Origin of the sequence: Nocardia sp. NPDC020380 (genome assembly GCF_044386975.1) — a bacterium.
Taxonomy (GTDB): Bacteria; Actinomycetota; Actinomycetes; order Mycobacteriales; family Mycobacteriaceae; genus Nocardia.
In genome coordinates this window covers 283,677-339,238 of record NZ_JBIRVQ010000011.1, presented here as the reverse complement: position 1 = coordinate 339,238, position 55,562 = coordinate 283,677, and the positions used below count along the sequence as shown (strand labels likewise).

At 67.7% G+C, this 55,562-nt stretch carries 57 protein-coding genes (2 of these 57 cut by a window edge); 38 read left to right on the top strand and 19 right to left on the bottom strand.

Annotated features, from left to right (window positions below; all coding sequences use genetic code 11):
- Positions 1-1,340, bottom strand: partial view of an AMP-binding protein gene (locus tag ACH438_RS30670; RefSeq protein WP_397011467.1) — the 5' portion only. 715 nt of this gene lie to the left of the window's left edge; the window shows 1,340 of its 2,055 coding nt (coding positions 1-1,340); the start codon lies at positions 1,338-1,340; its stop codon lies off the left edge, out of view.
- A gap of 270 nt (positions 1,341-1,610) precedes the next feature.
- On the opposite strand from ACH438_RS30670, the gene ACH438_RS30665 reads away from it, so the two are divergent.
- Both ACH438_RS30665 and ACH438_RS30660 read left to right on the top strand, forming a co-directional pair.
- Positions 1,611-2,978 (top strand): NCS2 family permease, encoded by a 1,368-nt coding sequence (locus tag ACH438_RS30665; RefSeq protein ID WP_397011465.1) that lies wholly within the window; start codon positions 1,611-1,613, stop codon positions 2,976-2,978.
- A gap of 124 nt (positions 2,979-3,102) precedes the next feature.
- Positions 3,103-3,627 carry a DoxX family protein gene (locus ACH438_RS30660; RefSeq protein WP_397011463.1) on the top strand — a complete coding sequence of 175 codons (525 nt, stop codon included), beginning with the start codon at positions 3,103-3,105 and terminating at the stop codon, positions 3,625-3,627.
- A gap of 153 nt (positions 3,628-3,780) precedes the next feature.
- On the opposite strand, the gene ACH438_RS30655 is transcribed toward ACH438_RS30660, so the two are convergent.
- Positions 3,781-5,844, bottom strand: a complete 2,064-nt coding sequence (locus tag ACH438_RS30655; protein ID WP_397011461.1) for an ATP-dependent DNA helicase — start codon at positions 5,842-5,844, stop codon at positions 3,781-3,783.
- A gap of 184 nt (positions 5,845-6,028) precedes the next feature.
- On the opposite strand from ACH438_RS30655, the gene ACH438_RS30650 reads away from it, so the two are divergent.
- Complete coding sequence (locus ACH438_RS30650) at positions 6,029-6,478, top strand: hypothetical protein (protein WP_397011459.1); 450 nt, start codon at positions 6,029-6,031, stop codon at positions 6,476-6,478.
- Here ACH438_RS30650 and ACH438_RS30645 read toward each other — a convergent pair whose 3' ends face one another.
- Both ACH438_RS30645 and ACH438_RS30640 read right to left on the bottom strand, forming a co-directional pair.
- Positions 6,479-7,048: a nicotinamidase gene (locus tag ACH438_RS30645; protein WP_397011457.1), complete on the bottom strand. Its 570-nt coding sequence runs from the start codon at positions 7,046-7,048 to the stop codon at positions 6,479-6,481.
- A 72-nt stretch (positions 7,049-7,120) separates the two neighbouring features.
- Complete coding sequence (locus tag ACH438_RS30640; RefSeq protein WP_397011454.1) at positions 7,121-8,440, bottom strand: nicotinate phosphoribosyltransferase; 1,320 nt, start codon at positions 8,438-8,440, stop codon at positions 7,121-7,123.
- Positions 8,441-8,690: 250 nt separating this feature from the next.
- Here ACH438_RS30640 and clpS point away from each other — a divergent pair, with 250 nt between their 5' ends.
- From clpS to ACH438_RS30590, 10 genes are all read left to right on the top strand, one after another.
- On the top strand, positions 8,691-9,047 hold the full coding sequence (clpS, locus tag ACH438_RS30635) for an ATP-dependent Clp protease adapter ClpS (protein WP_397011452.1): 357 nt from the start codon (positions 8,691-8,693) through the stop codon (positions 9,045-9,047).
- Between the two features lie 21 nt (positions 9,048-9,068).
- Entirely contained in the window at positions 9,069-9,638 is a 570-nt protein-coding gene (locus ACH438_RS30630) for a DUF2017 domain-containing protein (RefSeq protein ID WP_397011450.1), read from the top strand.
- Positions 9,639-9,649: 11 nt separating this feature from the next.
- Positions 9,650-10,711, top strand: a complete 1,062-nt coding sequence (locus ACH438_RS30625; RefSeq protein WP_397011448.1) for a P1 family peptidase — start codon at positions 9,650-9,652, stop codon at positions 10,709-10,711.
- Positions 10,712-10,835: 124 nt separating this feature from the next.
- Positions 10,836-11,258 carry a Mov34/MPN/PAD-1 family protein gene (locus tag ACH438_RS30620; protein ID WP_397011446.1) on the top strand — a complete coding sequence of 141 codons (423 nt, stop codon included), beginning with the start codon at positions 10,836-10,838 and terminating at the stop codon, positions 11,256-11,258.
- A 32-nt stretch (positions 11,259-11,290) separates the two neighbouring features.
- Entirely contained in the window at positions 11,291-11,584 is a 294-nt protein-coding gene (locus ACH438_RS30615) for a MoaD/ThiS family protein (protein ID WP_397011443.1), read from the top strand.
- Positions 11,585-11,586: 2 nt separating this feature from the next.
- A complete protein-coding gene (locus tag ACH438_RS30610) occupies positions 11,587-12,549 on the top strand; it encodes a PLP-dependent cysteine synthase family protein (protein WP_397011441.1) in 963 nt (320 codons plus the stop codon).
- 70 nt (positions 12,550-12,619) lie between these two features.
- A complete protein-coding gene (locus ACH438_RS30605; protein WP_397011439.1) occupies positions 12,620-13,321 on the top strand; it encodes a rhomboid family intramembrane serine protease in 702 nt (233 codons plus the stop codon).
- A 68-nt stretch (positions 13,322-13,389) separates the two neighbouring features.
- Positions 13,390-14,154 carry a cyclic nucleotide-degrading phosphodiesterase gene (locus ACH438_RS30600; protein WP_397011437.1) on the top strand — a complete coding sequence of 255 codons (765 nt, stop codon included), beginning with the start codon at positions 13,390-13,392 and terminating at the stop codon, positions 14,152-14,154.
- A gap of 89 nt (positions 14,155-14,243) precedes the next feature.
- The gene (rph, locus tag ACH438_RS30595; RefSeq protein ID WP_397011435.1) at positions 14,244-15,014 is read left to right on the top strand and encodes a ribonuclease PH; all 771 of its coding nucleotides are present in this window, start codon (positions 14,244-14,246) and stop codon (positions 15,012-15,014) included.
- On the top strand, positions 15,014-15,619 hold the full coding sequence (locus tag ACH438_RS30590; protein ID WP_397011433.1) for a non-canonical purine NTP pyrophosphatase: 606 nt from the start codon (positions 15,014-15,016) through the stop codon (positions 15,617-15,619). Before rph ends, ACH438_RS30590 begins: the two co-directional genes overlap by 1 nt.
- Before the next feature lie 130 nt (positions 15,620-15,749).
- Here ACH438_RS30590 and ACH438_RS30585 read toward each other — a convergent pair whose 3' ends face one another.
- The 3 genes from ACH438_RS30585 to ACH438_RS30575 are packed head-to-tail and all read right to left on the bottom strand — an operon-like array spanning position 15,750 to position 17,527.
- The gene (locus ACH438_RS30585) at positions 15,750-16,160 is read right to left on the bottom strand and encodes a DUF3817 domain-containing protein (RefSeq protein WP_397011431.1); all 411 of its coding nucleotides are present in this window, start codon (positions 16,158-16,160) and stop codon (positions 15,750-15,752) included.
- Positions 16,157-16,600, bottom strand: coding sequence for a transcriptional regulator (locus tag ACH438_RS30580; RefSeq protein ID WP_397011429.1), 444 nt, complete (start codon positions 16,598-16,600; stop codon positions 16,157-16,159). The genes ACH438_RS30585 and ACH438_RS30580 overlap by 4 nt, the downstream gene beginning before the upstream one ends.
- Positions 16,601-16,651: 51 nt before the next feature.
- On the bottom strand, positions 16,652-17,527 hold the full coding sequence (locus tag ACH438_RS30575) for an oxidoreductase (protein ID WP_397011427.1): 876 nt from the start codon (positions 17,525-17,527) through the stop codon (positions 16,652-16,654).
- A gap of 110 nt (positions 17,528-17,637) precedes the next feature.
- On the opposite strand from ACH438_RS30575, the gene ACH438_RS30570 reads away from it, so the two are divergent.
- Positions 17,638-18,288, top strand: coding sequence for a TetR/AcrR family transcriptional regulator (locus ACH438_RS30570; protein ID WP_397011425.1), 651 nt, complete (start codon positions 17,638-17,640; stop codon positions 18,286-18,288).
- 88 nt (positions 18,289-18,376) lie between these two features.
- On the top strand, positions 18,377-20,410 hold the full coding sequence (locus tag ACH438_RS30565) for a DHA2 family efflux MFS transporter permease subunit (RefSeq protein WP_397011423.1): 2,034 nt from the start codon (positions 18,377-18,379) through the stop codon (positions 20,408-20,410).
- Between the two features lie 93 nt (positions 20,411-20,503).
- Here the strand turns inward: ACH438_RS30565 and ACH438_RS30560 are convergent, their stop codons facing one another.
- The 3 genes from ACH438_RS30560 to ACH438_RS30550 form a co-directional block, all read right to left on the bottom strand.
- Positions 20,504-21,709: an FAD-dependent monooxygenase gene (locus ACH438_RS30560; protein ID WP_397011421.1), complete on the bottom strand. Its 1,206-nt coding sequence runs from the start codon at positions 21,707-21,709 to the stop codon at positions 20,504-20,506.
- Positions 21,710-21,911: 202 nt separating this feature from the next.
- Positions 21,912-22,559, bottom strand: coding sequence for a PadR family transcriptional regulator (locus ACH438_RS30555; protein WP_397011419.1), 648 nt, complete (start codon positions 22,557-22,559; stop codon positions 21,912-21,914).
- A 78-nt stretch (positions 22,560-22,637) separates the two neighbouring features.
- Positions 22,638-23,438: a helix-turn-helix domain-containing protein gene (locus ACH438_RS30550; RefSeq protein ID WP_397011417.1), complete on the bottom strand. Its 801-nt coding sequence runs from the start codon at positions 23,436-23,438 to the stop codon at positions 22,638-22,640.
- 85 nt (positions 23,439-23,523) lie between these two features.
- Here ACH438_RS30550 and ACH438_RS30545 point away from each other — a divergent pair, with 85 nt between their 5' ends.
- From ACH438_RS30545 to ACH438_RS30535, 3 genes are all read left to right on the top strand, one after another.
- A complete protein-coding gene (locus ACH438_RS30545) occupies positions 23,524-24,582 on the top strand; it encodes an NAD(P)-dependent alcohol dehydrogenase (protein WP_397011415.1) in 1,059 nt (352 codons plus the stop codon).
- Between the two features lie 145 nt (positions 24,583-24,727).
- The gene (locus ACH438_RS30540; protein WP_397011413.1) at positions 24,728-25,219 is read left to right on the top strand and encodes a hypothetical protein; all 492 of its coding nucleotides are present in this window, start codon (positions 24,728-24,730) and stop codon (positions 25,217-25,219) included.
- Between the two features lie 35 nt (positions 25,220-25,254).
- Positions 25,255-25,710 carry a hypothetical protein gene (locus ACH438_RS30535; RefSeq protein WP_397011411.1) on the top strand — a complete coding sequence of 152 codons (456 nt, stop codon included), beginning with the start codon at positions 25,255-25,257 and terminating at the stop codon, positions 25,708-25,710.
- A 26-nt stretch (positions 25,711-25,736) separates the two neighbouring features.
- On the opposite strand, the gene ACH438_RS30530 is transcribed toward ACH438_RS30535, so the two are convergent.
- Positions 25,737-26,477, bottom strand: a complete 741-nt coding sequence (locus ACH438_RS30530; protein ID WP_397011409.1) for a VIT family protein — start codon at positions 26,475-26,477, stop codon at positions 25,737-25,739.
- Positions 26,478-26,600: 123 nt separating this feature from the next.
- Between ACH438_RS30530 and ACH438_RS30525 the strand changes: the two genes are divergently transcribed.
- Entirely contained in the window at positions 26,601-27,737 is a 1,137-nt protein-coding gene (locus ACH438_RS30525) for a calcium:proton antiporter (RefSeq protein WP_397011407.1), read from the top strand.
- Position 27,738: 1 nt separating this feature from the next.
- Here the strand turns inward: ACH438_RS30525 and ACH438_RS30520 are convergent, their stop codons facing one another.
- Positions 27,739-27,954, bottom strand: a complete 216-nt coding sequence (locus tag ACH438_RS30520; RefSeq protein WP_397011405.1) for a nuclear transport factor 2 family protein — start codon at positions 27,952-27,954, stop codon at positions 27,739-27,741.
- Between the two features lie 399 nt (positions 27,955-28,353).
- On the opposite strand from ACH438_RS30520, the gene ACH438_RS30515 reads away from it, so the two are divergent.
- The 9 genes from ACH438_RS30515 to ACH438_RS30475 are packed head-to-tail and all read left to right on the top strand — an operon-like array spanning position 28,354 to position 36,809.
- Positions 28,354-29,190 (top strand): MlaE family ABC transporter permease, encoded by an 837-nt coding sequence (locus ACH438_RS30515; RefSeq protein ID WP_397011403.1) that lies wholly within the window; start codon positions 28,354-28,356, stop codon positions 29,188-29,190.
- On the top strand, positions 29,190-30,053 hold the full coding sequence (locus tag ACH438_RS30510) for an ABC transporter permease (RefSeq protein ID WP_397011401.1): 864 nt from the start codon (positions 29,190-29,192) through the stop codon (positions 30,051-30,053). Before ACH438_RS30515 ends, ACH438_RS30510 begins: the two co-directional genes overlap by 1 nt.
- A 3-nt stretch (positions 30,054-30,056) precedes the next feature.
- Positions 30,057-31,085: an MlaD family protein gene (locus tag ACH438_RS30505; protein ID WP_397011399.1), complete on the top strand. Its 1,029-nt coding sequence runs from the start codon at positions 30,057-30,059 to the stop codon at positions 31,083-31,085.
- Positions 31,082-32,080, top strand: coding sequence for an MlaD family protein (locus ACH438_RS30500; RefSeq protein ID WP_397011397.1), 999 nt, complete (start codon positions 31,082-31,084; stop codon positions 32,078-32,080). The genes ACH438_RS30505 and ACH438_RS30500 overlap by 4 nt, the downstream gene beginning before the upstream one ends.
- Positions 32,081-32,094: 14 nt before the next feature.
- Entirely contained in the window at positions 32,095-33,087 is a 993-nt protein-coding gene (locus ACH438_RS30495; RefSeq protein ID WP_397011395.1) for an MlaD family protein, read from the top strand.
- The gene (locus ACH438_RS30490; RefSeq protein ID WP_397011393.1) at positions 33,087-34,169 is read left to right on the top strand and encodes an MlaD family protein; all 1,083 of its coding nucleotides are present in this window, start codon (positions 33,087-33,089) and stop codon (positions 34,167-34,169) included. Before ACH438_RS30495 ends, ACH438_RS30490 begins: the two co-directional genes overlap by 1 nt.
- Positions 34,166-35,215: an MlaD family protein gene (locus ACH438_RS30485; RefSeq protein WP_397011391.1), complete on the top strand. Its 1,050-nt coding sequence runs from the start codon at positions 34,166-34,168 to the stop codon at positions 35,213-35,215. The genes ACH438_RS30490 and ACH438_RS30485 overlap by 4 nt, the downstream gene beginning before the upstream one ends.
- Complete coding sequence (locus ACH438_RS30480; RefSeq protein ID WP_397011389.1) at positions 35,212-36,168, top strand: MlaD family protein; 957 nt, start codon at positions 35,212-35,214, stop codon at positions 36,166-36,168. Before ACH438_RS30485 ends, ACH438_RS30480 begins: the two co-directional genes overlap by 4 nt.
- A 23-nt stretch (positions 36,169-36,191) precedes the next feature.
- Positions 36,192-36,809 carry a hypothetical protein gene (locus ACH438_RS30475; protein ID WP_397011387.1) on the top strand — a complete coding sequence of 206 codons (618 nt, stop codon included), beginning with the start codon at positions 36,192-36,194 and terminating at the stop codon, positions 36,807-36,809.
- Positions 36,810-36,830: 21 nt separating this feature from the next.
- Here ACH438_RS30475 and ACH438_RS30470 read toward each other — a convergent pair whose 3' ends face one another.
- Positions 36,831-37,376, bottom strand: coding sequence for a YdcF family protein (locus tag ACH438_RS30470; protein ID WP_397011385.1), 546 nt, complete (start codon positions 37,374-37,376; stop codon positions 36,831-36,833).
- 96 nt (positions 37,377-37,472) lie between these two features.
- Between ACH438_RS30470 and ACH438_RS30465 the strand changes: the two genes are divergently transcribed.
- The gene (locus tag ACH438_RS30465) at positions 37,473-38,342 is read left to right on the top strand and encodes an LLM class F420-dependent oxidoreductase (RefSeq protein ID WP_397011383.1); all 870 of its coding nucleotides are present in this window, start codon (positions 37,473-37,475) and stop codon (positions 38,340-38,342) included.
- A gap of 64 nt (positions 38,343-38,406) precedes the next feature.
- The gene (locus ACH438_RS30460; RefSeq protein WP_397011381.1) at positions 38,407-39,213 is read left to right on the top strand and encodes a nuclear transport factor 2 family protein; all 807 of its coding nucleotides are present in this window, start codon (positions 38,407-38,409) and stop codon (positions 39,211-39,213) included.
- Here the strand turns inward: ACH438_RS30460 and ACH438_RS30455 are convergent.
- Both ACH438_RS30455 and ACH438_RS30450 read right to left on the bottom strand, forming a co-directional pair.
- Positions 39,210-39,437 carry a hypothetical protein gene (locus tag ACH438_RS30455; protein ID WP_397011521.1) on the bottom strand — a complete coding sequence of 76 codons (228 nt, stop codon included), beginning with the start codon at positions 39,435-39,437 and terminating at the stop codon, positions 39,210-39,212. The two genes, ACH438_RS30460 and ACH438_RS30455, sit on opposite strands and share 4 nt — an antisense overlap.
- 40 nt (positions 39,438-39,477) lie before the next feature.
- Positions 39,478-40,494, bottom strand: a complete 1,017-nt coding sequence (locus ACH438_RS30450) for an AraC family transcriptional regulator (protein WP_397011379.1) — start codon at positions 40,492-40,494, stop codon at positions 39,478-39,480.
- A gap of 150 nt (positions 40,495-40,644) precedes the next feature.
- On the opposite strand from ACH438_RS30450, the gene ACH438_RS30445 reads away from it, so the two are divergent.
- From ACH438_RS30445 to ACH438_RS30430, 4 genes are all read left to right on the top strand, one after another.
- Positions 40,645-42,138, top strand: coding sequence for a flavin-containing monooxygenase (locus tag ACH438_RS30445; RefSeq protein ID WP_397011377.1), 1,494 nt, complete (start codon positions 40,645-40,647; stop codon positions 42,136-42,138).
- Between the two features lie 152 nt (positions 42,139-42,290).
- Positions 42,291-42,971: a hypothetical protein gene (locus ACH438_RS30440; protein ID WP_397011375.1), complete on the top strand. Its 681-nt coding sequence runs from the start codon at positions 42,291-42,293 to the stop codon at positions 42,969-42,971.
- Positions 42,972-43,031: 60 nt separating this feature from the next.
- Positions 43,032-43,577, top strand: coding sequence for an Rv3235 family protein (locus ACH438_RS30435; protein ID WP_397011373.1), 546 nt, complete (start codon positions 43,032-43,034; stop codon positions 43,575-43,577).
- A gap of 135 nt (positions 43,578-43,712) precedes the next feature.
- Positions 43,713-44,057: an Lsr2 family protein gene (locus ACH438_RS30430; RefSeq protein WP_397011371.1), complete on the top strand. Its 345-nt coding sequence runs from the start codon at positions 43,713-43,715 to the stop codon at positions 44,055-44,057.
- 115 nt (positions 44,058-44,172) lie between these two features.
- On the opposite strand, the gene ACH438_RS30425 is transcribed toward ACH438_RS30430, so the two are convergent.
- Positions 44,173-47,997 carry a BTAD domain-containing putative transcriptional regulator gene (locus ACH438_RS30425; RefSeq protein ID WP_397011369.1) on the bottom strand — a complete coding sequence of 1,275 codons (3,825 nt, stop codon included), beginning with the start codon at positions 47,995-47,997 and terminating at the stop codon, positions 44,173-44,175.
- Positions 47,998-48,262: 265 nt separating this feature from the next.
- Between ACH438_RS30425 and ACH438_RS30420 the strand changes: the two genes are divergently transcribed.
- The 3 genes from ACH438_RS30420 (at position 48,263) to ACH438_RS30410 (ending at position 51,955) form a co-directional block, all read left to right on the top strand.
- A complete protein-coding gene (locus ACH438_RS30420) occupies positions 48,263-48,493 on the top strand; it encodes a hypothetical protein (protein ID WP_397011367.1) in 231 nt (76 codons plus the stop codon).
- Between the two features lie 141 nt (positions 48,494-48,634).
- Entirely contained in the window at positions 48,635-51,220 is a 2,586-nt protein-coding gene (locus tag ACH438_RS30415) for an ATP-dependent Clp protease ATP-binding subunit (RefSeq protein ID WP_397011365.1), read from the top strand.
- A gap of 231 nt (positions 51,221-51,451) precedes the next feature.
- A complete protein-coding gene (locus tag ACH438_RS30410) occupies positions 51,452-51,955 on the top strand; it encodes a PaaI family thioesterase (protein WP_397011363.1) in 504 nt (167 codons plus the stop codon).
- A gap of 1 nt (position 51,956) precedes the next feature.
- Here the strand turns inward: ACH438_RS30410 and ACH438_RS30405 are convergent, their stop codons facing one another.
- Together ACH438_RS30405 and ACH438_RS30400 are read right to left on the bottom strand one after the other, a co-directional pair.
- Entirely contained in the window at positions 51,957-53,381 is a 1,425-nt protein-coding gene (locus ACH438_RS30405; RefSeq protein ID WP_397011361.1) for a WGR domain-containing protein, read from the bottom strand.
- Positions 53,382-53,471: 90 nt separating this feature from the next.
- Positions 53,472-54,077, bottom strand: coding sequence for a class I SAM-dependent methyltransferase (locus tag ACH438_RS30400; protein ID WP_397011359.1), 606 nt, complete (start codon positions 54,075-54,077; stop codon positions 53,472-53,474).
- 95 nt (positions 54,078-54,172) lie between these two features.
- Between ACH438_RS30400 and ACH438_RS30395 the strand changes: the two genes are divergently transcribed.
- Positions 54,173-55,045, top strand: coding sequence for a hypothetical protein (locus ACH438_RS30395; RefSeq protein WP_397011357.1), 873 nt, complete (start codon positions 54,173-54,175; stop codon positions 55,043-55,045).
- Positions 55,046-55,092: 47 nt separating this feature from the next.
- Here ACH438_RS30395 and ACH438_RS30390 read toward each other — a convergent pair whose 3' ends face one another.
- Positions 55,093-55,562 carry the 3' portion of a DUF72 domain-containing protein gene (locus ACH438_RS30390; RefSeq protein WP_397011355.1) on the bottom strand. 364 nt of this gene lie beyond the right edge of the window, so only the last 470 of its 834 coding nucleotides appear in the window; its start codon lies off the right edge, out of view — the gene reads right to left on this strand; it ends in the stop codon at positions 55,093-55,095.

Here is a 55,562-nt window from a genome sequence, read left to right as displayed (position 1 = left end):
AGATCCAGGATGCGATTCACCATGACCGGCACCACGATCAGCGCGGTCACCCGGTGCTCGGCGATGCGCCGCAGGCAGTCCTCGGCGTCGAAACGGTCGCCCAGCACCACGGTCGCCCGGATGGCGGTGGAGATCTGCAGCGCCGCGAGTCCCCAGGTGTGGAACAGCGGCGACGGCACGTACATGACCTCGCCGGTGGTGAACGGGATCCGCGACAGCAGCGCCGCCACCGTCCCGAAACCCTTGGGGTGCGGGCGTTTCGCGCCCTTGGGCGTCCCGCTGGTGCCGGAGGTGAGCACGATCAGCCGACCGGCCCGCGGCGGCTTCTTCTGCGGCAGCTGGCGCATGGCGATGAGATCCTCGAGCGTGCTGCGTCCCGGTATCGGATACGGCGGCTCGTCGGTGGTGAAGCGCGGCAGCGCCGCCGGCAGATAACGCACCAGCTGCTCGAATTCGCTGTCCACGAACAATGCCGAGAGCGAATGCCGTTGCACGATCTCCTCGATCTGCCGCGCGGGCAGCCCGGTGTTCAGCAATACGGCGTCGGCGCCGGCCTTGCCCGCCGCCACCATGCACTCGACCATGCCGGTGTGGTTGCGGCACAACAGCCCGATCGTCGTCCCGCCGAAGCCGAGGGCCGTCAGCGCGCCCGCCAGCGCGTTGCTGCGGGCATGCAATTGCTCGAAGCTGCTGGAGAACCGGTCGTCGACGATGGCGGCCTGCTGCGGTGAGTGCGCGGCCGCCGCGGCATAGCCGCCGGCCAGGCTGAAGCCCCACTTCGCCAGGCTGCCCAGCTGTTTCAGGCCCACGTCCGGCCGGAAGGTGCGCACCACGCCGGACATGACCATGCGCTTGGCGACCCCGGCCTGGAGTTTCATCGGCGAGTCCTCGCCATTGACGAGGACCGAGGTGGGCGCGCCCTGGATCAGATCCTCGACGCGTTTCAGGCCCGCCATCGTCCACGACACGACGGACTGATTGGGCAGGTGCTCGAGCAGCGGGTGCACCCGCGCCGCCTTGAAGTAGGTGACGTAAACCCTTGTCATTCCGCCCATTTCGCGCAACCGTACGGTGGCGAAACTGCTGTGCGCGGGGCAGTGCAGTTCGAAGCTGTCGCCCTCGCGGCCGATGCGCAGCTGGACCTGCAGCACCCGGATCTCGAGGCCGTCGCCGCCGACCCGCAGGTTCAGCGTCGGGTGCTCGTCGGTGGCGTCCTGTTGTTCGCAGGCGCCGATACCGGCGAAGAGCCGGGGGTAGGTCTGTGGCTCGACGAGCACATCCCAGATTGCTTTGCGAGCGATCGCGAATTCCACGACCACATCGATGATGTCGGTAACCACAGGCGTGCAACTTCTCGCGGGCCGGTTCCTGTCGAGCCCCGGCTGATTACGTATTTGTAACGTCCCAGACAGTTCCGGTCAAGGCTCTGTAATTACCGGCCGGTAGCTATTTTAATTGCCGGTTGATTGCGCAGGTCGCGCCGGGAAACCGAGGAACAGCCAGGTGCGATTGCTCACGATTCGCCACACCGGGTTCGAATCCGGCGGTACGGACCAGCTACGGTGCCCACGGCAACCTCTATCCTCCCGCCGACTGGAGACAGCACAACAATGACCAGCGACGTCCTCACGCGCACCAAGGGGCGCGTCGACGCGTACTTCGGCATCAGCGCGCACGGGTCCACCGTCAAGCGCGAGCTCATGGCCGGCACCGTGACCTTCCTGGCCATGTCCTACGTGCTCGCCGTCAACCCGGCGATCCTCGGCGACCACGCCGGCGGCGCACTCGGCGCCAAGGGCATGCCCATGCAGGCGGTCTTCACCGCCACCGCCGTCGCCGCCGTGGTCGGCACGCTGGTCATGGGCCTGTGGGCCAAGTACCCGGTCGCGCTCGCGCCGGGCATGGGCCTGAATGCCTTCTTCGCGTACACGGTCATCCTGACCATGGGAATCCCTTGGCAGGAAGCACTTTCGGGCACCCTGCTCTCCGGCCTCATCTTCTTCGTGCTCGCCATCACCAAGGTCCGCGAGAAGATCATCGACGCCATCCCCATGCAGATGAAGCTGGCCGTCGGCGCCGGCATCGGCCTGTTCGTGGCCTTCCTCGGCCTCAAGAACGCCGGCATCGTGGTGTCCAATCCGGACACCTTCGTGCACCTGGGCAACTTCCACCACGGCACCACCCTGCTCGCGGTGTTCGGCCTGCTGGTGACCGTCGTATTCCTGGTGCTGGGCTGGCACGGCGCGGTGCTGTACGGCATCCTCTCGACCACCGTCGTGGGCATCGTCTGCGGACTGGTGAAGCTGCCCGACTCGGTCGCCGCGCTGCCGCACGGCCTCGACAAGACCTTCGGCCAGGCCATCATTCATCTGCCGGACGCCTTCTACGGGCAGATGGCCATCGTGGTGCTCACCATGTTGTTCGTCGACTTCTTCGATGCCTCGGGCACTTTGATCGGTGTCGCCAACCAGGCCGGGCTGCTCGGTAAGGACGGCAAGCTCGAACGCGCCGACAAGGCCCTGGCCGCCGACTCCATCGGTACCGCCGCGGGCGCCATCATCGGCACCTCGACCACCACCGCGTACGTGGAATCCACCGCGGGTGTGTCCGCGGGCGGGCGCACCGGCCTCACCGCCGTGTCGACCGCGGGCTGGTTCCTCGTCGCCATGTTCTTCTTCCCGCTGTTCGCGGTGGTCGCGGGCGTGCCCGCGGTGACCGCGCCGGCGCTCATGGTGGTGGGCGTGCTCATGGCCCGCTCGCTCGGTGAGATCGAGTGGAACAAGCTGGAACTCGCGATTCCGGCGTTCATCACCGTGGTGATGATGCCGCTGACCTACTCCATCGCCAACGGCATCGCCATGGGTCTGCTGTTCTACCCGGTGGTCATGGTGGCGAAGGGGCGCGGGCGCGAGGTGCACCCGGTGATGTGGGTGCTGATGGCGGTGTTCCTGTCCTACTTCTGGTTCCTCGCGAAGTAGCGGGGGCCGCCCGGACATCGGCGGGCTCTAATCGGACTGGGGTCCGTTTGGTCTCGCAATTCGGACCACGGTCCGCTTATACTCGACGCTGCCCATTGCAGACCGATAGTCGAGGAGAACGCCGATGACCGCACCCGCCGTTACCGATCGATCCACCGCCCGCATCGCCACCGCCGATATCAGCGCCTCGGACATCGGACTCCTGGTCCTCCGCGTCGGCTTCGGCGTCCTGCTCGCCGTGCACGGCAGCCAGAAACTGTTCGGGTGGTTCAACGGGTACGGCCTGGATGCCACCGCGGGCGCCTTCGAGGGCATGGGCTACCACCCCGGCAAGTTCTTCGCCGCCCTCGCGGGCCTGAGCGAGATCACCGGCGGCCTGCTGCTGGCCCTGGGTCTGCTCACGCCGCTGGCCGCCGCCATCGCACTGGGCACCATGCTGAACGCGTTCAACAGCACCTGGCAGGGCGGCTTCGCGCAATGGGAACTGCCCACGGTCTACGGCCTCGCGGTGATCGCGATCGCCTTCACCGGACCGGGCCGGTTCTCGCTGGATGTCGGCCGGCCGTGGCAGCGGCAGGGCATCGTATGGGGAGCGGGAGCCGTGGCGCTGGCCGTCGTGGCGGGCCTGCTCACCCTCGCCGTGAAATAGGCGGTCTCCCAAGAAGTTCTGGGTCCCCGCGCCGCGTGCAGGGCTTGGCGCGGGGACGACGGACACATCCGATGTGGGAATTGGGGGGTCACCGGAGTATCGAGTGCCAATTTACTTCTGATTGGAAGTGAGGTCACACCCCTGTGACTGTTCTCACAAGCTCGATTTCATTTGCGGGACACTCTTTGTCAGTCTCTCCAAAGCCTTTGTCACAACCTCTGGATCGGACGTTTCCCAATAAGGCGGGAGCGATGCCCGGAGATATCCGCCATAGCGCGCCGTGGCCAGCCGGGAATCGAGAATTGCTATTACTCCGCGGTCATCGACGCTGCGTAGCAGGCGTCCCGTGCCCTGCGCCAACAGCAATGCCGCATGATTCGCGGCGATCGAGAGAAAACCATTGCCGCCCCGCGATTCCACCGCGCGCTGGCGTGCCACCAACAGCGGATCATCCGGTCGCGGGAACGGAATGCGGTCCAAGATAACGAGGCTCAGCGAAGGCCCCGGAACGTCCACGCCCTGCCACAGCGAAAGCGTGCCGAACAGTGACGTTTCCGAATCCTCCGCGAATTTCCGCACCAGCGCGCCGGTCGCATCGTCACCCTGGCAAAGAATCGGCGTATCCAGGCGCTCGCGCAGCAGCTCGGTGGCCGCCTTCGCCGCCCGCATGGAGGAGAACAGGCCCAGCGTGCGGCCGCCGGCGGCGAGCATGAGCCGCTCGATCTCGTCCAGGTAGGCGGGCGGCAGGCCGTCGCGGCCCGGTGCGGGCAGATGCTTTGCCACATACAGGATTCCGGACTTGGCGTGGTCGAACGGCGAGCCCACGTCCACCGAATTCCAGTTCAGCTTCTTATCGTCCGACGGCGCCTCCGCGCCGTTGGCCAGCGCCGGATCCACCTTGCTCGCCGACTGCGGCGGCAGGCCCCAGGTCACGGCCAGATTGTCGAAGGAACCGCCGATCTGCAGCGTCGCCGACGTCAAAACGACTGTGGCGGTACCGAACAGGCGGCTGCGCAACAGTCCGCCCACCGACAGCGGGGCCATGTGCAGGGTGCGGCGGGCGACCCCACGCACCTCGTCCGCGGCCAGCCAGACCACATCGCGGTGCGCGGCCGGATCGGGTTCGTCGAAGGTCTCGAGCACGCGCACGGCGGCATCGTGGATCTCCTCGATGGCGGCCAGCGCCTGGTTGCGGGCCGCCGCGCCCTCCGGATCTCCTTGCGGCGCTGCGGAACCCTGCGGATTGAGGGCCGTGCGCGCATTCCAGGCGGCATCGCGGATGAGCGCCAGCACCGGGGCCGCGCCGTCGGGCATCCGGTCCCAGCGACCGGGGTTCAGCTCGTCGAGCAGACCGTGCCAGGCCTCGGCCGCGCCTTCGAGCCGATCCACTTCCTTCTCGTCGATCAGCTTGGCGCAGCGCTTGGCGGCCGCGCTGATGGCGCCGGTGGAGAGTTCCGCGGTGGCCACGCCGGTGACCCGGTCGACCAGTTCGTGCGCCTCGTCGATGACCACCACATCGTGCTCGGGCAGCACCTGGATGCCGCTGATGGCGTCGATGGCCAGCAGCGCGTGATTGGTGACCACCACATCGGCCTGCCCGGCCTCCGCGCGCGCCTTCTCGGCGAAGCAGTCCTGGCCGAACGGGCAGCGCGACTTGCCCATGCACTCACGGGAACTCACGGACACCTGCCGCCAGGCGCGGTCGCTCACGCCGGGGGTGAGCTCGTCGCGGTCACCGTTCTCGGTGTCGGACACCCACTCGTGCAGGCGCTGCACCTCGCGGCCCAGCCGGGAGATGGCGAAGGCGTCGAACAGCTCCGCCTCGGCGGGTTCGTCGGTGAGCGCGCTATTGATCTTGTTCAGGCACAGATAGTTGTTGCGCCCCTTGAGAATCGCGAACTGCGGCACCCGGCCCAGCGCCCCCGAGAGGGCCTCGGAGAGCCGGGGTAGGTCCCGGTCCACCAGCTGCCGCTGCAGGGCGATGGTGGCGGTCGACACCACGACGGTGCGCCCGGTCCGCACCGCGTGCCGCAGGCTCGGCACCAGATACGCGAGCGACTTCCCGGTTCCGGTCCCCGCCTGCACGGCCAGATGCTCGCCGGTATCGATGGCATGCGCCACCGCCGCGGACATGGTCTGCTGGCCTTTTCGCTCCTTACCCCCGAGCGCCTGCACCGCGGTGGCCAACAGCTTGGGAACGGGAGGGAGTTCAGGCACGGCCGCCAGATTACTGCTCTTGTCCGACAAGCTCCGAGCAAACCTCGGCCCGGCGTGAAACGTGCCACTCGGCCTGATCCGCGTAGGACTACTCACCCGATCGGGTAGCTCGCCTCATCCGGAAGAAGCCGCAGTTCGGAAGGGTCGATCGAGACAAGTGACCGACTCGGAAAGGTGGAGGGTGATGCGCGGTCTGCTGTGGGGCATTCAGATGGTCGTGGTGTTGGTGGCCTTGGCGGTGCGATTCCTGGTGGGCGGATGGTGGCTCGTCATTCTGTTCTTCACGCCCATCGGCTGGGCATTCATGGCGGTGGTCGGTACACCGCTACTCGTGGCCACGATCCTGCTGTCGGCGACCGAACCTTCCCGGTGGCGGGCGCGCACCCTGTCCGCGCTCGCGGTGGCCGATCTGGCCTTGTTCGTCTTCTCCGGTTCGATCGCCGATTTCACCGACAACGCCCACGACCGCTGGGTTCCGCTGGCCCGCCTGGTGACCGGCAATGCCCAGGTGTCGGAGGCCGCGGCCGGCGCCTTCGGCACGCTCGCCGAGGCGGCTCTCGGCCTCTACCTGGTGGCCACGGTTCTCGTCATGGTGCTGGCCGTGCGCGACCGCCGCGTCGCAGTCGCCGCGTGATCAGTTCTCCAGCGTCCCGGCCAGTTCCACGCCCGCGGCGCGCAGCTTGCCCAGCGCGGTGTCCAGGGTGACGGGGGAGACCGCGGCCGTGAGGCCCAGCAGGACGCGGGTGTCGAAGCCCTCGGCCTTGGCGTCCAGGGCGGTGGCGCGCACGCAGTGGTCGGTGGCGATGCCGCACACATCCACCGCATCGATCTTCCGGTCGCGGAGCCAATCGGCCAGGGTGGTGCTGCCGTCGGAGGCGATGCCCTCGAAGCCCGAATAGGCCGCGGTGTAGGCGCCTTTGGAGAAGACCTCCTGGATGGGCGCCACCGTCAGGTTCGGATGGAATTCCGCGCCCGGCGTTCCCACCCGGCAGTGCGGGGGCCAGGTGTCCACGTAATCGGGCGTCGCGGAGAAGTGCGCGCCCGGATCGATGTGGAAGTCACGGGTGGCCACGACAGCGGAATAGTCCGAGACGCCCAGGTATTCGCTGATGCGCTCGGCCACCGCCGCGCCGCCCGCGACGGCGAGGGATCCGCCCTCGCAGAAATCGTTCTGTACATCGACGACGATCAGGGCGCGGCTCATGGGTTTCCTCCCGGGGCCTGCTGGTGAACCAGGACGGTTCGATTCTCGTATCGCACTGTGCGGCCCCGCTACTCAGCCGACGAATGTGGTGGGGATGGCGGACTCGCCCGCGGAGAGTTTCAGGCCCTCCCACGGCAGCCGGATCAGGCCCTGCGCGACCAGTTCCCGGCTCTCCTGCAGCGTGGGCTGCCCGGCGAGCGTCTCACCCTTGCGTACCAGCGGAATCTGCAGGTCCTGAATGTCGTAGCCATTGGGGGCGGGCCGTTCCGCGCCCGCCGGGTAGACGATCTCCTCGACCAGGGTGCCGGTGCGGCGGGACAACCGCACGGCGCGCTTGGTGCCGCCGCGGGACTCCTTGTGGGAGCTGCGTTTCGACACCGGCACGCCCTCCACCTCGACCAGCTTGTAGACCATGCCCGCGGTCGGCGCGCCCGAACCGGTGACCAGCGAGGTGCCGACGCCGTAGACGTCCACGGGTTCGGCGCGCAGCGAGGCGATGGCGTACTCGTCCAGGTCCCCGGACACCACGATGCGGGTGCGCACCGCGCCCAGCGCGTCGAGCTGCTCCCGCACCTGCCGGGCCAGCACGCCCAGGTCACCGGAATCGATGCGGACGCCGCCCAATTCGGGTCCGGCCACCTCGATGGCGGTGGCCACGCCGCGGGTGATGTCGAAGGTGTCCACCAGCAGGGTGGTGCCGACGCCGAGGGCCGCGACCTGACTGCGGAAGGCGGCCGCCTCGTGCGAGCCGTCGGCGCCGGAGTGCAGCAGCGTGAAGGCGTGCGCGCTGGTGCCGGCGCTGGGCACGCCGAAACTGCGGGCGGCCTCCAGGTTCGAGGTGGCGTCGAAACCGGCCAGGTAGGCGGCGCGGGCGCTGGCCGGCGCGGCCAGTTCGTGGGTGCGGCGGGAACCCATCTCGATCATGCGGCGGCCGCCGGCGGCGCTGACCATGCGGGCGGCCGCGGCGGCAATCGCGCTGTCGTGGTTGTAGATCGACAGGATGAGGGTTTCCAGCAGCACGCATTCGGCGAAGGTGCCGCGCACGGTGAGGATGGGGGAGCCGGGGAAGTAGAGGTCGCCCTCGCGGTAGCCGTCGATCTCGCCGGTGAACCGGTAATCGCGCAGCCACTCCACGGTGCGGGCATCCAGGAACCGCGCGACGATGGCGAGTTCCGGCTCCCCGAAACGGAATTCGGGCAGTGCGGCCAGCAGCCGCCCGGTACCGGCAACCACGCCGTAGCGCCTGCCATGCGGCAACCTGCGGGCGAATACCTCGAAAGTGCAACGCCGGTTCGCGGATCCGTCGGCCAGCGCCGCCGCGAGCATGGTCAGCTCGTACTGGTCCGTCAGCAGAGCCGTACTGGTCACCCCGTCAGCGATCACTGTGCCCATTTTGCCCTCCGCTTCGCTCCGGGCGGTTCGCGGCCCCGAAGTCTCGGTTCTTCCCTCCCTCCGCTCCTCCGCTGCGCTCCCCCGCTCCACTCAGTCCAGAACCGAGCCGGCCGCGAACGACCAGCGTGTTTGGCTGTTACAGGCTGCGTTCGGCGTGTCGGTCGCGACTGGCCATCGTCTTACTCGACCGGGCCGGTCGGCGTGTCGCGCGGGTGTTGTTTCCTTGAGCCGTCGTCGTACCCTGAGTGTTATGGGTCTGTGCAACGAAGACGTGGTCCGGGTCGTCGGCGGTCCGGCCGTCGTGAACGGGACATTGTCGGCTTCACAGGCGACACCCGAGGCGATCGAGTACACCGAGATCCTGGAGGCCGAGGACCGGCCGTGGGTGACCGTGGTCTGGGACGATCCGGTCAATCTCATGCACTACGTGACCTACATTTTCCAGAAGCTCTTCGGCTACAGCAAAGCCAAGGCAACCGAGCTGATGCTCAAGGTGCACAACGAGGGCAAGGCCGTGGTGTCGTCCGGCTCCCGCGACAAGATGGAACACGACGTGCAACGCCTGCACGCCGCCGGGCTATGGGCGACCATGCAGCGTGACCAATGAGCGGACGGTTACGGTAGCTCCGTGCGGAAGTGGAGCAGAAAGAACTCCCTGGGCGGGCTGAAGCTCCGTTCGGAAATGGACGCCCACGAGGCGGAGATACTGCGCTCCCTCGTCGGCGCCGTCACCGGTCTCCTGACCGATCGGGCCCGCTCGGCGCCCGAGGACGACCTCGCCGCCCTCACCGGGCTACAACCGGGCAACACGACGCCGCCCGAGGATCCCCGATTACACCGGTTGCTACCGGATTTCCATCGCCCCGAACCAGGCTCCCCCGACGCCGACCGCGCCGACCTCAACAGCGCCCTGCGCAGCCTGCACGAACCCGAGATCATCGACACCAAAGTGGCCGCCGGCCTGGTGATCCTGGAAACCCTGCCGCCGCAGGGCGGCAAGATCGTGCTCAATCAGGAACAGGCCGACGCCTGGCTCAATGCCCTCAACGACGTCCGCCTCGCCCTCGGCACCGCCCTCGGCGTGAACGCCGATTCACCCGACCAGCTGGACCCCGACGACCCGCGCGCCCCCAGTCTCGAGGTCTACCACTGGCTCACCTGGATGCAGGACTCCCTGCTGCAGGCGCTCGCACCGTAGAAGGGCGGATCGTGAACAACGTTGCCGGACCACGGAATTCGATCACCGACGTCGCCGGCGTACTGGTGGGCCACCATCACGTGCTCGACGAGGACGCGACCCTGGGATCCGGCGCCGCCACCGGCTGCACCGTGATCCGGGTACCCGGCGGCGCCACCGCCGCCGTGGATGTGCGCGGCGGCGGGCCCGGCACTCGTGAGACCGACCTGCTCGATCCGAAAAACACTGTGCGACAGGTCAATGCCGTACTCCTCACCGGCGGCAGCGCCTACGGCCTGGCCGCCGCCGACGGCGTCATGCGCTGGCTGGAGGAACACAAGGAAGGGATCCCCATGGATCCCGCCGACGCCTCCCGCGTCGTACCCATCGTGCCGGGCGCGGTGATCTTCGATCTTCCGGTGGGGGCGTGGGACATTCGGCCCACCGCCGACTTCGGCTTCCTCGCCGCGGACGACGCCGGCCAGGACTTCGAGCGAGGCTGCGCCGGAGCGGGCGCCGGTGCGCGCGCCGGTGCCCTCAAGGGCGGAATCGGCACGGCGAGTGTGTGTTTCGGCGACGGCCCGGCGGCGGGGCTCACCATCGGCGCGCTGGTCGTCGCCAACCCGGTCGGCTCGGTGTTCGACCCGCGCACCGGATTGCCGTGGGGCACCGGCACGGACGGCCCCGATCACTTCGGGCTGCGGCCCGCCACCTCGGCGCAACTCGCCGCGGCCAATGCGCTCCCCGTGAAGGGCACGGTCCTCAACACCACCATCGGCGTCATCGCCACCGATGCCGCGCTCGACCCGTCGGCCTGCCGCCGCATCGCCACCACCGCCCACGACGGCCTGGCCCGCGCCATCCGGCCGGCCCATTCCCCGCTGGACGGCGACACCCTCTTCGTGCTCGCCACCGGCGGCGCCGAACAGCCGCCGGGCTTTCCGCTCCCGCCCGCGTTCCCGGCGGATCTGCTGGTGCTGGATCAGTTGTGCACGGCCGCCGCGGTCTGTGTCGAACGCGCCATCGTGGACGCGATCCTGTCCGCCCGCTCGGTGGCCGGGATTCCGGCCTACCGCGATCTCTTCGGCGCCTAGCTCCTTTTCGCGGCGCCCGGCCGGGTGTGATCGGCTGCACGGGGAATAGCCGCATATTCTCACCTGTTGACGACAGCGTTTCGGCCATACGGCCGGGCCGCGTCGGAGGCGGAAGGATGCGACTGTGCTGGTGATCAGGGCCGACCTGGTGGAGGCGATGGTCGCGCACGCGCGCGCCGACCACCCCGACGAGGCCTGCGGCGTCATCGCCGGTCCCGAGGGCTCCGATCGGCCGGAACGCTTCGTGCCCATGGTCAATGCGGAGCGTTCGCCCACCTTCTATCGCTTCGACTCCGGTGAGCAGCTGAAGGTGTGGCGTGCCATGGACGACGCCGACGAGGAACCGGTGGTGGTCTACCACTCGCACACCGCGACCGAGGCGTACCCGAGCCGCACCGACATCTCCTATGCCTCCGAGCCCAACGCCCACTACGTGCTGATCTCCACCCGCGATCCCGAACAGCACGACGTGCGCAGTTACCGCATCATCGACGGGCAGGTCCAGGAAGAGCCCGTCGAGATCGTCACCGCCTACGGCGCCCCGTAATCCGGGCGCCGAGTAGACAAGGAGTTCCCATCATGCCGGTCACCGTGTCCATCCCGACCATCATGCGTCCGATCACCAAGGGCGAGAAGCGTGTTCAGGCCGAGGGCGCCACCCTGGCCGCGGTCATCGACGATCTCGAGGCCAACTACACGGGCCTCAAGAAGCGGCTGCTCACCGACGGCAAGCTCAACCGCTACGTCAATATCTACATCGACGACGAGGACGTGCGTTTCACCGGCGGACTCGAGGCCGAGGTGCCGCAGAACGGCACCGTCACCATCCTCCCGGCGGTCGCCGGCGGCGCGCGCGCTGTAGATATCCACTGATCGTGGCACGCTACGAGTCGCTGATCGCGACCCTGGGCAATACGCCGCTGGTCGGGCTGCAGGCGCTGTCCCCGCAATGGGACGGCGAGAACCATGTGCGGCTGTGGGCCAAGCTCGAGGACCGCAACCCGACCGGGTCCATCAAGGACCGCCCGGCGCTGCGCATGATCGAGCAGGCCGAGGCCGACGGGCGGCTCACCCCGGGCTGCACGATTCTCGAGCCCACCAGCGGCAATACCGGGATCTCGCTGGCCATGGCCGCGAAGCTCAAGGGCTATCGGCTGGTCTGCGTGATGCCGGAGAACACCTCGATCGAACGGCGTCAGCTGCTGACCATGTTCGGTGCGCAGATCATCGACTCACCCGCGGCGGGCGGCTCCAATCAGGCCGTCGCACTGGCCAAGCGGATCGCGGCCGAGCATCCGGACTGGGTGATGCTCTACCAGTACGGGAATCCGGCGAACGCGCTCGCGCACTACGAGACCACCGGCCCGGAGATCCTGGCCGACCTGCCCGAGATCACGCACTTCGTGGCGGGCCTCGGGACCACCGGAACCCTCATGGGCACCGGTCGTTTCCTGCGGGAGAAGGTGCCCGGCATCGAGATCGTGGCCGCCGAACCGCGCTACGGCGAACTGGTCTACGGCCTGCGGAATCTCGACGAGGGTTTCGTGCCCGAGCTCTACGACGAGTCGGTGCTGACCTCCCGTTTCTCGGTGGGCCCCTACGACGCCGTGCGGCGCACCCGTGAGTTGGTCTCGGAAGAGGGCATTTTCGCGGGCATCTCCACCGGCGCGATCCTGCACGCGGCGCTGGGCGTGGCCAAGAAGGCCCAGCAGGCGGGGCTGCGCGCCGATATCGCGTTCGTGGTCGCCGACGCCGGCTGGAAGTACCTGTCCACCGGGGCATACAGCGGCACGCTCGAAGAAGCCGAAGACAAACTGGACGGCCAACTCTGGGCCTGACCTCCGTGGCCGCCTCCTTTTCCCGATCCCCGGTACGCTCGACAGCGGGGCGGGACTAGGAGGTTGTGCCATGAGCGGCGGCAGTGGCATGGGAGCGTCGTTCGATCCGGATCGGATCACGCGCTTACGCGGGCAACTGAGCCCGACGGCGAAATCCACCAGCGGTACGGCGCTGAAGCTGCTGTGGCAGCGCGCCATTGCGATCACGCTCGGCGCGACCGCGCTGCTGTACGGCGTGGAGGGCGTCGACACCGTCTCGAATCATGATCTGGACAGCGCCGGTGTGAAACCGCGCACGATGGACGGGCTCAGCGGCATCATCTTTGCCCCTGTGCTGCACGCGAATTGGGAACATCTGATCGGAAACACGCTGCCGTTCGTGGTGCTGGGGCTGCTCACGCTACTGACCGGCATCGGCCGCGGGCTGGCCGCGACGGCCATTATCTGGGTGATCGGCGGTCTGGGCGTGTGGCTGACCGCGCCGTCGAACACCGTGACCATCGGCGCATCCATCCTGATCTTCGGTTTCTTCACCTATCTGGTGTCCTACGGCTGGTTCGCCCGCAACGTGCTGCAGATCGTGGTCGGGGTGGTCGTGGGTTTGCTGTACGGCTCGATTCTGCTCGGCATACTGCCCGGCAACCCCGGAATCTCTTGGCAAGGACATCTTTTCGGGGCGGTGGGTGGCTTGATTGCCGGATGGGTACTCTCTGGGGATGAACGTCGTCATCGCCGTGGGGCCACAGCCGGCCGTCTCGCGTCATCGGGGTGACGCTGGACCCGGTCGGCGATTTGGGGGATCCCTCCTTGAGTGAGTCAGCAGCGTGGCAGCATGGGGGAATGCGCCTCACCGTCCTCGGGTGCTCGGGCAGCGTGTCCGGCCCGGATTCCCCGGCGTCGGGTTACCTGCTCACCGGCCCCGATATGACACCGACCGTCATCGATTTCGGCCCGGGCGTGCTGGGTGCGCTGCAGCGCTACCTCGACCCCGGTGAAGTGGACATCTTCCTCACCCACCTGCATGCCGACCACTGCCTGGACCTGCCCGGTCTGCTGGTCTGGCGGCGGTACCACCCCAATCCGCCGGAGGGTAAGGCCATCGTGCACGGCCCCTCCGACACCTCGCTGCGCATCGGTAATGCCTCCGCCGAGATCGGTGGCGAGACCGACGACTGGTCCGATGTCATCGACATGCGGCACTGGCAGCCGGGCAACCAGGTGGCATTCGGTCCGGGGCACACCGTCGAGGCGCGGCGCATGTTCCACCCGCCGGAGTCCTACGGCCTGCGCATCACCACCGCCACCGGCCGCACCCTGGTCTACACCGGCGACACCGCAGTCTGCGACGAGGTCTTCGAACTGGCCCGCGGCGCAGACGTTCTGCTCTCCGAGGCCTCCTGGACCCACGACCCGGCCAACCGCCCCCCGGGCATCCACCTCTCCGGCCACGAGGCCGGCCTCATCGCCGCCGAAGCCGGCGTGGGTGAACTGCTGCTCACCCACATCCCGCCCTGGACCTCGCGCGAAGACGTAATCGCCGAGGCCAAAGCCGCTTTCCCGGGCCCGGTCCACGCTGTTTCCCCCGGCGAGGTCTTCGAGATCTGACCTGGCCCGAATGTGATCTCCCACAAGCCCCGTACCTCAGGTATGGGGCTTGTGCTTTTCCGTCGTGCCTCGCGATTACTCTGTGTCGCGTGTCGAAACGAGCCGATGGCAGGGCGGATGACGAACTCCGCGAGGTAAAGATCACCCGAGGGTTCACCACGCATCCGGCGGGGTCGGTGCTGGTGGAATTCGGGGGAACCCGGGTGATGTGCACCGCCAGCGTCACCGACGGCGTCCCGCCGTGGCGGCGCGACTCCGGATTGGGCTGGCTGACCGCCGAATACGCGATGCTGCCCGCCGCCACCCACACCCGGTCCGGCCGGGAATCGGTGAAGGGCAAGGTCGGTGGCCGCACCCAGGAGATCTCCCGCCTGATCGGCCGCTCGCTGCGCGCCTGCATCGACCTGTCCACCATCGGTGAGAACACCGTCGCCATCGACTGCGATGTGCTACAGGCCGACGGCGGCACCCGCACCGCCGCCATCACCGGCGCGTACGTCGCGCTCTCCGATGCCGTCACCTATCTGGCCGCCGCCGGCCAGCTCACCGACCCGCAGCCCATCTCCTGCGCCATCGCCGCCGTGAGCGTCGGCGTGGTGGACGGCCGCGTGCGCCTGGACCTGCCCTACGAGGAGGATTCGCGCGCCGAGGTCGACATGAACGTGGTCGCCACCGATACCGGCACCCTGGTCGAGATCCAGGGCACCGGTGAGGGCGCCACCTTCCCGCGCTCCACCCTCGACAAGCTGCTGGACTCCGCCCTCGCGGGCTGCGAGCAGCTGTTCGTGGTGCAGAAGGAAGCCCTCGCGCTGCCGTACCCGGGCACCCTGCCCGAGCCGTCCGAGTCGAAGAGGAAGTAATGCGCCAGGTTCTGGTCGCCAGCCGGAATGCCAAGAAGCTCAACGAGTTGCGGCGCATCCTGGACGAGGCCGGCGTCGCGGGCATCGAGATCGTCGGCCTGAACGACGTCCCGCCCTACGACGAGGCCCCCGAAACCGGCGCCACCTTCGAGGAGAACGCCCTCGCCAAGGCCCGCGACGGTTTCGCCGCCACCGGAATGGCCTGTGTCGCAGACGATTCCGGTATCGCGGTGGACGCGCTGAACGGCATGCCCGGCGTCCTCTCCGCCCGCTGGTCCGGCACGCACGGCAATGACGAGGCCAACAACACCCTGCTGCTCGCCCAGCTCGGCGACGTCCCCGACGAGCGCCGCGGCGCCCAGTTCGTCTCGGCCTGCGCGCTGGTCGGCCCCGGCCTCGAGGTCGTGGTCCGCGGCGAATGGCCCGGCGCCATCAACCGGAAACCGGTGGGCGACGGCGGTTTCGGCTACGACCCGCTCTTCGTCCCGGAGGGCGGCGACGTCACCTCGGCCCAGCTGACTCCCGCGGAAAAGGATGCCGCCTCGCACCGTGGCCGCGCTCTCCGCCAACTCCTCCCGAGCCTGGCGGCCCTCGCGGACAACTGATTCCGAGATTGGCGGGTCGTCGAGACCGGCGGCCCGCCGGCAATGAGCGCGGGTCGCCGTACCCCTCGCCCCGAATACGTCCGTGCCCCCGCCGATTCTTCGGCGGGGGCACGTCTTGTTTGTGTATTCGCTACAGCGCGAACGCCGCGCGCACTTCGCGGGTGCGCCAGTGCTCGAACACGAACGACAGGAACGGGATCGTGCCCGCGAGGCAGGTCAGGAAGGTGGTGACCGGCTTCCAGCGCGCCTTGATGCCCAGGTCGATGGTGAAGATCAGGTAGATCATGTAGAAGATGCCGTGGATCTGGCCGATGTAGAACAGCCAGTGCGGGGCGGAGTGACTGTCGGAGATCAACAGGTACTTGTAGACCATCTCGCCGCAGAGCACGAGCAGCCAGACACCGGTGATGTAGGCGAGCGCGCGGTAGCGCGCGAGCGCGCCGCGGATCTTCTCGGGGGTGGCCGCGCCGAGGGGCCGGGGCGCCAGGGTGGCGGTCTCACCGGCGACGGGGGTTTCTGCGGAGTTGTCGCGGGTGGTCAACCGGCGCTCCTTTCGATGTTGTGGAGCCCGGCGTCACGGACCTGTTCGGCCATGTCGTGGGCGTGCAGTTCGGCCAGGTACTTGTTGTATTCGGCGAGTTCGGGATCGTCGTCCCGGGCCGCCGTGGGGCGATCGGGCAGGATGCCCGCCGGAATCTCGCGCGGCGCGACCGGTTTCGGCCGCCGCGGACGTGATTCCGCCGCCTGCTCCGGCTGCGGGTTGCTCTCCAGCTCCGCGTCCTGCTCGAGGCGCACGAATCGGAAATAGGCCCACACGAAGAATCCGGCGAACAGCGGCCACTGCAGTGCGTAGCCGAGGTTCTGGTATGTCCCGCCGCCCGATTCGAAGCGTGTCCACTGCCAATACCCCAGGGCCAGGCAGGCCACGGACGCCACGACCACGAAGACGATCAAGGCCGGACGGCGATTGGGAGCGGGCACGCCCTCCACGGTACCTCCCTACTACAGGCTGCGTAGTAGGGAGGTCGCAGATCAGAACTTGTATGTGACGCCGGTCAAACGCTCCGACTCTTCCCAGAGTCGCCGCTGCAAATCGCGGTTCTGCGAGAGCTTGGTGGAGGGCGACGCCTCGACGGGCCCCTGGCTGCCGAACCAACGGGTCGGGCCCCAGTAGGTGTTGGGGTCGGCGGCGGGGTCGGTGGCCGCGAACAGTGACGAGTAGGCGGCGTGCGCGGGGGAGTGCCCGATGAGCCGGACGAACGGCTTCGAGATCTTGTCAATGGGGGTTTCGGTCTGCGTGAACAGATCGGTCGCCGAGACGCCCGGGTGCACACCGTACGAGCGCTTGCCGGAACCCGCGGCCTCCAGCCGGTGCTGCAGTTCCCGCGCGAACATCAGGTTCGACAGCTTGGCCTGCGCGTACGCGAGATTGCGCTGGTAGCGCCGGTTCTCGTAGTTGAGGTCGTCGATCCACAGCTTGGGCGTCTGCTTGTGCGCGACGGAGGCGAGCGTGACCACCCGGTCGCGCAGCTTGTCCAGCAGCAGCCCGGTCAGCGCGTAATGCCCGAGATGGTTGACGCCCCACTGGGTTTCGAACCCGTCCGCGGTGCGCGAGAACGGCACGTTCATGATCCCGGCATTATTGATCAGCACATCGAATTCGCCCGTGCTGTCGGCGAATTCGCGTACCGAGGCCAGTGAGGCCAGGTCGAGCGCCGCGACCCGCACGTCGCCGTCGATGGCGTCGGCGATCGGCTGTGCCTTGGCGGTATTGCGGCAGGCCATGATGACGGTGGCGCCCTTGCTCGCGAGCACCTTGGTGGTCTGCTCGCCGATTCCGCCGTTGGCTCCGGTGATGACGAAGGTGCGCCCGGACTGGTCCGAGATTTCGCTGGGCTTCCATGCCATGACTGTGTGACCTCACAATTCGAGTCGTTTGTTCGACCTTACTCCAGAGTAAGTTCCAGCGGAAGGCGCAAAACTTGTGATAGTCATAAAAAAGTGATGATAATGAGTTTATGACATCCTCGGGCACCGCAGCGCCCCTGGGTCTGCGTGAACGCAAGAAGCTCCGGACCCGGCAGCACATTTCCGACATCGCCACCCGGCTCTTCCTGGCCCGCGGCTACGACAATGTGACCATCGCGGAGATCGCGGTCGCCGCCGAGGTGGCGAAGATGACCGTCACCAACTACTTCCCGCGCAAAGAAGATCTCATCCTCGATGTGCACGACGAGTTCGTCGGCAGCCTCGCCCGCACCGTCCGCGCCCGCCGGCCCGGCGAATCCGCGCTTGCCGCACTGCGCCGCGCGCAGCTCGCCGCCACCGCCGCGCGAGAGGCACTGGCCGGTTTCTCCGGCCCCGAATTCGCCCGTCTGATCTCGAGCAGCCCGGCGCTGGCGGGCCGCCTGCGCGAATTCCACGAGGAGCGCGAACAGCTGCTCGCCGCCGCCTTGGCGGAGGAAACCAGCGCTGCCGCAGGCGATTTCACGCCGCGCATCGCCGCCGCCCTGCTCGGCGGGATTCATCGCGCGCTGTTCGAGGAGACCGTGCGCCGGACCGCGCAGGGTGACAGCGACGATGCCGTCGCCGCCGCGCTCACCGGTCTGGTGACCGAGGCCTTCGACACCCTCGAGCCCGCGCTGGGCGCGTACGCGGTGGCGGCCTAGCGCCGCTGCCCCGCCGGTGCGGCGACGATTCGTTCGGTTTGCCGTGTCGTTGCTGAATAAGGGCTGGTGAGCGCCACATACTGGGCCGATGACCGGTGCCAGCGCTACCGTCGACGCCCCGCCCCCACCCTTGAGCCGAGCCCGCATCGACATCATCTTCGGCACGGTGGTGCTGGGCATGCTCATGGCGGCGCTCGACCAGACCATCGTGTCCACCGCCCTGCCCACCATCGTCGCCGACCTCGGCGGCGCGGGGCACATGGCCTGGGTGGTGACCTCGTATCTGGTGGCCGAGGCCATTGCCACCGCCCTCGCGGGCAAGTTCGGCGACCTCTTCGGGCGCAAGCTGATCTTCCAGCTCAGCGGCCTGATCTTCATCCTCGGCTCGGTCGTGGCCGGGATGGCGCACGGCATGACGCTGCTCATCTTCGCCCGCGCGGTGCAGGGCGTCGGCGCGGGCGGGCTCATGGTCACCGCCATGGCCCTCATCGCCGATGTGATCCCGTTGCGCGAACGCGGCAAGTACCAGGGCGCGCTGGGTGCGGTCTTCGGCGTCACCACCGTCATCGGCCCGACGCTGGGCGGCCTGTTCACCGACCACTTGAGCTGGCGCTGGTGCTTCTACGTGAACGTGCCGATCGCCATCGTGATGATCGCGGTGGCGGCGCGCACGATTCCGTCGGTGCGGTCCGCGCTGAAGCCGGTTGTCGACTACCTCGGCATCGCGCTGATCGCCGTCGCGGTGACCTGCCTGATTCTCGGATTGGAATGGGGCGGACAGGAATACGCGTGGGGTTCGGGGACGATCATCGGATTGTTCGCGGTCTCGGCGGTGGCGTTCGCGGCGTTCGTGGCGGTGGAGTTCCGGGTCGCGGAACCTATGCTGCCCATGCATCTGTTCCGCAGCAATGTCTTCACCGTCTGCTCCATCCTGAGCTTCATCGTCGGCTTCGCCATGCTCGGCGCGATGACCTACCTGCCGGCCTTCCTGCAATACGTGCGCGGCGTCTCGGCGACCGCCTCCGGATTGTGGACGCTGCCACTGGTGGTGGGCCTGTTCTTCACCTCGATCCTGTCCGGCACGATCGTCGGAAAGACCGGCCGGTACAAGATGTTTCCCATCATGGGCACCGCGGTGATGGCCGTGGGCCTGTTCCTCATGTCGACCATGGACGCGAGCACCAGCTTCTGGATCCAGTCGCTGTTCATGCTGGTGCTGGGCCTGGGCATCGGTCTGTCCATGCAGGTGCTGACCATCGCGGTGCAGAACAGCGTGCCCTACTCCGACCTCGGCACCGCCACCTCGGGGGTGACCTTCTTCCGCACTATCGGCAGCGCCTTCGGCACCACGATCTTCGGCACGCTGTATTCCAATCAGATCAAGCCGAATCTCTCTGCGGCACTGATGGAAGCGCGGGTGCCACCGGAGATCGCGCAGGATCCGCAGAAGCTGCACCGGCTGCCCGGCGCGCAGGCCGCGCCGATCATCAACGCCTATGCCGACTCCATCCAGTACGTCTTCCGCTGGGTGGTGCCGGTCGCGGTGCTCGGCTTCGTGGTGGCGTGGTTCCTCAAGGAGGTGCCGCTGCGCGACAGCGCTCGTGCCGAGGCCACGGATGTGGGGGAGCAGTTCGCCATGCCGGGGTCTCCGGACCGCGAGGTGCGACTGGAACGGTCGGTGGCGCGAGTACTGCGCAAGCTGCGGGACAAGGCCATTCCGGAGACCGGAGTGCTTGCCGCCGTGGGCAGTTCGCTGGGCCGGGACGAGGCGTGGGCGCTGGCGCAGGTGCGCGTCTACTCCAAGCTGCGCGGGCATGCGACGGTCGCGGATGTCGCGCGGACCAATTTCGTCCCACCGGAATTGATCGATCCGGTGTTCGCCAAGGCCGAACGCGACGGGCTGGTGCGCCGCACCGGCGATGAGCTGACGCTCACCGATCGCGGCATCCAAGAGGTCGACCGGGTGCGGGCTGCTTGGAAGCGCTGGCTCGAAACCCAGCTGGACGACTGGGATCTCAGCGATCCGGCCGATCGTGCCCTGCTGGATCAGGCCATCGACCACATCGCGACCAAGCTGCTGGACGAGTCCGACTACCTCGACGAGGCGGCCGCCCGCGCCTGAACCCCTGCGGTTCGAGCACCTCCGGCATACAACTGCCCCGCTGCGTAAAACGCAGCGGGGCAGTGTGTTTCAGTGAATTTATGACCCCGGCTATCAGCCGACCGGCGCGACAGCGGGCCGGACCGTGGCCTCCCAGTCGATGCGGAAGCGCTGTTCGTGCCCCATCATCTTCTCGACGTTCATGTGCTTGAACGCCAGCGGCATCACCATCTGCATGGCCTTGCGGGCGATGGGCCCGGCGGCCTTGGTGTTGTTGATCTTGGAGACGCGGGCCGCGATCGCATCCACCCGGGGCCGCCGCAGCGCCTCGTAGGTGGCGAAAGCCGTTGCCGGATCATCGATATCGCGCAGACAGCGCGCCAGCTCGATGGCGCTCTCGATGGCCATGGACGCGCCCTGCCCGGAGGTATTGCTGGGCGCGTGCACGGCATCGCCGGTGAGCGCGATCCGGCCCCGATACCAGTGCGGCACCGGCGGCATGATGTGCAGTGCGCCCACCACCTGCAATTGTTCGGCCGTCGTGGCGCGGGCGATCTCCTCGCCGGGGGCGTCGTCGGCATAGATGTCGCGCAGCGTGCGCAGCCACTGCTCGTTCGGTATCGAGCGCGCCGCGGTGAGCGAAAGATACTGCTCGTGCGGCAGATTCGCGCCCCAGCACATGCGCCCGTCCGGCATGGACCAGTACAGGTAGTAGGCCCGCTTGCCGAAGGCGAAGGTCATGGCGTCCGGCGGCAGATCGATCACCTGGTCGAGGTAGGCGCCGAAGCCGAGCATGCGCAGATAGGTCGGTCCGGGCGCCTTCGGATCGACGAGGGTGCGCACGGTGGAGTGGATGCCGTCCGCGCCGATGAGGACGTCCGCGGTGGCGGTGCTCCCGTCGGCGAAGACGGCGGTGACGCCGTCCGCGTGCTCCTCGATATCGACCAGCCGCCGGTTGTATTCGACGTGCACGCCGGCGGCGACGGCATTGTCGTGCAGCACCTGGTGCAGCACCGGCCGGTCGATCACCCGCAGTGGTTCGACGTTCTGCAGGGTCGGCATCTCGATGCGTTTGCCGTTGATAGACATTCCCGAGCTGGTGATGCTCGCGTTCGAGGCGGCGCGTACCGCGTCGGCGGCGCCGATGATCTCGAGGGCGGCGGTGCCGTTGGGGGCGAGCGCGAGATTGGCGCCGATGCCGTAGGCGGGGCCCGGATAGGCCTCGAAGACGGTGACGTCGATGCCGGCGCGGTGGAGTGCGGTGGCGGTCACGGGACCGGAGATGCCACCGCCGATGACGATGGCGGATCGAATGGACATGGGTTCTCTCCCTGAGTGTTCGAGCAAGTGCCGATACCCCGAACCCGCGCGCGTGCGGAGAACCCAGTTATCCTGTAGTTGCCAAACTCGGTGCCGAGTTCGCCTGTACGGGCGCGGTTCGAGACGGTGTGTTCCGGGCTTCGGTGGCTGTGTTGCAGCACTTCCGCCGGGGCCCGGTCCGTTGTCGTGGTCAGTCTGGCCGCTACTGCGGCCGGTCCGTCCCCCCTTCCATCAATGCGGTGATCTGCTCGGGCATATTGCCTCGATGCCAGTCCCGCCAGCTCTGCAGATCCGGGAAGGTGCCCTCGGTCAAGGACGCGTGCAGGCCGCGCGCCCACGCGACCTCGGCCTGCAGCATGGCCAGTTCGTAGTCCTGTTCGACCAGGAACAGGTGCGGCAATGTGCCTGCCAGCGCGGCCAGTTCGGCCCGGATGCCCTCGATGGTCTTGTCCAGCCGCGTGATTCGCTGCGCGAGGAGTTCGGCCACCTCGTCCGGCGGCAGCACCATGATGATCGAGAGGCCGGCCATGAAACGGCGTTGCTCGGGTTCCGGGCTGGACAGCAATTCCCTTGTCCAGTCGTTCATTTCGTCCCGGCCGGATTCGGTGATCCGGTAGATGGTGCGTTCCGGGCGGGCGCCGTCGCGTTCGCTGCCGGCGACCTCGACGTAGCCGTGCTTGGCCAGGTTGTCGACGACCGTGTACAGCGAGCCCCATTTGACGCCCATGTCGTGGTCCTTGCCCCAGGAGCGCATCCGGGCGGCGATCTCGTAGCGATGTGCGGGCCCGGCGGCCAGGGTGGACAGCACGGCCAGGGCCATCAGATTCGACACCTTGCGCTTGCGCGGCATGAGCACCTCCTACTCGTAGACGAATATACGTCTACGAGTAATCGGGCACAAGGGCGCCGGGCACGCGGGAAACGGCCGTCAGGCCCGTGGGAACCGCCCGCGCAGGTAGTCGGCGGTGGTCTCGTCCGCGGGCAGGAACGCCTCCAGATGCAGTTCCGACAGCGTGATGTCGGTGGCCGTGGCGAACGAGGTCAGGGTGGTGATCAGCCGCAGCTCACACCCCTCGGCCCGGAGCCGGAGCGGGACGGCGAAACCCAGATGATGCGGGCCGGGCTCCACCGGCGGCAGGTAACCGTCCAGCTCGGCGATGAAGGCGTCCAGCTCCGGATCGGGGCTGCGGCCCGCGCGATTACGCAGGCTCCCGGTGATGTGCCGGCCCCACTCCGGCAGGTTCGCGACCCGCCGCGCCGTCCCTTCCGGGTGCAGGGCCAGCCGCAGCACGTTCACGGGCGGTGCCAGCAACTCGGGCGCACAGTCCTCGGTGAGCAGTTCGAACGCGGCATTGGCGGCCACCATGATGCCGTATTTGCGGGTCACCACCGCCGGATACGGGAGATGGCCCTGCAGCACGACCTCGAGGGCCTGCCGTACCGGGCCGAGTTCCGGTGCGTCCAAGGCGGATTCGGGAAACACGGGCGCGTAGCCCGCGGACAGCAGCAGCCTGTTGCGTTCGCGCAGTGACAATCCCAGCGATTCCGCCAGCCGCACCACCATGGTCCGCCCCGGATGCGAACGCCCCTGCTCCAGGAAGCTCAGGTACCGCTGGCTGGTCTCCGTCGCGATGGCCAGGTCCAGCTGGCTGATCCGGCGGAGCGTGCGCCACTGCCGCAACTCGCGCCCGAAGGGGCTCGCATCGGTCACCGCCGTCATGGTCGTCATCCTCCCACTGTGCGAGGGCCGGCGCGGTCCGGCCATTCCCTGCGGGGAATCGCGGACCCGCTGCCCGCCGACCAGACTCGATCCCATGAGTGCTGGACAGGAGCGGAACATGAACGGGCAGAACGAGAACGGCATCGCCTACCACCTGGAGCCGCTGCGCGGATTCGACGGGCTGACCACCCGTGTACAGGAGTTTCCGCAGGCCGGACCGCATCAGGTGGTGGTGCGGGTGCGAGCGGCATCGATCGAACGGCGTGACCTCATGCTGATGGACGGCACCTATCCGGTGCAGGCGCGGCCGGGTGTGGTGCCGCTGGTGTCCGGGGTCGGCGAGGTCGTCGCGGTCGGCGCGGACGTGGATCGGGCCCGGATCGGCGAGCGGGTGCTGAGCACCTACTTCGTCGACTGGATCGACGGGCAGCAGACGAAGGCCCTGTCCTCGCAGCAGTACGGCGCGACCCACGACGGCTGGCTGGCCACCTATGTGGTGCTGGAGGAGGACTCGGTGCTGCCGGTGCCCGCGCGTCTCACCGATGCCGAGGCCAGCACGCTCACCTGCGCGGGCCTGGTGGCCTGGGCCGGGCTGACCAAACCGGTACCGGTGGGCGCCGGCGACACCGTGCTGACCGTCGGCACCGGGCCGGTGGGCCTGTTCGCGGTGCAGTACGCGAAAATGCTGGGCGCACGGGTCATTTCGATCACCTCCTCGCAGGAGAAGGGGGAGCGGCTGCGCAAGCTGGGCGCGGACGAGGTGATCGACCGCACCGAGGTCCCGGACTGGGAGCATGCCGTGCTCGACCTCACCGGCGGTGACGGGGCGCAGCTGGTGGTGGATGCCGTCGGCCCGCTGACCCTGCCGAAATCCCTTGCCTCCGTGGCCTACAACGGTCAGGTGTCGCTGATCGGCGCGATGCGCGCACCGGGCGGGCAGCCGGCGGGTGATCCGCTGGGCGGCAAGTACGCGGCGCTGCGCCGTGCGGCGGTGGGCAGCCGCACGGATTTCGAGGCCATGAACCGCGCCATCGCCGAGCATCGCCTGCGGCCGGTGGTCGACCGGGTGTTCCCGTTCGAGGAGGCGGTGGCGGCATTCCGTCACTTCGACGAGCGGGACCCGTTCGGCAAGGTCGTGATAGCGATCTCGTAGCAATCGTCACAAATAGATACTCACCTGGAACCTTTCCCTTATCGAACCTCCGTTCTGGTTTGCAGCAAATCTGTGTAGCGTGCCCTGAAGGATGAGCTTTTCGGATCGTCAGGATGCGTTGCCGCGAATCGAAGGAGTTCCCCCGGTGGTACCCGGTGCAGTGCGGGAAGACACGGCGGTGCGCGAGCACCCCGCGGTGACGGCCGAGGAGGGCACGCCCGGGCTGATCACGCCGGGCGAGATGTCGGCGCGGGTGCTGGTGGTGCTGCTCGTACTGTCCTTCGGGCTGGTGTTCGCGCTGACCGCGGGACATCTGCGGGACGGTTTCAGCTGGGGGAACGAGCCTTCGAAGGCCCCGGCCCCCAGCACCCAGCAGCCCGTGAACGCCGCGTCCTCGCCGGCCGCGCCGCCACCCCCGCCCGCGGCCCCGGTGGCGCCGCCACCCCCGCCGCCCGCGCCCGCACCGCAGACCCAGGACTATGTGCCGTCGCAGGTCGACGTGCAGCCCGACACCCAGGCGCCCGCGGCTCCCGTCCCGCCGCCGCCCCCGCCCGCGCCACCCATTCCGGACATTCTGGCGCCGATCCTGCCGTGGCTGATGCCACCCCCACCACCGCCTCCGCCACCGGCCCCGTAGCGGGCCGCCGGCTCGGAATCCGAAGGAGGACAGCGATGCTCGGCAATGTCGACCAGATGAACCTGCACGATGACGGTGACGCCGACGGCGATATCAGCCCGCGCAGTCTCGGGGTGGTGGCCGCCGTCGCGGCCGGGCTGGCGCTGGCCGTCGCGGGCGGCATGTTCCTCACCAGCACCGGAACGCACTGCGTCGCGGACAAATCCGTGGTGAACGTGGTGCATCCCCGCTACGACAAACCGGATGTGCCCCAGGCGGTTCCAGCACCGGCGAACCAGGCACCACCCGGCCCCGCCTCCGCCCCGGCCGTGATCACACCCGCCCCACCGCATCCCGTGGACATACAGGTGCTGATCGACCCGAATCCGGTTGCCCCGCAGGTCTATCCGCCGGCCGCAGCGCCCGTACCACCCCCACCGCCGCCCGCCCCGGTGGCGGACACGCAGGACCAGTCCGGCCCGCCGGGCGACCAACCGCCCGCCGACGGCTAGCGCGGCGCAGTGCGCGAACGTCGCCGCTACAGCCCGGAAACGCCTGCGAGCTGGCCGATTCCGTAGGTGATGGCCATGGCCAGCGCGCCACCGATGACCACGCGCAGCACCGCTCGCCCCGGCCTGCTGCCGCCGAGGCGCGCGCTGAGGGTGCCGGTGATGGCGAGCGCCACCAGCACCGCGGCGAAGGTGACGGGGATCCGCCAGCTCACCGGCGGCAGCAGAATGGCGATCAGGGGGAGCAGTGCGCCGAGGGTGAAGGAGACCGCGGAGGAGAGGGCGGCTTCCCAGGGATTGGTGAGATCCTTCGGGTTCAAACCCAATTCGGCCTCGGCGTGGGCGGCGAAGGCATCGTGGGCGGTGAGTTCCTCGGCGACCTGGCGGGCGGTGGCGGCGGAAAGGCCCTTGCCGCGGTAGATCTGGGTGAGTTCCTCGAGCTCGTACTCGGGTTGCTCGGCCAGTTCCCGTTTCTCCTTGTGCAGCAAGGCCCGTTCGCTGTCGCGCTGGGTGCTGACGGAGACGTACTCGCCGACGGCCATGGAGATGGCGCCGGCGGCGAGCCCGGCGATGCCCGCGGTGAGGATGGGGTCGGTCTCGGTGGTGGCGGCTGCCACGCCGACCACCAGTCCGGCGGTGGACACGATGCCGTCATTCGCGCCGAGCACGCCGGCGCGCAGCCAGTTCAGCCGGGAGGCGAGGCTTTCGTCGTGCGGTTCGTGCGGATGCGGCCCACTGCCGGGGGCGCCGACTCCGGTCGTCTCGTCCACTCGCGCAGCCTATGCCAGGCCGGGACGACGCCTGGGTATGCCTCGCCCGGTACTCATGTGCACGCCTCGCCGGACGAGGCTTGGCTCTCGTTATGCGGTGGATGCGGATGGTTTGCTGGAAATATGAGGGGCATGGTCCGCTTCTGCACGCGCTATTGGTCGGTCATCGTTCCCTTGCTCGCAGCCCTGGTCCTGGCCGCCTCCTGGGGCCGTCATCTGGGCCCGGTCCTGGTGACGATCGTGACATTGGCGCTGGTGGGAGCGGTATTGGCCGCGGTGCATCACGCGGAGACGGTGGCCCACCGGGTGGGTGAGCCGTTCGGATCGCTGATCCTGGCGGTCGCGGTGACGATCATCGAAGTGGGCCTGATCGTGACCCTGATGATCTCCAGCGGGGAGAAGGCGGCCTCGCTCGCGCGGGACACCGTCTTCGCCGCGGTCATGATCACCTGCAATGGCATCTTCGGGCTGTCGCTGCTGGTGGGAGCATTGCGCCGCCGGGTGGCGGTCTTCAATGCGGAGGGTACGGGCGCGGCGCTGGCCACGGTGGCGACGCTGGCGACCTTCACCATGGTGTTGCCGACGTTCACCACGAGTGAGCCCGGCCCGGTGTTCTCGGGCGCGCAGCTGGCCTTCGCGGCGGTCGCCTCGCTGGTGCTCTACGGCGTGTTCGTGATGGTCCAGACGGTCCGGCATCCGGACGACTTCCTGCCGGTGGAGGCCACCGCCGGGCTCGGTGGCGCGGCCGGGATCGCCGGCGGTATCGCCGGGGCGGACGACGACGAGCACGACGAGCCGCCGACCGCGCGGCAGGCGCTGATCAGCCTGGGTTTGCTGCTGGTCGCGCTGGTGGGTGTGGTCGGCTTGGCGAAGACGGTGTCACCCTCCATCGAATCCGGTATCGCCGCGGCCGGATTGCCGCAGTCGGCGGTCGGTGTGGTGATCGCGTTGCTGGTGCTGCTCCCGGAAACCATTGCGGCCGTGCGGTCCGCGCGCCGGGATCGGGTGCAGATCAGCCTGAATCTGGCGCTGGGTTCGGCGATGGCGAGTATCGGCCTGACCATTCCGGCGATCGCGCTGGCGTCGATCTGGATCAAGGGTCCGCTGGAGCTGGGTCTGGGGTCGAATCAGATTGTGCTGCTGGCCTTGACCGTGGTGGTCGGCGCGCTGACCGTGGTGCCGGGCCGGGCGACGCTGCTGCAGGGCTGCGTGCATCTGGTGTTGTTCTCGGGCTTCGTGTTCCTGGCGGTCAGTCCGTGAGTCAGGAGTTCCAGCCGTAGATCTGGCCGTCGCGGAGTTCGTAGCTCTCCGCGGGTTTCGTGCCGCCGCGGGCGGAGAGCAGGTGCATGACCTGGACGCGGCCGCGGGTGGTGACGCCGTCCTCGGTCCAGTGCACGTACGGGTGCACGAGTTTCGCGAATTCCGTCCAGTCGCCGGCCTCGATCGCGCGCAGGACTGCCGAAACGGTGTCATCCACAAGGTCAGTGAACACGTTCACGCAAGGGCTGCGCGAGGGTTCGGCCGAATCTATGGATAGCTCCCAGTTCACTCGCGGCGCGTTTTGGTATGGCCGAACCCGGCCGAACCCCCTTGTTGACGGTTCGCCAAACATGTGCCGGAGATCATATTGATAGCCGATCCGCTCTAATAACACGTTACAGAACCGCAGGTCACATGGCTGAAAATGCCACCGACCGGGGCCTGGAGTGTATGTACTGGAAGGTAACTTAGAGGCCCGGATCACAGCAGAATCGGATTTGTTGTAACCCTGCGTAACCATTAGCTTTGAGGGCAGGCAGTGTTGCCGATCACGGAGAAGAAATTTGATGCTCGACACCACGCGCCGATTCCGGCCACGCGAAGAAGCGGTACTCAGATGACCCGGACCCTCCCGAAGAGTTCGGCGATGCGCATCGTGCGCGACAACTTCTCCGATACCGCGGTGTCCTCGCTGCGCACCTTCGGCCGCGCCGTCGGTATTGCCGAGGAAGCCGTATTCGGCACCTTCACCGATATCGTGCGCCGCGAATTCCAGTGGAAGGAAGCCATTCTCCAGGCCTGGCGGCTCATCACCGTGACCGCGATCCCGGCCGTGCTCATGGCGATTCCGTTCGGCGTGATCGTCTCGGTGCAGGTCGGAAATCTCATTCACACCCTGGGCGCGGACTCGCTGCTCGGCGCGACCGGTGGCCTGGGCGTCATCAAACAGGGCGCACCGCTGGCCACCGGCTTCCTGCTGGGCGGCGCGGGCGCGGCGGCACTGGCCGCCGATCTGGGCGCGCGCACCATCCGCGACGAGATCGACGCGCTGCACACCATGGGCATCAGCCCGATCCACCGGCTGGTGATCCCGCGCATGGTGGCCATGATCTTCGTGGCCCCGCTGCTGAACGTGCTCATCATCTTCGTGGGCGTGCTGGCCGGCTACGCGGTCGCCATCGGCGGCCAGGGCGTGACGCCGGGCAGCTACTGGTCCACGTTCGGATCCTTCACCACCACCGCCGATGTGTGGGTGTCGCTGGTGAAGGCCGTCATCTTCGGCTTCATCGTGGTGATCATCGCCTGCCAGCGCGGGCTGGAGGCGAAGGGCGGCCCGCGCGGTGTCGCCGACGCCGTGAACGCCGCGGTGGTGCTGTCGGTGGTGTCGATCGTGGTGGTCAATCTGGTCGCCACGCAGATCACCGCCATGTTCCTGCCCACGAGGCTGGCCTGATGTCGGCCACCTATGTGCCCAGGGGACTGGGCTGGGCGGCGCGTTTCTACAAGCGCCGCGGCCTGATCCTGCGCCGGGTGGAGAACCTGGGCTTCGTGCTCGCCTTCGTCTGGCAGGTGCTGTCGTCGATTCCGTTGACGCTCAAGCGCTATCGCGACGAGACCATGCGCGCCATCACCAACATGACGTGGGGCCGCGGGTCCATCATCGTCGGCGGCGGCACGGTGCCGATGATGATCGTGCTGGGTCTGGTCATGGGCGCCTCGGTGGCGGTGGAATCCTTCGAGACCCTCGACATGCTGGGCATGGGCCCGGTGACCGGTCTGGTGTCGGCGTACGCGACCACGCGGGAGCTCGCGCCGATCGCGGCGGCCATCGGTTTCGCCGCGCAGGCGGGCTGCCGCATGACCGCGGAGATCGGCGCCATGCGCATCTCCGAGGAGATCGACGCCATCGAATCCCTGGGCCTGCGTTCGGTGCCCTTCGTGGTGACCACCCGCGTGCTGGCGGGTGCGGTGGCCATCGTGCCGACCTTCCTGATCGCGCTGATCCTCTCGTACGCGGCCTGCCGCGGGCTGATCACGCTGGTGGACGGGGCCTCGGCGGGCGTGTACGACCACTACTTCTTCCAGTTCGTCTCCGGCTTCGACGTGATCGCGGCGGTGGTGAAGGTGGCCGTGTTCGCGGTAGTGGTGATCCTGATCCACTGCTACTACGGCTTTTTCGCGACCGGCGGCCCGGAGGGTGTGGGCATCGCCTCGGGCAAGGCGGTGCGGGCCAGTTCGGTCGCGATCATCGCCATCGACATGGTGCTGTCGCTGGGCCTGTGGGGCTTCAATTCGGCGATTACGTTCACGGGGTAGGGGATGCCGAGTTACGGAATGCCCGGTGTGGCCGTCGATCGCAAGCGGGCGATGACGGTCGGTACGGTCGCGCTGGCCCTGGTGGTGGCGGTGCTGGCGGCATGGTGTGTGTACCACTCGGTGAAAACCGAGGACGGCATGGCGATTTCGCTGCGCACCGAGCAGATCGGTGACGGCGTACTGGTCGGCACCGATGTGCGCGCCAATGGCGTGGTGGTCGGCAAGGTCACCGACATCACGCCGGATCAGCACGGCACACAGCGCATTTCGATGCGCCTCGACGATTCCCGGCTGTTCGGGCTGGACGACAGCCTGCAGGTGGATTACGCGCCCGCGAACCTCTTCGGCATCAGCGAGGTCGAGCTGCGTAAGGGCGCCGGCGGCTCGCCGCTGCGGGCGGGCACGGTCATCGACCTGACCGGCGGCCGCGCCAAGGATGTCTACGACGCCACCATGGGTTCCATCCTGCGCAGCATGTCGCAGGTGGGCGGATCGGTGCTGACGCCGCAGATGGCCTCGGTCATCGCGCAGGCCGCGGCCGACACCCAGGCGCTGACGCCGCTGGCGCAGGCCCTGATCACGGCGCAGCGGACCATCACGAACAACCAGAAGATGCCGATGTCGGAGCTGATGGGCAATCTCGGCCCGGCCTTCGACGGCGGCGGCCAGTTCGCCGGCGCGACCGTGCAGGTGGTGGATCTGCTGCGCAGTATCCAACGGCTGCAGACGAACCGCGAAGCCTATGACCGCGGCGTCGCCATCGTGACCGGGCAGCTGCTGCCCGCGCTCTCGAACACGCTGGGCCAGGCCGGAACTCAGCTGTCCGGCACCACCGACATGCTGGTGCCGGTGCTGACCGCGCTGGCGCAGATGGTGCCCGCGCCGCAGCAGTCCGGGGCGGAACTGCGACTGCTGTTGCAGCGCTTGACCTCCGCCATGCCGGACAACGGGCAGGGGCCGGTGCTGAACGTGCAGGTCGACCTGAAGGGTGTGCCGGCCATCGCGGTGCCGCTGCTGGGAGGTGCGCGATGACAGTCAAGGGCGCCGCATGGCGGCTGGTGTTGTTCGCGGGCGTCATCGTGGTGGTGCTCATGCTGGTGTTCACCGCGATCCAGCGGCCGGTGTCGGGTTCCACCGAGACGCACGACGCGCTGTTCACCGATGCCAACGGCCTGAAGGTCGGCGACGATGTGCGGTTGTACGGCGTGCAGGTCGGCAAGGTGAAGAGCATCAACCTGGAGGGTGACAAGGCGCGGGTGCAGTTGTCGGTCAAGACCGATGCGCCCGTCTACGACAACTCCAAGCTGGCCATCCGCTACCAGAACCTGACCGGTCAGCGGTACATCGATCTGCAGCAGCAGCCGCAGCCGGGTAAGCGGCTGCCGGGCGGCGCGCGCATCGGAATCGACCACACCGTGCCGTCTTTCGATGTGACGCAGCTGTTCAACGGGCTGAAGCCGGTGCTGCAGACCATTTCCCCGGAGGCCATCAATCAATTCAGCGCCAGCATGGTGGCGCTGATCGAGGGTGACGGCAGCGGTGTCGGCCCGGCCATGGACGCCATCGGGAAACTCGCGTCGTACGTGGACGATCGGCAGCAGGTCATCTGGACGCTGATCCACAATATGTCCGATCTCTCGGACCGGCTGGGCGGGCGCGTGCACTATCTGGTGCCGCTGCTGGCGCAGCTGTCCAACATCTTCGAGGCGCTGGAGCAGAACATCGGCGGCCTGGCGCAGTTCGCGGTGACCGCGCCGTCGGTGCTGGGGCCGATCGACAATCTGCTGCGCACACTGGGCATCAACAGCGGCGATGACGTGGATGCGCTGATCCGCAAGCTCTTCCCGGACGCGAAGGAAGCGGTGGACACGTTCAGCCGCCTGCCCGCGGTGCTGGGTGCGGCCGATGCGGCGCTGCCCGCGGGCCCGTCGGGCTGGAAGCCGGTGTGCAGCAAGGGCAATGCGGACCTGCCCGCCGTGGTGCGGGTGCTGGTGTCGGGACAGCAGGTGGCGATATGCAACGGATGAGACTGCCTCGCTTCTTGACTCGTGACCACCGGGTGGTCGACGCGCCGACCGCGCAACGGCGGGAGCTCAAGCTCGGCATCATCGGCGCGGTGCTGGTGATCGCGGGCCTGCTGGCCGCCGGCGCGCTGTACGTGCTGCCGCTCGGCAAGCACACCTACACCGCGGAACTCTCCGAGGCGCAGTCGGTGAAGACCGGCGACGATGTGCGCATCGCGGGCATCTCGGTGGGCAAGGTGAAGTCCCTGGACCTGAAGCCGGACAAGGTCGTCATGCGCTTCACCGTGAATTCCAATGTGTTCCTGGGTGATCAGACCTCCCTGGACATCCGCATGCTGACCATCGTCGGCGGCCACTATGTGGCGGTGTTCCCCGCGGGTACGAAACCGCTGGGCGGCAAGGCGATTCCGGCCGATCACGTGCGCCTGCCCTACAGCCTGGTGGAGACCTTCCAGGACGCGACCACCCCGCTGTCGAAGCTGGACGGGTCCACGCTGAACAAGAACCTGGCGGCGCTGGGCAATTCGATCGACGGTGCCCCGGACAGCCTGCGCACCACATTGCAGACGGTGAGCAACTACGTGGACGCGCTGGACCGGCAGCGCAGCCAGGTGTCGAACGCCGTCGCGGTGGCCGACGAGTACGTGACCATGTACGACGGCGCGAAGAAGGATCTCGGCCGGCTCATGGACAATGCCAATCTGCTGGTGACCGTCCTCGACGACAAACACACCGAGATGGCCGAGGCCGTCCGCCTGCTCAGCGATGTGCTGGGCCGCCTCGACGGCGCGACCCCCACCTGGGACGACCTGAAACCCAAGCTGAACGACGCGCTCACCCAGCTGGAGCAGCTGGGCGCCAAGCTCACGCCGACCATCACGGCCGCACAGGACCTGCAGAAGAAGCTGTCGGACCTGGTGATCCCGGACGGCGGCGTCACCATCGACCAGTCGCAGCAGACGGTCACCGTGCCGCAGGTGTGCATTCCGGTGCCGGGGAAGGACTGCTGATGCTGAAGCGGATGCTCGGATCGCAGGCGTTCATGTCGGTCGCCGGTGCGGTGCTGGTGTGCGTACTGGCCGTGGTCGGCTACTTCCTCTGGTTCGATCCGATGAAGAAGACCGAATCCTATTGCGCGATCATGCCGGACGCGGTCGGCCTGTACGCGGGCAACAAGGTGACCATGCGCGGCATCCCGGTGGGCACGGTGGATTCCGTCGACTCCGACGGCACCAAGGTCAAGGTCAAGTTCACGGTGGACGCCAAGTACCCGGTGTACGCGGACGCCGAGGCCACCACGGTAGCGGATTCCATTGTGGCGGACCGCAATCTGGCCGTGCTGAACAGCGGCAAGAACCTGGCGCACTGGGATCCCGCGCAGTGCATCACCAAGACCCTGACCCCCAAGAGCATCACCGAGACGCTGACCGCGCTGGCCAGCCTGTCCGCGCAGCTGCAGCAGGCGCAGGCGCCGGATGCCCTGCGGCACGGGCTGTCCGCGCTCGATGCGGCCACCACCGACACCGGCCCGCAGATCAACGCGATCGTGCAGAAGCTGGGTACCGCGCTCGCGCAGCCGGATGCCGATATCGGCCATCTGGCGGGCATCTTCGACGCCTTCGCGTCGGTCGGCGAGAAGGTGGAGCAGCACTGGGGTGACCTGCGTTCCATGCTGTTGCGGCTGGCGCCCGCGCTGAACAATGCCAGTACCGAATTGATCGGTCCCGGTGCGGAATTGATCGACCGGCTCGGGCAGGCGCTGCCCATGCTCAACGATCTGGTGACCATCGCCGGTGATCCGATCATGCGGGCCCTGGACGACACGCTGCCGCTGGTGCGGCTGCTGCGCGCCAATGTCGGCTCGCTGTCGGAGATCATGCTGAAGCTGCCGGCGCTCACCAATGCCGCCGCTTCCATGCTGGGCAACGGCATCTCCTACGGTTCCCCGCGCGCCGCGCTGCCCGCGCCGCAGGCGCAGCAGGTGTGCGATGCGCTCAATGCGGCCACGGCCGGCACCTGCACCGATGCCGGCAACGGCATGGTGAACGTGCCCCTGGTCCCGCTGGTGCTCGGAATGGCAGGTGCGCGATGAGAATTCGACGTTGGGGCGCCGCCGTGCTGGCGGCCGGACTGCTGGCCGGGATCAGCGGCTGCGCCTTCGATCCGTCCTCCGTGCCCGTGCCGGGCACCACCGTGTCGGGTCCGACCTACAAAATCCACATCGAGTTCGCGAACGTCCTGAACCTGCCCGCGAAGGCGAAGGTCATCGCGAACGGCGCGCAGGTCGGCACGGTTGCCGGTGTGCGCGTGGTGGATTCGGCGCATTCCGGCGGCAAGGGCGGCTTTGTCGTCGTCGACGCCGATATCTCGTCCAAGGTGCAGCTGCCCACCGCCACGGTCGCCGAACTGCGGCAGAACACCGTGCTCGGTGACATCCACCTGGCGCTCACCACGCCGCCGGGCGGGTTCGATGCACTGCTGAAGGACGGCGGCACCATTCCGCAGCAGCAGACGCATCCGCCGGTGCAGCTGGAGGACACCATGGCCGCGCTGGCCGCCTTCACGCAGGGCGGCGCGGTGAATCAGCTGCAGGACATCATCAATCGCTTCAATGCCGTGCTGCCGCAGGATCCGGAGGAGACCAAGCGGCTGTCGCAGAACGCGGCCGGGAACGCGGTCGATCTGGCCGCCAACCTGGACAAGGTCGACAGCCTGCTCAACGGTCTCGGCGTGAACGCTCAGGTGCTGCACGATCGCGCGGACTTCCTGGATCACCAGCTGAGCCAGGAGTCGGTGGACACCATGGTCGGCGTCACCAACTCCATCAAGGGCGTGACGCAGATCTTCGCCGTGCTCGGGCAGCTCGGGCAGTCGCTGGTGTGGCTGGCCCCGCTGGCGCAGGCGGGCGACGCAGCGACGGAAGCCTTTGTTCCGCTGGCGCTTTCGGGCAAGCCGCTGGATCTTTCGGTGCCGTCGAATCTGTCCGCCCTGGTTTCGCTGTTGCGGGACAAGCTGATTCCGTTCGTGGAGCAGGGCCCGAAGGTGAATATCACCGGCGTCAGCGTGAATTCGGTGCCCCGGGACGATCAGGTGACGAACATCCTCTCCAGCCTGCGCATGATCGGAGCGGTGCGATGAAGGTGAGTTCCCTCGCCTCGCTGGGCGGTATCGCGGCGGTCACCGTGCTGGGTGCGAGTTATCTGACTTTCGGTGTGGTGAAGGCTGATCCGTTCGCCGAGTACACGAATGCCTCCATGATGCTGGCGGATTCCGGTGGCCTGAGCGTGGGTTCGCCCATCCTGCTCACGGGCATGAAGGTCGGCAAGGTGACCTCGGTGGACGGCACCGCGCAGGGCGTGCAGGTCGGGTTCCGCATCGACGCCGACCGCAAGCTGCCCGTGGACAGCGCCGTCACCATCGAGCAGCTGTCCGCGCTGGGCGAGCCCTACGTGGAATTCCGCCCCAAGACCGGCGGCGCGCCGTACCTGAAGGACGGCCAGCGCCTGGACACCTCCGCGGTGAAGTCGCCGCTGTCCATTCCCGAGGTGTCGCGGCTGGTCAACAAGGTCATGAACCAGCTCGACCCGAAGGTGGCGGCCTCGCTGGCCAGCACCCTGGGCACGGCCTTCCACGACACGGATTCGGCCATGCCGTCGCTCACCCGGGCCGGTGATCTGCTGGCCGCGGCCATCTCGAGTCGCGAGCCCAAGATTGCGCAGCTACTCAACAGCTTCCAGGTCGCGGCCTCGAACATGGACGGCATCGGCGCGGCGACGGCCGCGGCCGCACCGGCATTCGTGCAGTTCGAGCAGTCGTTGGAGGAGCTCATCAATGCGGTCGGTAGACTCGTGGACCGAGCACCCGGCCCGCAGGTCTACGTCGAGGGCAACGGGCTGGCTCCCTTCCTGGCGAAGCTGACCGACTGGTTGCAGCAGGCCGGACCCGAATTGAAGACCCTGGCCCCCCAGCTGCAGCCGCTCGCCGACGCGGTCAGCACCACCGGGCCGCAGATCAACCTCAGCAGCTTGATCTCGCAGGCGCTCGCGAGCACCGATGACGGTGCCGTGCGCCTGCAGGTCACCGTGAAATAGGAAACCGAGAAGGAGGAGAGCGGATGTCCGAGGACACCGATCCGAAGCGGGCGGCCGACGCGGAGGCACCCGCTGCCTCCGAGACGGAAACCCCGGCCCCGGCGCCCGCGGCGCAGGTGAAGACCGTATCGCTGAAGCTGTCCACGCTGGGCTTCGCGGCCGCGGCGGTACTGCTCATCGCCGGCATTATCACGACCACCACGCTGTGGGTGTCCGCGCGCGGCGATCTGCAGGACCGCGACAATCAGGCCGCCGACGACAAGCACGCCGAACAGGTGGCCTCCGATTACGCCATGGGAGCGGCCAACCTGAACTACGCGGACTTCAATGCCTGGACCGCACGCCTGAAGAACAACACCACGCCCGCGCTGGCGAGCAAGTTCGACGCGACCGGTTCGAAGCTGCAGCAGATCCTGGTGCCGCTGAAATGGACGTCGAGCCCGACCCTGCTGAGCTCGCAGGTCGTGGGCCGCGACAACGGCGTGTACAAGGTGAACGTCTATCTGAACGTCAATTCCACCAATGCGCAGAACCCGGACGGCGTGCTGACCACCGTGTACTACACGGTCAATGTCGACCCGAAGAGCGACTGGAAGGTCACCGACGTCGGCGGCATCGACCTGCCGCTGCCCAAGCAGTAACCGGCACAGCCCGAGCGGTAATCAGCAGCCGGGCTGGAAGAAGGCCCGCACATACCCCGCCGACTGGCGGATGTACATCCACGTCCAGAACTTCGGCCCCGAGTCGCTGGGGCTCGCCACCATGGTGAGCTGCCCGTGGAAACACTTCTCGACGATGTACCGCGCCCGCGACACGTGCGGCGTGTACGTCACCACGATGATGTGTTTCCACCCTTGGGCTTTCGTGAGCCGCTGGATCTCCTCGGCCTCGCCCCGCGTGCTCCACGGATCGGGCACGAAGCAGTACACGGTGAAGTCGAATTTCCCATCGCAGTACCGGTCCATGTTCGGGTCGTCGGCCCCGGTGGACCGGGAGATCACGAGCTCCTTCGCGTACCCCTCCTGCGCCAGCTTCAGCCCCACGTCGAAGCGTGCGTACGCGGTGCCGCCCAGCACCACGATGGCGTCGGCCTGCCGGAGCGCATCCACTTGCGGATACACGTATACCGGTAGTCCGGCGCACGCGATTCCGACGATCAACGCTGCCAGTGCTGCGACGACCACGGCGATTCGCCGGAACCCGGGCACGCCTCAGACGGTACCCGTCCGTCCTGAGAAGACCCTCGAGGCAGACTGTGTTGCGTAGCTGTGCAAGGCATGTCACACAGAGACGAGGAGTCCGGCATGGAGCTCGGATTGCACTACTGGACCTATTCGACCCCCGCCGCACCGGAACGGATCGCGTCCACGCTGACGCAGACCGCGCGGATCGCGGAGCAGGCGGGTTTCGCGGAATTCACGGCCATGGATCACTACTTCCAGATGGAGCATCGCGGCACCGCCGACGAGCCCATGCTGGAGGGGTACACGACGCTCGGCTATGTGGCGGCGGTGACCGAGCGAATGCGGCTGTCGCTGTTGGTGACCGGCGTGATGTACCGGTATCCGGGCCTGCTCGCCAAGATCGTCACCACCCTGGACGTGCTGTCCGGCGGTCGCGCGCAGCTGGGTATCGGCGCGTCCTGGTACGAGCGGGAGCAGCGGGCGCTGGGCGTGCCCGTGGTGTCGATGTCCGAGCGTTTCGAACGCCTGGAGGAGACGCTGCAGATCTGCCTGCAGATGTGGAGTCCCGACAACGGCCCGTACAAGGGGACCCACTATCAGCTCGCCGAAACCCTGTGCGTGCCCGCGCCGTTGAGCAAGCCGCGGCCCCCGATCCTGATCGGCGGCGGCGGTGAGAAGAAGACGCTGCTGCTGGTGGCGCGATATGCGGATGCCTGCAATCTGTTCGCCTCCAGCCCGGAGGACGTCTCCCGCAAACTCGATGTGCTGCGGGCGCATTGCGACGCCGAGGGCCGCGACTACGACGCCATCCGCAAGACGGCCGTCTACATCGGGGAGTCGCCGCTGGACAACGCGGACCAGGTGGTCCGGGACGCCGAGAACTACCGCGATCTCGGCATCACGCTGCTGAATTTCATGCCCGACGGCGATCCGTCCGTCTACACCGAGCAGTTGGCCGAACGCCTGGCGCCCCGGCTGGCGTCGATCTAACCTGTCCGTCCGGCGCGGCAGCCGGGTAACATCGCGCGCGCTTGCTTCACCACATGGAGGACCCGTGCCTGCGAATCCGACTGCCGCTGAACTGCTGGCGACCGTAGCGGCCTCACCGGAGGCGGTGGCGGCACACGACCGCGCCGCCTGGGTGGGGCTGTTCGCCGAGGACGGCACCGTCGAGGACCCGGTGGGTGCGCGTCCGCATCACGGGCGTGCCGCCATCGAGCGCTTCTACGACACGTTCATCGCGCCCAACGGCATCGTGTTCGATGTCGCCAATGATGTGGTGTCCGGTATGACGGTCTTCCGGGACCTGACCATCGCCACCACCATGTCCACCGGTGTCACCCTGCACGTCCCGATGCATCTGCGCTACGACCTGGCCGAGGCCGGGGACGCGCTGAAAATCCGTGCCCTGCGCGCGCATTGGGAGCTACCCGGCATGATCGCGCAATTGCTGGGTTCCGGGGTGCAGGGTCTGCTGGCCGGTGCGAAGCTCGGCCCGCAGCTGCTGAAGAATCAAGGTGTCGGCGGCGCAATGGGTTTCCTGCGCGGCCTGCGCAGTGTCGGTGCGAAGGGCCGGCACGCGGCGGGCGGACTGCTGGATGCGCTGGGGCGCGGCGATGCCGCCGGCGCGCGGGCGGTACTGGTGCCCGTGCCGCGGCTGGAGTGGGCGGGGGACGGCGCCTTCTCGCTGGAGGATTTCAGTACGCGGGTGAAGGGTCTGCGCTGGAGCAAGCCGATCGCGGCCGGCCGCACGGTGACGGCCACGGTGGAGACCCGGCAGGGCCGGGGCGTCGCGGAGGTCGACTTCACCGAGCGCGGGCACCGGATCGAGTCGGTGCGAATCTTCGTGTCGCCGAGCTAGTCCCGGGCTCCCACGATCGCGGCGAGTGGATCCTTGCTGCTGAAGGAGCTGCCGCCGGCCGCACCGACCACCTTCCCGTGCACGCTGATCAGCCATTGCCCGCAGACGCATCGCAGGTATTGCACGGAACGATGTGAGGAGACGGCGGTGGGGGAGGGCCAAGCGCAGGACGGGCATTCGGCGATCATCACCACATACTGGTCGCAGGGCGGGTGGCTTGCCATGATCGACACGCCGCGAGAACCGCAAAACGATTGCGACAGATCAGCTGACGCTGACGCGTCCCTTGCGCACGGCGGATGGGGTTGTGCCCCACCAACGCTGGCAGCAGCGAGTGAAAACGGACTGTTCCGACAGGCCGAGCAGTGACGCCACCTGGCTCATCGGCATATCCGTGGTGGTCAGATAGCGCACCGCCGCCGCCCGGCGCACCTCGTCCAGCAGGGTTGCGAACGATGTGCCCTCGGCCGTGAGCCGCCGCTGCAGGGTGCGCGGGTGTACCGCGAGCAACTGTGCGACAGAGCCGATTTCGGGTGGCGCGGTGCCGAGCAGTTTCTGCAGCGCGATCCGCACCCGCGGGGTGAGGGTGTCGGCCTCGCCGCCCGACTGCCCCGCGAGGAAGTCCATGGCGAGCCGGTGCAGATTCTCGTCACCGCCGGACAGTGCCCGGTTGGCCAGGCTGCCCGGGACCCGCAGCAGCGCCGCCGGTCGTTCGATTCGCACTGGCGCGCCGAAGAATTCCTCGTAGACGGCGATCGGCGCGATCGGGCGATACGGGAGTTCCACCGAGCGCAGGCCGTAGCGGTCCTCGGCCAGGCGCTGAATCGTGTGGTGTACGAACGCCAATCCGAGGTCGGTGCCCTGAACCGGTGTCGGCACACCGGGAGTCGTGACGCCGTAGCGCAGCGCGATCACGCCGCGGTCCCCGTACGGATCCGGCTCCATGGTGAGACTGAGCGAGCGCGCGTGTACGAACAGGTAGCGCGAAGTACAGGCCAGCACATCGGCGAGGGTCGGGGAATTGCGGATGGCCAGCGCCAGCGAGCCGAGCATGTCCAGCTCCTGCCGATGCGAGATGCGCAGGCCGAGATCCGGGCAGCCGAGCCGATCGGCGGCCAGCTCCAGCACTGCGCCGACGGCCTGATCGGAGACCAGCAGATCGTCGGTGTCCAGCGCGGCGATCGGCAGGCCGCACAGCGTGACCAGTTCCTCCGGATCGGCGCCGAGTTCGGTCACGGTGCTGCGAAAGCCGCGTAGCCCGGCGGACCTGATCACCGACATGTCGTCTAGCATCAAATAACTGTCGTGCAGAGTCAAGAAACCGGGTGACGCCCGCAACAGACTGGAAGGCATGAGCGAGCGCAGCGAGCGACCAATGGATACAGCCGCGACAGCGCTCCTGCCGGAGCCGAGCGCCAGCGAGGTGGAGGCATGAGCGCTGTGACCGAACTTCCCGAGCACCTGGACGTCGTGATCGTCGGCGCCGGACTTTCCGGCATCGGCGCCGCCTATCGACTACAGAGCGAACACCCCGGCCGCAGTTACGCCATCCTCGAGGCGCGTGACTCGCTCGGCGGCACCTGGGACCTCTTCCGGTACCCCGGCATCCGCTCGGACAGCGACATGTTCACCCTCGGCTACCCCTTCAAGCCGTGGCGCGACGCCAAATCCATTGCCGACGGGCCGTCCATCCTGCGCTACATCGGCGAGACCGCCACCGAGAACGGCATCGACCGCCACATCCGCTTCGGTACCAAAGTGGTTGCCGCCGAATGGGACAGCGCCGCCTCCCGCTGGACACTCACCCTGTCCGTGACCACCGCCGACGGCGCCGAGACCCGCACCCTCACCTGCGGTTTCCTCTACTCCTGCTCGGGCTACTACAACTACGAGCACGGCCACCAGCCCGACTTCCCCGGCCTCGCGGACTTCGCCGGCACCGTGGTGCACCCCCAATTCTGGCCGGAGGACCTGGATTACGCGGGCAAGAAGGTGGTCGTCATCGGCTCCGGCGCCACCGCCGTCACCCTGGTCCCGGCCATGGCCGAGCAGGCCGAACTGGTCACCATGCTGCAGCGCACGCCCACCTGGATCTCCGCGGTCCCCGGCCGCGACAAGCAGGCCGACAAGATCCGCGAACTGCTGCCGCCCAAGCTGGCGCACCGCGTCATCCGCACCAAGAACATCCTGTTCAATGTCGGCTTCTACCAGTACTGCCGGCGCCGGCCCGAGGCCGCCCGCAAGCTGCTCACCGGGCTCACCACCCGAATCCTGAAGGACGAGAAGCTGGTTGCCGAGCACTTCACGCCCTCCTACAACCCGTGGGATCAGCGGCTGTGCGCGGTGCCGGACGCCGACTTCTTCAAGGCCATGCGCAAGGGCAAGGCCGAGGTCGTCACCGACCACATCGAAACCTTTGTGCCCGAGGGCATCCGGCTGAAGTCCGGCCGGGTGCTGGAGGCCGACATCGTCATCACCGCCACCGGCCTGCAGTTGCTGGCCTTCGGCGGCATCGGCCTCACCGTCGACGGCGCGCCGGTGGACCTGTCCGAACAGTTCGTCTGGCAGGGCACCATGCTCACCGGCGTACCCAATTTCGCGGTCTGCGTCGGCTACACCAACGCCTCCTGGACCCTCCGCGCCGACCTGACCTCCCGCCTGGTCTGCAAGGTCCTCACCTACATGGACCGCAACGGCTACACCGCCGTCGTCCCCTCCCCGCAAGGCGCCCTCACCGAACGCCCCCTACTCGACCTCGCCTCCGGCTACATCCAGCGCTCGATCGGCGACTTCCCCCGCCAGGGCGACCGCCACCCCTGGCGAGTCCGCCAGAACTACCTCCTGGATTCCGCCACCACCATGCGCACCGACCTGAGCAAGACCCTGCGCCCGGTCCCTGCGGCGAAGACCCTGCAGCGGGTGTGAGGTTCCGCTGCACAGCAACGGCTGTTGCTGTGCAGCGGCCGCGCCGGTCTGAATCCGGTGGCCGGTGGCGAGAATTTGCGTCCGTGGTCGTCGCTGTCGAACGGCGACCCGGTCTTGCCGGGCACTTGTCGGTACTCGATAGAGTCGGTCGTATGAGTTCCAGGCGCAGGATTGTGATGGCGGCGGTGACGGCCGTCGCGGTCGCGGGATCGATGGTCGCGGTCGGATCGTTGCGCGCGGGCTCGGCGTCCGCGGATGCGCCGGCGGGGATCGCGGGGCAAGCGCCGCTGGATCTCTGGACGGTGCCGAGCGCGCCGGCCGAGTCGGCGACCTTGATCGTTGCCTACAGTTTCGGGAATCGGATTCCGGCGGGCGTGGATTCGGCGCGCACGATCGGGGAGCCGGGGCCGGTGAACGAGGAGCTCGCGGCGGCCGTGGTGGCCGCGCGGGGGGATCGGGACGTTCCCGCCTACGCGCAGACCGAGATCGCGGAGGTGCTGCGGTCGCGGTACGGGATGACCGATGTGATCTCCATCGATCCGGATCGCGCGGCGGATGGCACGCTGATCTATCTCTCGACCGACGGTGTGGCCGCCAAGGTGGCCGAGCTGCGCGGGGATTCGGTTGCCACCGATCATGCGGCCGTGGTGGCCTTTCACGATCACCAGTGGCGTGCCACCCGGACGACCGCCAAGCACGGATTCGACGCCTTCGCTCCCGCCGGAGTGGCGATGCCGGATCAGTACGATCCGCAGTCGGGGCAGCCGTGGACGCGGAGCGCGCTGGTCTATCTGCCGACCGATTTCGCCGGGCGGCTCGCGCTGCTGCGGTAATCACGCGGTTGAGCCGGTGCGAGGTTTCGATTCGAGTCCTCGGCCCGATGTCCATCGGTCATGCTGGCGCCCGTGAATACGACATTCGGCGGTGGCTTCCTGCTGCCCGCGCCGGAGCTGGAACCGTCCCGGGAAACCTGCCATGGCCCCGCCCCCGCGGCGCCGGAATCACCGCGCTGCCGAAATCGGGCGCGCCGTATATCGGCCCCGGCAAGGGCCGGAAGTGTTGGCCTGCAACGGGTTATGCATGCTTCGCACGCTGCGAAGACCCGCCCGTGTGATGAAGTCGACAGTGCCGCGCAGCAATTCGCAACCGCGGCACTGCGAGTGGTGCTGGAAGCACTGGACGGCCGCCGTAACCCGCAGCAGCTGCGGCCGCTCGCCGAACCCACCGTGATTGCCGCGGTACGTACCGTGGCCGCGACCGGCGCGCCCGGCAAGGGGCTCGGCGCCGCGACGCTCACCAGGGTCGATGTGATGATGAGCGGTGCGGCGTCGGCGGAAGTCTGTGCCGCCTACGATCGCGGGGCGCGCCATTTCGCGCTCGCCGCGCGCATTGTCCGCGGTCGTTCCGGGTGGCGGTTGACCGCATTCCGGGCTTGCTGAAGACCGGCCGGTCTCTGCGGTAATAGCAGAATTGTCTGATCTCAGCGAATTCTAATCGCGCCTGGTTTGAAACCTGGTTCCCGCGGCATTAACATTTCGGCGAATAGCGGCACCTCACACGTGGAAGGGCAGTCCATGGCGAAGAAAGTCACCGTAACGCTGGTTGACGACTACGATGGCGAATCGAAGGCAGACGAAACCGTCTTTTTCGCGATCGACGGGAATGAGTACGAGATCGATCTGTCGAACAAGAACGCCGGCAAGCTTCGCGAGTCCCTGGAGAAGTGGACCGATAAGGCTCGCAAGGTCGGTCGCTCCAGCAAGCGGAAGGTGACGCCCGGCGGTCGCACCCGCCCGGCCGTGGACCGCGAGGAGAGCACCGCGATCCGCGAGTGGGCCCGCGGCCAGGGTCACCAGGTTTCCTCGCGCGGCCGTATCCCGGCCGAGATCGTGGAGGCCTACCAGCGCACCAAGAAATAGCGCAGGAATATTCCCCGCCACGGCGGTGAGAATTGGGAAGAGCCGGTGGGTACCCACCGGCTCTTCCCATATCCACCAATCATGTGATGATTCGGGACGCCGCAATTGCCGCGGGTCAGGCGGCTCGCAACAGTGCGTCGCGGGCGGCCGGGAGTTCCGATCGGACGCGTTCCAGCAGCAGGCGCGCGCGTTCGTGATGCACGGTGGCGGCGGCCGCATCACCCAGCGCCTCGGCGAGGGCGGCCAGGACGGTGTCCATCGGGCCGAATTCGGTAATGCCGGTTTCGATGCCGATCACCGTGCCGGTATGCGGCGCCAGATAGTCGTACAGCACCCGCATCTCCGCGGTATCGCCGAGCTCGACCGCGGCCACGGCCCGCAGCGCGGCCATCAGCACCGGATACAGCCCCGTGCGAATCGGATCCGCGCTCTCGAACACACTCCGCGCCCGCTCGCGGTCTCCAGCGTGCAGCAGCGCCAGCGTGTACGCCTGCGCCCAGGCGGCCGGCAGCGCGGCATACCCCTCGGCGAGCCGATCCAGCAGCACCGAGAGATCACCCCGCGACCAAGCGACGGCGGCAGCGCAGAACAACTCGGAATCGGCCTGATTCGGATTCCCCGCCGCGATGGCCCGGGCAGCGAACTGCTCGTACAGCCGCGCCGCCACCCCCACATCCCCCCGCAGCAGCTCCATGGTGGCCGCGAAACAACTCACCATATCCAGCAACTGCTGCAACTGCCCCTCATCGGCATACTCCACCGCAAGCGCGACCCGCCGCCCCGCCTCCCGCAGATCGGCCTCCGCCACGGCGGCCCGATACGCCAGATAATGCGCCAGCGCCTGATACTCCGCCAGCCCCGCCCGCGCCGCCGTCCGCTCCAATTCCACTGTGAGCCCGGCAAACTCGTCCCCATACTGATGCTGCAAATAAGCCATCGCATCGATAGCCGCACACAACAACTCCGCATCCCCCACCCTCCGAGCCAACCCCAACGCCAACTCCGCCAGCCGATGCCCAAGCCCTGACTCCACCAGCCCAGTCTCGAACGTCGCCGTCACCAACAACCGCACCAACACCGCATCATCGTCCCCACCCCCGGCCGCCCCGATCGCCGGGACGGCATCCCGCGCCGCCACCGAGCCACGTTCCGCCGCCGAGTCACGCTCCGCCACTGAACCACGCGCTGCCGCCGAGTCACGTGCTGCCACTGAATCGCCTCCCGCCGCTGAGACGGAGTCGCGCCCCACCCCAGAGACGTGTGGCGCCGCCGAACCACCCGCCGCCTGATCCTGCAGCGCTGCCGAGTCCCACGCGGTGTGCGTGTCGTGTATCGATGCCGAATCGCGTGCTGCCACCGTATTGCCCGGCATGGTTGAGGCGCGGGTTGTTATCGCTTCATGCGGTGTTGCCGAATCGTGGGACCATGCTGCGTCGCGGGCATGGATCGAAATGCGTTCTGCTGCGGTAAGACTCGGGGCTGCGGCTTGGAGGGTGTGCCGGGCGGCGAGGAGGTTGTGGGCGGGGAGGTCCGGGGCGCCGGGGTAGGCGGTGAGGAGGGGGAGGGTCCAGTCGGGGGCGCCGTGGCGGGCGAGGGCCTGGGCGAGGGCGCGGCGGATGCGGTGGTCGGGGTTGCGCCATTCGCGGATGGCCCAGATGACGGGGGCGCGCCAGCTGGTGAGGGCGCGGGTGCGGAGGTCGTCGTCGTTCAGGCGGTCGGCCAGGTCCAGGGCGAGGCGGCGCTGGGCTCGGGCCTCACGGTGGCGGTTGTCGTAGGCGAGGGCGGTTACCAGCAGGCAGCGCACTTCGAAGAAGGCGAGGCGGTCGGCGCGGTCCGCGTGCTCGGCGCCGTCGCCGGCCAGTTCGTGCAGGTCGACGGCGGCTTGCAGCAGGCGGACGGTGGCGCTGCGCAGTTGGCGGGCCATGCGGCGTTCGGCGGCGGCCCGCACGTATCCGAGTGCGCGCCGGGCGGTTTCGGAGCTGGCTCCGCGAATCGCGTGCCAGGCCAGCACATCCGGGTCGCGGGCGACGGCGGGGTGGGCGTCGGCGTGCTGTTCCAGCAGTTCCAGTGCGGTCCAGTGCATGCGGCCGCGGCGCAGCGCCGGAATGCCGAGATACACCGCGTCCCGTAGCAGTTCGTGCTGGAAGCGGATGCTGCCGGTGCTCCCGGTGGTCACCAGCCCGGCGGCCTCGGCGGCGGCGATCAGGTCGATGAGCGCGTCCTCGGCGATTCCGGAGGCCAGGCTCAGAATCCCCAGCTCGACCTCGGCGCCCCAGATCGACGCGTGCCGCAGCACCTCGGTGACTCCGGTCGGCAGTTGCGCGATGCGATTGTCGACGAGTTCGCGAATGGAATCCGGCACTTCTTCCAGCGGCAGGGGCTCCCGCCCGCCGCCCCGCGCCGCGGCAAGTTTCGCCAATTCCCTTACGAACAGCGGATTTCCGCCGGTCCGAGTGTGCAGCTGCGCCAGCAGTTCGTCCCCGATGGTGGTCAGTCCCGCCGCCATTGCCGCCTGCCGGGTCGCCATCGCATCCAGTCCGCTCAACTCCACCCATGTCGCGGTGTACCGGGCGAGGGCGGCGGCGGTATCCGCGACGGCCGGTCCGCCTTCGCATCGCCGTACGGTGATCAGGATCAGCACGGGTTCGTCCCGCAGCCAGTTCGCCACCTGCCGCAGTACCTGCAGCGTGGCCGTATCGGCGCGGTGCACATCCTCGAGCAGCAGCGCCACCTGTCCGGAAGCCGTTGCCCGCCTGCATTGTTCGGTCACGGCGCGGGAGATGGCGAAGGCGTCGCCGCCGGTGGGTATGGCGGTGAGGTCGGTGTCGTCGAGTTCGGCGAGCAGTTCGGACCAGGCCCAGGCGGTGGGTGCGCCGTCGATTTCGGAACAGCTGCCGGCGGCGGTGGTCCAGCCCGTGGTGGCCAGGGTGGTGAGGGCGGCTTCGGTCAGGGTGGTCTTGCCGATTCCGGGCGGCCCGGTGATCCAGGCCAGTCGCAGCCGGCCCCGGCGAGCGGTCTCGGCGATGTCGAGCAGTTCCGACAGCTGGCTGGAATACCCAGTGCTGCTGGTCTTTTCGGTGCCGGCCTGGGCGCCGTCGGCGGTCGCGTGGGTGGCGGTGATGAGTTCGATCGGAATGCGGGAGGGCCCGCCCGCCGGAGTGAGGTCGGCGGAGTGATTGAGTATCGCGACTTCCAGGGTGCGCAGCGCGGGCCCGGGGTCGACGCCGAATTCGGCGCCGAGGAATTCGCGGGATCGCCGAATCGTGGTGAGCGCTTCCAGTTGCTGGCCGAGCCGATATTGCGCGAGGGCCAGCAACCGGACGATGCCCTCGCGCCCCGGATGGTCCTCGACCAGCTGCCTCAGTTCCAGTACCACTTCGCCGGGCCGCCCGAGTTCGAGTTCGGTCTGCGCATTGAGTTCGACGGCGGTGAGATACAGGTCGGTGAGCCGGTCGGCTTCGGGTGCGGCCCAGTCGGCTTCGGCGAAGGCTTCCAGTGCGGGCCCGCGCCATTGGGTGAGCGCGGCATCCAGGAGGGCATTGCGGGCGAGTGGATCGGGCCGGGTTTCAGGGTTGCCGAGAAGTTCCTGATAGCTTCGCAACTGTTCTTCGAAATGCCAGGCGTCGACGGCCTTCTCGGCGATCTTCAATGCGTATCCGGACGATTTGGACACGATGAACCTGGATGGCGCCCGCCGCGGCCGGTCGGGTTCGAAGAGTCGCCGGAGGGTGTGGATGTGTACCTGCAGCACCGAGGCGGCCTTCGGCGGAGGTTGCCCGGACCACAGATCGTCGATGAGTCGTTCGGTGGTGACGACCTGGCCGTGAGCGACTATGAGGCGGCCCAGCACATTGCGTTGCATGGGCGTGCCGAGGGCTACTTCGCGGCCTGCGACGGACAGCTGGAGGGGCCCCAACACTCTGAGCTCCGCTCCGGTCATCAGCGCCCTCCTCGGCCCCGCGGCAAACTGGACGTTTGCTAGAAGAAGGCCACTATCCCGCAAAAAGTCGGAGACGCCAAAAGGTTGCTCAATTGTTGTTAAAGCGTTATGAACGCGTAAAGAGGCCAATCAAACCGTGTGGTACGGAATTTCATTCGTGATGCTAACAGTAAGCGGGGGTCGCACAACTGGACCGGAAGTGAACCGGAAGAGACGCGTCGGATACTTTCGGTTGGAAGCAACCTGAAGGAAGGGGTTGGTCGTCATGCACCAGCAACCGCATTTATCACGTGGATTCGGAGAGCCCGGAGTCGAACCCGAACGGGCGGGGTACTACGTCGACCGCGACGGCGACATCTGGGAGAAGCAGGAAGACGGCTGGCGGCTGGTATTGCAGCGGGGCGTCGAGGTCGACCCGATGTCCCTGTGGGACTGGACGGACGGGCACGTCCGCGACTACGCGCCTTTCACCCCGATGGTCGGCGCCGGCCGCTGAAACGATCTCACCGAGGCGGGTTGTGATCCGATACGCGGCGATTAGTGTGGAGGACGGTTTAGCCATCCGTTCGTTGACGCGTCGGCAGGCTCCATAGGTTTCCCGAGTTGTCGTCGCGCCACCCGATGCCGCGAGGTGCACATGACTCAGGGTTGGCCAGGTTCGAGGGGCTCCTTCGATTCGTTCGACGACATTTTCCAGCGATTCTTCGGCAATGGAATGTCGCTGCAACCGCCGGTTCAGCGCACCGACCTGAGCCGCCTGCTGAGCGAGAGCGCCAAACAGGTGGTGGACGGCGCCCGCGCCGCCGCCCACGAATGGGGCAATTCCGAAATCACACCGGAGCACCTGCTCTACGCAGCCGCCGATATCGAACCCTCCCGGAGCATCGTCGCCGAAATCGGCCGGGACCCGAAGGAATTGCGCGAACAGATGCGCACCGCCGCCGGCAGCGGCGTCGGCGCGCACGGCGGAGATCACGCCCTCGCGCTGAGCCCGGCCGCCAAGTCTGCCCTCCGCAATGCGCAGCGCAGCGCCGCGGAGGCCGGCAGCAGTTACATCGGCCCGGAACACATTCTGCTCGGCATCGCCGCCATCCCGGAAAGCCCTGCCGCCCAGGCCCTCTCGGGCGCGAAGATTCCGACCACCAACGGCCCGAAGGAACCCAGCGAGACTCCGACCCTGGACGAATACGGCCGTGACCTTACCGCCGAGGCGCGGGCCGGCAAGGTCGACCCGGTTGTGGGCCGCGCCAAGGAAATTGAGCAGACCGTCGAGATCCTGTCCCGCCGCCGCAAGAACAATCCGGTGCTCATCGGCGATCCGGGCGTGGGTAAGACCGCCATCGTCGAGGGCCTGGCCCAGCGCATAGTGAACGGAGACGTGCCCGCCACCCTGGACGGCAGACGCGTGGTCGCACTGGACGTCGGCTCCCTGGTCGCGGGCAGCAAATACCGTGGCGAATTCGAGGAACGACTCACCAAGATCCTCGACGAAGTACGCGCGCACTCCGACGAATTGGTGGTCTTCATCGACGAATTGCACACCATCGTCGGCGCGGGCAGCGGCGGCGAGGGCTCCATGGACGCGGGCAACCTGCTCAAACCCGCCCTGGCCCGCGGCGAGCTGCACTGCATCGGCGCCACCACCATCGACGAATACCGCAAGTACATCGAGAAGGACGCGGCCCTGGAACGCCGCTTCCAGCCGGTATTGGTGGCCGAACCGTCGGTGTCCGACACCATCGAAATCCTGCGCGGCCTCGTCGATGTCTACGAGGAACACCATCAGGTGCGCTACGAGGACGACGCGCTCATCGCCGCCGCCGAACTCTCCGACCGCTACCTCACCGATCGATTCATGCCCGACAAGGCCATCGACCTCATCGACCAGTCCGGCGCCCGCGTCCGATTGCGCACGCGCACACCGGATCCGAAGGTCCGCGAACTCAGCGAGGAACTCGCCCGGCTGAACCGCGAGAAGGACGCCGCGGTCGCCGGCGAAGACTACGAGAAGGCCACCAAGCTCAAGGCCCAGATCGCCAAGACCGAACAGAAGACCGAATACGAACACGACCGCACCGAGATACCCACGGTCGCCGTCACCGATATCGCCGAGGTGATCTCGCGCCAGACCGGTATCCCGGTGGCCGACCTCACCATCGAGGAGAAGCAGAAACTGCTGAAACTCGAAGAGCACCTGCATCAACGGGTCGTCGGCCAGGACGAGGCCATTGTCGCAGTCTCCGAGGCCGTGCGCCGCGCCCGCGCCGGACTCAAGGATCCCAACCGGCCCATCGGCTCGTTCCTGTTCCTCGGCCCCACCGGCGTCGGCAAGACCGAACTCGCGAAGGCGCTGGCGCAGGCCGTATTCGGTGACGAGGACCGGCTCATCCGCTTCGACATGAGCGAATTCCAGGAGAAGCACACGGTGTCCCGGCTGGTCGGCGCCCCGCCCGGCTACGTCGGCTACGACGATGCCGCGCAGCTCACCGATCGGGTTCGGCGGCAACCGTATTCGGTGATCCTCTTCGACGAGGTCGAGAAGGCGCATCCGGACGTGTTCAATGTGCTGCTGCAACTGCTGGACGACGGCCGCGTCACCGACTCCAAGGGCCGCACGGTCGATTTCAAGAACACCATCGTCATCCTCACCAGCAATATCGGCTCGGACCTGATCCTGTCCGCGAAAGACGGTGACCTGGACTCGATCACGCCGCAGCTGGAAGAACGCCTCCGCACCCACTTCCGGCCCGAGTTCCTCAACCGCCTCGACGAGCAGATCATCTTCCACCGCCTGGACAAGTCGCAGCTCCGCAATATCGTCGACCTCGTCCTGGAAGGCACCCGCCGCCGCCTGCACGCCCAGGACATCGCCCTGGATGTCACCGACAAGGCCATGGACTGGCTCGCCGACAACGGCTACCAACCCGAATTCGGCGCCCGCCCCCTCCGCCGCACCGTCCAGCGCCAGCTGGACAACAAACTCTCCAAACAACTCCTGGAAGGCGCGCTCGCGCCCGGCGACACCGTCCGCGTGGACGTCGGCACCGACAGCCTGCTGATCGAAGCCATCCACCGTCAGGGCGCGAAGACCAGCGAGAGTTCGATCATGACCGTCGGCAAGACCGGCAAGACCAAATCCGACGACCCCAAGCCCGGCAGCAACGGTCACGGAAAGGCGACCGGTCGGGCCAAGTCGAGCGGTAAGGCATCCGGCAAGAGCTGACTGCCCTCTCGCGGCAGCCCGCGCATGCTCGGCCCGTGTCCTCGCCCGGAAGCGGATATCGCGAGGTCGACGACACTGGGACCGCGGACGAGAACGCCGCGCCGGGAACTTCTTCCGGTGTGGCGTTTCCTGCGACGACAGGGCGCGGTGGCGGCGTTCCGTGCGATCGGCATGCCCGGCCGCGTGCTGCCCGGCCTCGCATCAGTATCGAATCTGCGTTAACTTCTTGGTATGGATGATGATCGCGTCGGGACGCCGCTGCCGCTCGGCGACCTTTTCGCGGAGGGACCTTTCCCGTCACATCACCCCGGCTGCTTCGGCTGCGGTTCGTCCAACCCGGCGTCTCCGCGCATCGTCTTCGAGCGTCGAGGTGACCTGGTGCGCGGCGTGTTCACCATGGATCTGCGCCATCAGGGTGCGCCGGGGGTGGCGCACGGCGGAATCGTCGCGGCCGCGCTCGACGAGGCGTCGGGAGCGGTTCTCATCCCACTCCAGCAGCCCGCCGTCACCGTCAAGCTCGAGGTGGATTTCAGGTCACCCGCGCGACTCGATGCGGAATTGACCGTAACTTCCAGCCTCACGGCCCGCGAGGGTCGCAAGTTCTTCATCGATACGGTCCTGACCGATGGCGATACCGTGATCGCCACCGGCCGGGCCATATTCGTCGCGGTTTCCCCCGAACACTTTCAGCGCTTCGGCGCGAGTCCGGGGGAATTGTCCAGCGTGGGAGCGTGATTCAGCGCAGCCGGCGGATATCGCCGCGGACCCGGTAGAACCCGCCGCGCCCGGATTCGGCGACCGCGTCGACGACATAGCGCGCGCCCGCCTCACGGATCTCACGCGGGAACTGCACATTCCACGAGGGTTGATAGCCGGCCGAGACCACGTGCACCCGCAGCGTGCCCGCCTCCTGGACGCATTCCACGACGATGCCGTCACCGGCCTCGCTGGTGAATTCGACCGTGGCGCTGGGGATCACGGCGGAGATCTCCGGCGCCTTGATCGACACGGTCTGCGGCAGCACACCCTGTTCGGCGTCGCGGATGGCGGCTTCGCTCACATCCAGGCAGGCCAGTACGCCGCTGGTGGTGACCAGGTACAGCTTCTCGTCGTGATACTGCATGGAGTACGCGGACCCGCAGCCGGTGCCGAGTTTCCACAGCCGCCGCCCCGTGTCATCGAAGCAGTAGACCGAGGAGCAATTGTCACCCGCGAACACGTAGCGGCCGTCGGGTGAAGTGGCGCAGGAGAATACGGCGGCGTCGCACTGATAGTCGCGCTCGGCCTGGCCGTCCTTGGCGACCATGCGCACCTGGTTGGCGCTGGTGCCCGCGTAGACGGCGTCGCTCTCCTGCCAGCCGAACAGGACGTCCCCGCGCGTGCGCACATGCCACCGTTTGTTGCCGTCGGCCAGGTCGTAGGCGGTGACACCGGTCGAAGTCCCGTGGTACACACCGGAATCGTCGATGCGCACCATCCAGCCGGAATCACCGGTGCTGCGGCGCGACCACAGCGATTCCTCTTCATGGTCGATGACGGTGAGCCCGCCCTGCCGATCCGATACCCCGAGCGTGCCGTCGTGGATGTCGAGCCAGTAGATGTCGACATCGGCGGCGATGTCGTACGCCGCGCGCGGCACCTTGCCCGACAGGTCGTACACCCGCCCGTCATCGCAGCCGGCATAGATCCAGAAATCGTCGGCGACAATGCATTTGACCGCGTCCGGCAGCCGGAACCGCCCCGTCACCTCCCCGCTGGGCGTCAGCGTGAACACATCGCCGTTCTCATTGCCCACCCAGCAGCGCCGCTCGTCCACGAAGATCCCGAACGCGGCAGCCCCCGAATCGAATCGCCACAGCACCGGCGCCGACTTCGCGGTCGACCGCTGACTCACCATGACCCGCCGCGTCACGGCCCGTGCCGCCCGCGCCCCCATCACGGCCTGCGCATACCCCTTGCGCACCTTCTCCCCGACCTTCTTGGCGGCCGCGGCCCGCGCCTTCTCCTCCGACGCAAAGGAACTGACCTTCGTCTGCCCCGGCTCCCCGATCCGTCCGTACCGAATGGTCACCTGTGTCCCCGCCACAATGACCTCGTAAAACTTGTGCGCCGACCCGCTGTCCTCCGACAGTTCCAGGTAAGTAACGCCGTCGCCGCTCATCCGCCCACTCCGTGCATCGCCGAACTCGTGATGCCGCGAAAACTACCAACCCCCACCGACATCCGCCCCACCGATGCCCGATAAGAACGATCAAACGGACGGCTTGGTCCACACGATCGAGTACCGCCACATGGCGTGCCGCCGGAACCTGGAGCCCGGCAACACATTCCCGGCGACCCGGCGGACCTGACCATACGTGCGCGGCGGCGGCCACACGATCGGCGACGGATGCCCCCACTCCGTGCGCGAGAACCGATACCAGGTACGCGCCGCGATGGCGGCGATCGCCCACGGCACGGCCGCCGGCAACGTATCCCGCGCCAGCCCCACCACCGCCACTGTCCCGCCCGGTCGCAGCAAGTTCCGCATCCGGGCCAGCGCCGCCGCCTCGTCCATATGGTGCAGGGTCGCCACCGACACGATCCCGTCGAACGACTCCGGCTCGAACGGATACGTCAGAAAGTCCCCCTGGAGATAGCTGATCTCCCCATCGGGCGACTGTTCCTTCGCCAGCTCGATCCCGTTCTCGTCGAGATCTATTCCCGTGACCTCGGCCCCACTCGCCCGTAGCCGCCGAGCCAGCATTCCCTCCCCGCACCCCACGTCGAGCATGCTCTTCGCACCGGCCACCGCGTCGACCAGCACTCCGTGATAGTGAATGTTCCCGTTCCACCGCTCCGAATCAGGCACCGACATCCCGCCATCCTGCCAGCTGCCGGCACCGGATGTGGAGACGCAGATTTTCTGGGGACAACTATTGGGTGCGTGTATTTCTCCGGGAAAATGACCACATGGGGGAGACGAGTGAGCCGTTTCCGGGGAGCTGGGCCATACAGTCCGGACTGCTGACCAAACGGGAATTGCGCATGGATTTCGAGCGCGTCTTCCCGGATGTGTATGTGCCCAAAGGGGTCCGGCTGGATGCCTGCGGGCGAGCCCAAGCGCTGGGGCATTGGGCCAAGGGTGCGGGAATTCTCTCCGGCTTTTCGGCTGCTGCCCTGCACGGTACGAAATGGCTCGACGACAAGCCCGCCGAGATCGTGCTCGATCGTCGCGCCCGGCCACCGGCCGGAGTCCGGGTCCATCGGGACACCATCGATGAATCCGATATCCATTGGCGGAACGGTTTTCGCTGCACCACACCCCTGCGCACGGCCTTCGATCTGGGTCGCCGGCTCGAATTCGCCGAAGCCATAGAGGTACTCGACGCACTCTGCAATGCCACGGCACTCACACCCGAGGAAATCGCGCGCTTCGCCGACCTGCACCCGGGAGCGAGGGCATGCACCGCCCTCCGCACTGTGCTCCCCCATGTGGACGGTGGCGCCGAATCGATCCCGGAGACCCGCACCCGAATGCTCCTGCGTGCAGCGGGTTTCCCCACCCCCGAGACCCAGATCCGAATCCGCCACCAGGGCCTGATCCTCGCCCGCCTGGACATGGGCTGGCGCGAATGGCAGGTAGGCGTCGAATACGACGGCTCCCACCACTGGACCGACCGCAACCAGCACACCCGCGACATAGACCGCTACGCCATCCTCCCCACCCTCGGCTGGACCCTGATCCGAGTAAGCGCCCGCCACCTGACCCACGCCCCCCACCTGATCCTGGAAAGAGTCAACTCAGCCCTAACCCACCGGGGTTGGCGGTCGAGTGGCACATGAGGGACGGGTTCTCTCGGCGTTTGCGAACCTCATGTGCCACTCGGCCATCAGAAGAGGGTTGGGGGGTCTGTTGGGAGGGGGACCGGGAGGGGAGCTAGGGCTGGGAGTTTGGCTTTTACTTCGTCGTGGAAGCGGCGGGCCAGGGTTCGGGAGGAGGCGTTGTCGGGGGTGTGGATGAAGATGGTTGGGGAGCGGCCTTCTTGGAGCCAGGTGACTGTTTGGTCTACCCAGGGTTGCCAGCCGGCGATGGTGGCTGTTTCGTCGTCTCGGCCGTGGTAGCGGACTATGGGGTATTCCGTGAGGGCTCGGGTGCGGCGGGGGAGGCGGGGTTTCTTGGAGCCGGCTTCGTATTCGGCGGGGCTGGTGGGTGGGGTGGCGAAGAGGGTGGTGGTGTCGAAGGGGATCCATTCGGCGCCGGTGCGTTCCAGGAGGGCTTCCAGTTGGGCGGTGGCGCGGGGGTTTTCGAAGAAGACGGGGTGGCGGACCTCGACGGCGGCGCGGTACTGGGTGGGGAGAC

Excerpts from the sequence above, each read along its gene's own strand:
- ACH438_RS30665 (WP_397011465.1), top strand. The coding sequence starts at position 1,611 with ATGACCAGCGACGTCCTCACGCGCACCAAGGGGCGCGTCGACGCGTAC.
- ACH438_RS30660 (WP_397011463.1), top strand. The coding sequence starts at position 3,103 with ATGACCGCACCCGCCGTTACCGATCGATCCACCGCCCGCATCGCCACC.
- ACH438_RS30650 (WP_397011459.1), top strand. The coding sequence starts at position 6,029 with ATGCGCGGTCTGCTGTGGGGCATTCAGATGGTCGTGGTGTTGGTGGCC.
- ACH438_RS30645 (WP_397011457.1), bottom strand. The coding sequence starts at position 7,048 with ATGAGCCGCGCCCTGATCGTCGTCGATGTACAGAACGATTTCTGCGAG.
- ACH438_RS30640 (WP_397011454.1), bottom strand. The coding sequence starts at position 8,440 with ATGGGCACAGTGATCGCTGACGGGGTGACCAGTACGGCTCTGCTGACG.
- clpS (WP_397011452.1), top strand. The coding sequence starts at position 8,691 with ATGGGTCTGTGCAACGAAGACGTGGTCCGGGTCGTCGGCGGTCCGGCC.
- ACH438_RS30615 (WP_397011443.1), top strand. The coding sequence starts at position 11,291 with ATGCCGGTCACCGTGTCCATCCCGACCATCATGCGTCCGATCACCAAG.
- ACH438_RS30605 (WP_397011439.1), top strand. The coding sequence starts at position 12,620 with ATGAGCGGCGGCAGTGGCATGGGAGCGTCGTTCGATCCGGATCGGATC.
- ACH438_RS30600 (WP_397011437.1), top strand. The coding sequence starts at position 13,390 with ATGCGCCTCACCGTCCTCGGGTGCTCGGGCAGCGTGTCCGGCCCGGAT.
- ACH438_RS30590 (WP_397011433.1), top strand. The coding sequence starts at position 15,014 with ATGCGCCAGGTTCTGGTCGCCAGCCGGAATGCCAAGAAGCTCAACGAG.
- ACH438_RS30575 (WP_397011427.1), bottom strand. The coding sequence starts at position 17,527 with ATGGCATGGAAGCCCAGCGAAATCTCGGACCAGTCCGGGCGCACCTTC.
- ACH438_RS30570 (WP_397011425.1), top strand. The coding sequence starts at position 17,638 with ATGACATCCTCGGGCACCGCAGCGCCCCTGGGTCTGCGTGAACGCAAG.
- ACH438_RS30565 (WP_397011423.1), top strand. The coding sequence starts at position 18,377 with ATGACCGGTGCCAGCGCTACCGTCGACGCCCCGCCCCCACCCTTGAGC.
- ACH438_RS30560 (WP_397011421.1), bottom strand. The coding sequence starts at position 21,709 with ATGTCCATTCGATCCGCCATCGTCATCGGCGGTGGCATCTCCGGTCCC.
- ACH438_RS30555 (WP_397011419.1), bottom strand. The coding sequence starts at position 22,559 with ATGCCGCGCAAGCGCAAGGTGTCGAATCTGATGGCCCTGGCCGTGCTG.
- ACH438_RS30550 (WP_397011417.1), bottom strand. The coding sequence starts at position 23,438 with ATGACGACCATGACGGCGGTGACCGATGCGAGCCCCTTCGGGCGCGAG.
- ACH438_RS30545 (WP_397011415.1), top strand. The coding sequence starts at position 23,524 with ATGAGTGCTGGACAGGAGCGGAACATGAACGGGCAGAACGAGAACGGC.
- ACH438_RS30535 (WP_397011411.1), top strand. The coding sequence starts at position 25,255 with ATGCTCGGCAATGTCGACCAGATGAACCTGCACGATGACGGTGACGCC.
- ACH438_RS30525 (WP_397011407.1), top strand. The coding sequence starts at position 26,601 with ATGAGGGGCATGGTCCGCTTCTGCACGCGCTATTGGTCGGTCATCGTT.
- ACH438_RS30515 (WP_397011403.1), top strand. The coding sequence starts at position 28,354 with ATGACCCGGACCCTCCCGAAGAGTTCGGCGATGCGCATCGTGCGCGAC.
- ACH438_RS30510 (WP_397011401.1), top strand. The coding sequence starts at position 29,190 with ATGTCGGCCACCTATGTGCCCAGGGGACTGGGCTGGGCGGCGCGTTTC.
- ACH438_RS30505 (WP_397011399.1), top strand. The coding sequence starts at position 30,057 with ATGCCGAGTTACGGAATGCCCGGTGTGGCCGTCGATCGCAAGCGGGCG.
- ACH438_RS30500 (WP_397011397.1), top strand. The coding sequence starts at position 31,082 with ATGACAGTCAAGGGCGCCGCATGGCGGCTGGTGTTGTTCGCGGGCGTC.
- ACH438_RS30490 (WP_397011393.1), top strand. The coding sequence starts at position 33,087 with ATGCTGAAGCGGATGCTCGGATCGCAGGCGTTCATGTCGGTCGCCGGT.
- ACH438_RS30485 (WP_397011391.1), top strand. The coding sequence starts at position 34,166 with ATGAGAATTCGACGTTGGGGCGCCGCCGTGCTGGCGGCCGGACTGCTG.
- ACH438_RS30480 (WP_397011389.1), top strand. The coding sequence starts at position 35,212 with ATGAAGGTGAGTTCCCTCGCCTCGCTGGGCGGTATCGCGGCGGTCACC.
- ACH438_RS30475 (WP_397011387.1), top strand. The coding sequence starts at position 36,192 with ATGTCCGAGGACACCGATCCGAAGCGGGCGGCCGACGCGGAGGCACCC.
- ACH438_RS30465 (WP_397011383.1), top strand. The coding sequence starts at position 37,473 with ATGGAGCTCGGATTGCACTACTGGACCTATTCGACCCCCGCCGCACCG.
- ACH438_RS30455 (WP_397011521.1), bottom strand. The coding sequence starts at position 39,437 with ATGGCAAGCCACCCGCCCTGCGACCAGTATGTGGTGATGATCGCCGAA.
- ACH438_RS30450 (WP_397011379.1), bottom strand. The coding sequence starts at position 40,494 with ATGTCGGTGATCAGGTCCGCCGGGCTACGCGGCTTTCGCAGCACCGTG.
- ACH438_RS30445 (WP_397011377.1), top strand. The coding sequence starts at position 40,645 with ATGAGCGCTGTGACCGAACTTCCCGAGCACCTGGACGTCGTGATCGTC.
- ACH438_RS30440 (WP_397011375.1), top strand. The coding sequence starts at position 42,291 with ATGAGTTCCAGGCGCAGGATTGTGATGGCGGCGGTGACGGCCGTCGCG.
- ACH438_RS30435 (WP_397011373.1), top strand. The coding sequence starts at position 43,032 with ATGCTGGCGCCCGTGAATACGACATTCGGCGGTGGCTTCCTGCTGCCC.
- ACH438_RS30430 (WP_397011371.1), top strand. The coding sequence starts at position 43,713 with ATGGCGAAGAAAGTCACCGTAACGCTGGTTGACGACTACGATGGCGAA.
- ACH438_RS30425 (WP_397011369.1), bottom strand. The coding sequence starts at position 47,997 with ATGACCGGAGCGGAGCTCAGAGTGTTGGGGCCCCTCCAGCTGTCCGTC.
- ACH438_RS30420 (WP_397011367.1), top strand. The coding sequence starts at position 48,263 with ATGCACCAGCAACCGCATTTATCACGTGGATTCGGAGAGCCCGGAGTC.
- ACH438_RS30415 (WP_397011365.1), top strand. The coding sequence starts at position 48,635 with ATGACTCAGGGTTGGCCAGGTTCGAGGGGCTCCTTCGATTCGTTCGAC.
- ACH438_RS30410 (WP_397011363.1), top strand. The coding sequence starts at position 51,452 with ATGGATGATGATCGCGTCGGGACGCCGCTGCCGCTCGGCGACCTTTTC.
- ACH438_RS30405 (WP_397011361.1), bottom strand. The coding sequence starts at position 53,381 with ATGAGCGGCGACGGCGTTACTTACCTGGAACTGTCGGAGGACAGCGGG.
- ACH438_RS30400 (WP_397011359.1), bottom strand. The coding sequence starts at position 54,077 with ATGTCGGTGCCTGATTCGGAGCGGTGGAACGGGAACATTCACTATCAC.
- ACH438_RS30395 (WP_397011357.1), top strand. The coding sequence starts at position 54,173 with ATGGGGGAGACGAGTGAGCCGTTTCCGGGGAGCTGGGCCATACAGTCC.